We start from the raw sequence: 57,671 nt of genomic DNA on the forward strand, positions 1-57,671 counted from the left end.
GGAGATAGAGGTCAGTTTGTGAGAGAGGTACAACAAGATCTTATTCAAGCTGGATTCCCTTTACCAAGATTCGGTGCAGATGGGGCATTTGGAAATGAAACAGAAGTAGCTGTTATGCGCTTCCAACGGAAGTACGGGCTAAGAGTCGATGGACTAGTTGGTACGAATACACTAAATAAATTAAACCAAGTTCTTAGCGAGCCACGTCCAGCTACAGAATTCCCACTTCCAACAAGGGTCTTGCGCAACGGTGACCGTGGTGAAGAAGTAAAACAGGTTCAACGTGCATTAAAACAAATTAATTTTGATCCTGGAGCAATTGACGGAATCTATGGCTCTAATACAGAAAATGCTGTCCGTCGCTTTCAATCCATGTATGCAGCATTAGCAGACGACGGGGTATATGGTCCTAATACGAGAAGATATATACAGCTAGAACTCGAAGAACAGGATTAACCATAAAAGTGGAAGGTTCTTTTATCCTTCCACTTTTATGGGTTGTTATAGTTTTATAGATTCTTTTACTTTAGCTTCTGGATGTACCTCTAGCGTATCCGTGTATTCCACTCTTTCAATTTCGCATTTATTTCCGATTATAATATTCTTCCCTCTTACTAACTTCGCCTTTGTTACTTCTAATTGAATATCATCACCTTCAATGACTTCTGCCTCAAGGAACTCACTATTACTTTTAAAGAAGTTGATAATCTGTCTTAAAAATTTATTCGCGGTATGCTGTTTTACAACGATTTTCTCTCCGCCTATTTCCTTCGCTGAACTGCGATAGCCTACATTTAATTCGATTGAATCTGCACTTAACAGTTCCTTTACTTGAATGGAGCCATGTGAACAAACCTTTTCTACTTCACAACTTTCTTGTACTTTTAACATTCCATTTACTTCAACAGTTCCTCCCGTAATCCTACCGCCAACCTTGCTAGAACCGTTTACTTCAAATTCTTTTATTTGAAGGTCCTTCTTGAAACTACTAGATCCATTCACCTCGAGTGCTCCGATAGTAGCCTTTCCTTCAATTGTACACGTACCGTTAATCTCCATCTTTTCTGCCTTACTAATTTGCTGAATCGTGCACGTTCCATTAATTTCAACCTCTTCTGTTGTCAAAGATCCTTCAACTCGAGCTGAACCATCAATTCTAAATTCTTTGCACTCAATATCTCCAGTTATCTTTCCGCTACCGCTGATTCTCACCTCATCATACTTACCACCACTAGCAGTTCCCGAACCACTTATTTTGATATTTTGCTTTACCGTTGTATCTATACTCATAATGATTTCCCCCTATTCTTTTGCTTCAGATAGTTTGATTTTCACTTCATTCATCTTTTCTACTAAATTCACTTTTACTAGGACTGATGCATTATCTTCTACTAACACAAAATCTTTGGAAGATACTACAAGCCATATCGTTTCACTATTCTTCCGAATAGCGACTAGTTCTAAATCTTCAGCTTTATGATCAGCTTTTTTAATGAATGTTAATTGCTGAAGAAGTGTTTCAAGGGAAAACGTATATTCCTTTGCTAACCAATCACACATATATAGATAAAAAACATCCATAAATACAAGCTCTTTACCTAATGACTGCTTACTTGCATTTAACACCTTTTCACTAATAATGTGATATGACGATAAATCATCAATCATAACTTCCACATCAGTAGCATTCGGAGAAAAGAACTTTGCCAACTCCTCAAGCGAATAATCATCTTTCAACTCTACAATCTTATTAATTCGTTCTAGAACTTTATCCCTTGGAAAATACGTTTCTTGCCCCGTAAAGCTAGACTTCTTAATAAACCAGTTTTCAGGAATAATATTCATCCTTTTCCATCGATATAACTGACCATAAGAAATTCCCGTTCGTTCAAGTAGTTCCTTTTTTGAAATGAATGTTTCTTCCATGTTGCACCTCTCCCATAAAACAAAACATTGTTACGCTTGTTGTTATCAATATAACAAAACATTGTTTTATTGTCTACTGTGTTTGGGGATAATGAAAAAAAAGTAGTGCTGAATAGTTTCAGCACTACTTTAAAATTATTTTTTCTTACCTTTACTTGTTTTTGTAACTACTTCATATGTGAAGTCTACCGGATTTAAATCATCCTCTGGCGCCGCATAAGAAGTAATCATATAGTTCTTCCCATCCTTGAATAACTGTCGAAGTTGCAGAGCATTTTCTTCTGACACATTGAATGGATCAACTGTTACAACTTTGTATTTTGTATTCTTTCCATCTTTACCTACTTGTTTCTCATTGATGAAAGTAACTGTGTAATTTACATATTCACCTTTTAATTCATTTAATGATTGGAATGCATCTGTTGAGCTGCCATCATTTGAATATCCAATTTCAGGGATCTCAATGTTATCAATGAACCAACCACTGTCATTATAGCCCCAGTCCGTTAAATAACGGAATGAAATAAGAACATTTTGTCCAGCGTATTCAGTTAAGTCGAATGATTCGTTTGTCCACTCATCAGAATGTCCAGTGAACCCTGGTACATTTTCTTTAATTTTCGGATAACCTTCATCTACTACATCAGAACGAGTATTCTCGTTAGCTAGACTCTTCCAAGTTTCTCCACCATCTGTAGAGACTTGAACTACACCAAAATCCCATTGTTCTTCAATATCAATAAAGTTATCAAATTTAAGAGTTGCATCTTCTACACCTGTTAAGTCTGCTCCAAAGATTAACGCATTGTCTGCTTCATCACCAGTATTCCCCCATAATACTTGATTATCGGAACCCATTGGGTCTACTACTGATTGCCAAGGACTTGCCAGGAAATCTACACCATCAAATTTGATACGGTCAATCTTGTCTGTGAAGTCTAACTGTTTGAAGTCGCCTCCCCATGCAGGCACTCCTTCTTTTTCGAATGTCAATGCACCTTCAAAATCTACAGTCTTACCACGCTTTGTTCCATTAGTATCAACAACTAAATCACGAAGATCAATACTATCAAAATTGTAAACCCCGTTACCATTATCAAGAGTTAGTGCTGTAATAAAGTTTTGATATAGCTCTGTGAAATCCATGTCATATCCATGAGCTTTTAATGTTTCATTAATACTAGAAATTGAGTTAGTTTCATTTAATGCAAGATCGCGAATAAATTCACGTCCAAACTTATCATTCATATAAAGAGTGAATAAATATACTTGTCCATAATCTGCAATTGTTTCTGGTCCAGTAGTGGCTGTTCTGTGCTCATCCCAGTTTACTAGTGAGTTTTCTGGGTGATCTAAGTAGAAGTTAATTGAACGGTCGTCATGACCATATCCACCAAGATATTCAGAGAATGTAGACATCCCCTCATTTAAGAAAGTAGATTCATCTCCATCATTATCTGCATGAATTAAATGTTGTAGTTCATGGATTGTTGTTCCAAAGAACGTAGACTCTAAGCGAGTTTCCCAACTATTTGTATCAATTGTAATGATATTACGATCCATATAGTTTTCTAGTGTTTGCCAGAAGAAACCTGCTACAAAGAAAGGGTATGTTGGGTCATTGTAGTTATCATCTTGGATATTATCAACTAGCATAATTACCTTATCGCTACCTTCATAATAACCTTCAGGTAATCCAACCATTCCCGGTAAAGGTGAATGAGATCCATCATGTACATCCGGAGTTCCAAAGAACTCAGTAGCTTTTGGATAAATATTAGCATCAAATTCATTTTTAAGCTTGTCTACTTGTTCTTGAGTAACCACGTGTGCTGGCCTTGGATCGCCTTCTTTAAAACCTAGATCATTTGCTACCCAAATTTCTACATTTTCACCTACACTGCGAAGAGTAAAGTCTTTAAACTTAAGACCACGATTTAAAAACTTCTTGGTTCCTCCATTGTATGTAAAAGTACTTGTAGCAGAATCCTCATCTCCGCTTGAAGCTTCATTAAAATTAATATTCTTAGCTTGTTCTGATATAGACGCTTCTGCCTGCTTTAAGAAATCTTCATTTTGTGAAAGATTATTGAGATACCCATCAATATCCACACGATCTCCATATCGTTCAATATCCCAGTTTGCAGTTGTTGTTGCAGCTTCTACTTTACTACTTGGAGCAACTGTAGGAGCTAAAAGTGATAGTGCCAAAGCACTTGATGATAAAACTGCTAAAACCTTTTTGTTAATCATAGCTTGTCCCCTTCCATTTTTCAGACTATTTAAAATTTACCATAATATACAGAATATTATAAATAGGGAGAAAGCAACAGAATTACGTCTTTATTCCTTCATTTCCAACAATAAACGACATGAAGAGGTGGGTATTTATTCCTAATAACTAGATAATCTATTGATTGGATAAAAATAAAAAACTGCCGATTAGACTTCGGCAGTTTAGATATTTTTACTCAATTCTATTAATATACTGTTTTTCAAATAGATTAGCCGGTATAGGCTTACTAAAATAAAACCCTTGCATGTTCTCACAGTTGTGATCTAGCAAATATTGCTTTTGGTGTTCTTTTTCGACTCCTTCTGCAATGACCTCTAGTTGCAAGCTCTTAACTAAATTAATAATAGCGGAAGCAATCTCACTGTTTTGGTATTCTTCCGTAATATCCTGGATAAAAGACTGGTCAATTTTCAATGTGTTAATTGGTAGTGATGTTAAATAGCTCATAGAGGAATATCCAGTTCCGAAGTCATCAATGGCTATCTTCATACCGGCAGACTGTAATGAAATAAGTGCCTGTATTGTTTCGTTCGTGTTGTACATTAACACACTTTCCGTGATTTCAATTTCAAACAACTTAGGTGATAATCCACAATTATGCAGTATACTGGTTACCTTTTCAACAATATTAGGCGTGTCTTGGAATTGTCTTGCAGAGAAGTTAACAGATAATGCTAACTTCGCTTCTCTGTTCTTATTCCAAGTTGCTACTTGTTTACAGGATTTCTCCATGATTTGTTCCCATAAAGGTTGAATGAGCCCTGTATCTTCTGCAATCGGAATAAATAAAGCTGGCGATACAAACCCAAGCTCTGCATCCTTCCATCTAACTAATGCTTCAACACCTTTTAACTCATTCGTTTTCGCATTTATTTTTGGTTGATAATATACTTCTAACATATTATCTTCAATCGCTTTACGAAGTTTACTTTCGATTTGAGCACGTTCTTTATTTTGGTCATTCATTTTTTCATTGTAACGAACTGCTTTGTTTCCACCTAGATTCTTCGCTTCATACATAGCCATATCAGCGTACATAATTAATGTTTCCACGTCTTGAGAGTGCTCAGGATACATACTGATTCCACAGCTAGCACTTACATATAATTCGTGATCACCCATCTTGTATGGTTGCTTAACAGTTTCCACAATCGCCTCAGCAATCTTCATCGTGTCGCGTTCGTTGTGGTTTTCTAGAAGGATAATGAACTCATCTCCTCCTTGTCTTGCAACAATACTCTTTTCAGTTTGTACACAGGCAAGAACCCGCTTAGAGATTTCAACGATTAATTCGTCTCCAATATTATGTCCTAGTGTGTCATTGACATGTTTAAAGCGATCTACATCTAGGAAAATAATTGAAATTGGTTGATTTAACTCCTTAGCTGTTTGCTCGAGAACCATCACTTTTTCTTTTATAAATCTTCTATTCGGTAAAGATGTTAATGGATCATGGTAAGCTTGAAATTCTATGATTTTCTTGCTTTTTACTAAATCATCTGTATATATTTTCAAGCTTTCAGATAAAGCATTTACATTCTCTGCAAGTACACCAAATTCATCAGTACGTTGCATTTTTAATCTCTTTCCAAAATTCCCCTTTGCAATTTCATTTACTTGTGCCACAACATAGGAGATTGGCTTTGTAATTGTACGTGAGTATATTGAACTTGCTATAAAGACAATGACCATGGATAACAATAATAACCCTATATGGTCCATTAAATCATGTGTAAGTTGTTGTTGAACTAATCCATAATCATACGCAATTCCTATTACGTAGGATTGCTCATTATCTTTAACAGGTATGAATGTTTTTTGAACATCCTTACCTTGAAGAGGTTCAGTGTATTGTTCAGATTTACCTGTTTTAAGCGTTTTCTGAATATAGTCTCGATCCGTTGCAGTGTTTTCGTATTCATAAGACCCATACCATATTGGTTCATCAGAAATTTTAATAAACTTATTACCGTTTATCGTAACGGTTGCGTCAGCTTTACCAAACGTTTCAGGATTAAAAACGGTAATTTCTAATATACCATCTAATTTAGATGTAAATCGGTTCATCACCTTCACAGGTCCAAACTTCTCCTCATATTCGAGTACTTCTTTATCACGCATATAAGGGTTAATGATATAGTTTGTTGTTCCATCATAGTAGTAACCCCATTTATCCGTATGATCCGGATTACTCGATGCTATTTCAATCGGGCCCGACCAGTAATTTGGTAATGTTAAGCCTTCCTCAACCGTAACAGGCTCTAATGCAAATAATTGTTCAAAGGCTGTATACCAATATCCCCATTCTTTCGTTCCAATTCCTATTTCATGTGAATCTGTAGATTTTACTCCAACAATATCATCTTCTGCTTTGGCAAACAGTGTAATATGAGATACATTTAGTTCCTTTGCTATTTGTACGAGCTGCTCGTTCGTTATATCCTCATGTCTAGGTGGTAATGAATTTAATGCTGCTATTGAAGCAGTACGTAGTTCTCTCCCAATCATGTTCTCTACATATAAGGCACCTTTTTGAGCGTTCTCAATTTGAAAGGTCACTTCTTCGGTAACGAGATTTATTTCTCTCTCAATAGAATCTAACAGTTGATCCTTCGAATGCATATATTGTAGATAGTTATTTAGGATTAAAATAACCATAACTAATAAAGTAAAGGTTAAGGAGATTTTCTTTTTAATTGACATATAGGGTAGCCTCCTGTTATCACATAAAAAACGCACCACACTTCAAAGTATGATGCGTCAAATTTCGTCAAATTTATTATAGCACGATAACAGATGTATAGTTAGAGGCAATTAATGTTAGTTTTTATTAGACTCTTGCCATGAATAGGTCTTTTAAATTAATTAATAATGGTGAGATAAAGCGCTCGTAAACCTTCATTCAACAAGTTCAAAGAGCAGTCTTTAAAGTTGAGTTCGAATACTCCATAGCTCCGGGAAAAATCTATGGTCTAAAACTCGTTTTAAATATTCAACACCAGAAGAACCACCCGTTCCCCTTTTATTCCCGATAATGCGCTCAACCGTTAGCATGTGATTGTAACGCCACTTTTGATGTCTCGTCTCGATATCTACCAGCTTTTCAGCTAACTCGTATAAATCCCAATGTTTTTTTACGTCTGTATACACAGCTAACCAGGCTTTTTCAACACTTTCATTATATTGATATTCTTTTGACCAATCTCTTTGTAGACATTCAGCATCAATAGAAAACCCTCGCATTGATAATGCTTTAATCGCAGTATCGTAAATACTTGGGCTTGTTAAGTAGTTTGTTAATAGCTCGTATTTTTCCTTTTCATGTTTATAAACGGATAATACTTCTTCTCGCTTTGAACCTAATAGAAACTCGATCATTCTATTTTGATGTGATTGGAAACCTGAAGACTTCCCTAGTTGATCTCTAAACTCCATATATTCAGAAGGAGTTAATGTTGATAATACATCCCACGATTGAATAAGCTGTTCTTGAATTCTTGAAACTCTAGCTAGCATTTTGAATGCAGGCTCCAAATCATTCTTTTCAATGCACTTCTTTGCTTCAACCATTTCATGAAGAATCAGCTTCATCCATAGCTCACTCGTTTGATGAATGACAATAAACATCATTTCATCATGATGATTAGATAATCTTTCCTGGCTATCAAGAATCGAATCTAATTTTAAATAATCCCCATAACTCATATCTTTTGAAAAATTCGTATGTAATCCTTCATCCCTTTTTTGGCTCATTATCAATTTTCCCCCTTTGACCATTATTCCGAACATACACCTTCTCCATTATAATGTATAGAAAGAGGGAGTAGAATCTAAATTTTCGAACAATTTACATAGTAAAAAGGAGATGCACAATCTGCATCTCCCTCATTTTTTATAGCGGCAGTAACGTTACTCGCTCTTTTTGTTTCAAATGGTTAATCATATCTAACCACTCTTGTGGCTTATTCGATAAAACCGTATAATACGTTGTTAAAAAGTCAACAATTAAAGATGCATCAACAGTCTGTTGCTCTCCGTTTAAAGGCATGTATCCCAAATCTAAGCCGGAAACCGCTTCTCCATTGTTTTCCCAAGAAGGGTGAACATACGCAAATTCAAGACGCTTATAACCTAAGTGTGATAACACCTCTCTGCGAACGAAAGGATTCATTAAATCGTTTCCTTCAAATTTTGAGCCATCTACTTTATAAGGATCATAAATTTCGGCGAACATACCTGCAAGCTCTTTTCCATTTTCATTTGCAAGCTTTTTTAAATCATCCATACGGTTAGAGGCGAGGAAGTGACCAATACCAAGTCCCGGCTTACCAATAATCGTAAAATCCGTCATCGCAATATTCCAGTCAGAATAATATCGATACTCAGTAGCACCGACTACTTCTCCCTCATGAACTGCAACAAATACCCGGATACCTGGATCTTCTAATGGTTCTTTCCAAAGCGAATATTCCAGTACCTCTTCTTGCGGAAAAATAGTAGACATTAAATCATGCAGCTTTTTAAATAAAGGATCATCTATATTTGTAATACGAATATATTCCATATGGTATCCTCCCATTTATCCTTTAACTTTTACGTCATTCCAGTCAGTATAAAGGTCTGTTCGGCGGTCTCTCCATGTTGTGACAGAACCCTTTTCTCTTACATCATATAATAGGTTTAAATCTAGGTCAGCTGTTACGATCATATCGTTGTTTAGTTCACCTTCTGCAAGTAAACCTTTCGGCGGGAAAGGAATATCATTCGGTGTAATAATCGCCGCTTGCCCAAAGTTTGCACGCATAAAATCAACTGTTGGAAGTGAACCTACCGTTCCTGTTAACACAACATACACTTGATTTTCTATCGCACGCGCATGGCTTGTATAGCGAACACGGTGGAAACCGTGTCGGTCATCTGTACATGAAGGACAGAAAATGACATCAGCACCTTTTGCCTTAGCAATTCGAACAATCTCTGGAAATTCAATATCATAACAAGTAAGAATCGCAATTCTCCCTTTTTCTGTATCAAACAGTTGAAATGCATCACCTGCTGCCATATTCCATCCGGTTACTTCTGTTGGTGTAATATGAAGTTTTGCTTGTTCACCAATTTCCCCATTTGGATAGAAAAGATGTGCAACATTATATAATTTATCACCTTTCGATAATACATGAGTGCCACCAATAATATGCATCTTATATTCAACGGCTAATCTTGAAAACAACGTACGATATTGCTCAGTAAAACCAGGCAATTCGTTAATTGTCAGCGTTGTCCCTTGATTACTACCAATGGATAATAACTGGGTGGTAAAGAACTCTGGGAATAGAACGAACTCTGATTCATATTCAGAAGCCGTCCTTACATAATGCTCACATTGGTGTGCAAACTCTTCAAAGGATTGGATTGTGTGTAAATGATATTGAACTGCAGATACTCGAATTTTCATTTCTACTCCCTCTCTATATAGCTACTCAAAGGCAGCCTTTATATTTGTAAATCATAAAGAGATTATTATACAGATTTCATAAAACTACAAGTAAAAAACATCACTGTCCTAGAATTCCCAAATTTACTATCTTATTGCTCCATGTGGCAGCAGAGCATGAACACCTTTTACCTGGTTGACCACTTGTGTTATTCGCAAGTCGACGACAACACTTGCAAGAGCCGTTGCTTCTGTTTTTGACACTTTATATTGCTCTTGTATAAGTTCAATCATTCCTTGAAGTGCAAGCGCTGTTGCTTCATTTAAATCTTCATGAAAACCAAAGGTTAACCAACCAGAGGGAGTATTGGCTCTTGGACTTTTAATTAGAACGTCTTCTCTGACCTTTAAAGTAAAGGTGACCGCATTCATTGGACATTCAATTGCCTGTCCCGATACTTCTCCATCACCTTGTATGGCGTGTCCATCACCAATGGAGAAAAGAGCCCCATCAACCTCAATTGGTAGATACAACGTACTACCGCTTACTAACTCTTTACAATCGATATTTCCACCAACACGTCTTGGAGGTATTGTCGAATGAATACCCGGCTCACTTGGAGCCACTCCTAACAAACCCATAAATGGCTTTAATACGACTGAAATTGGCTGTTCACCAACATTAGTTGTACCGATCATTCTTTCAGCATCCAAATGCCAATCAAGTCTCACTTCATCCATCTTCGAAATGCCTAGCACTTCATTCTGCCAGTTCGTCTTTCCACCTGCACAATTCCAGCCATACCAACCAGTTTCAATATCATGTAATGTAATTTCTAATGTCATTCCTTGCCTTGCTTCTTCAACTTTAATAGGTCCAATCATTGGATGTCCCCATGCTGTTTCTTTCTCTCTAGAATGAAACTGTACTCTTTCCATTCCTTTTTCTTCCGCAAAACCAAATGCAATGTCTGGTGTTGTTACGACGATTGTGTCTCCTGATTGTACTGTCAAAATCGGATCATAACTACTACTGAAAGAAGCATGTAAATTTTGATTTTCTAACTTTAATGTATGTAGGTGACTCAAAAAAGGCACATCCTTTTATGGCGTATTTGTTTGTTTTACTGCTCGCTTTCGTGACAACTGATTAATGACTTCTGAAAAGACTATTCCAATTGCAATGGCTCCTGAAATCATGAAGGCTTTTGCAGCAAGTTGCATTGCTAGTTCGTAATCATTCACGACGAAATTTCTCATGGCGTCATAAGCTAAGCCACCTGGAACGAGTGGAATTATACCCGCGACACTGAAAATAATAATCGGTGTTCGATAGCGTTTCGCAAAAAATTGACTGATAAGGGCAATGAATAACGAAGATACAAACGTTGCCATCACGACATCAACCTTTAACAATGTTAATAATGTGTAAGTAAACCACCCTACCATCCCTACAAATCCACATTTGATAAGGGAGTTTTTCGGCGCATTAAATAAGATGGCAAAGGCGGCGGATGCAATAAAACTAGTAATGACTTGTACGATCACTCAAATTCCTCCTTAAAATAAGGATAATACCGTTGCGATACCAGACCCAATAGCAAAGGCTGTCAGAAATGCTTCTGCCCCTTTAGAAATTCCAGAAACGAGATGACCCGCCATTAAATCCCTAATTGCATTCGTAATTAACAAGCCCGGTACTAACGGCATAACTGAACCGATAATAATTTTATCTAACTCTTTTCCAACATCTAATGTGACAAATAATAATGAAACTAGCCCAATAACAAGAGAGGCAGAAAACTCTGCGAAAAACTTAACTTTCAGTAGATGATTAAAATATAATAAACAAGTAAAACCAGCTCCTCCTGCAATACAAGCAGGAACAAAATCTGTCCAATCTCCTTTGAACATTAGCATAAAGCAACCACTTGAGATTGCTGCTGCAATAATTTGGATCCAGACTGGATACGCATGAGGCTCTCGTTCAACTTCTTTTAACTTTTGAATCGCTTCGTTTGGTGATAAAACCCCGCTACTTATCGTTCGTGATATTCCGTTCACCTGCGTAACCTTTTGTAAATCAGTAGAGCGTTCCAAAATTCGAACGAGCTTTGTTGGCTCGACACCATCTATTGAAAATAATATACCTGTAGGTGTTACATAACTATGTGCCTGATTAATGCCATAGGAAGCAGCTATACGTATCATGGTATCTTCCACTCTGTATGTTTCAGCCCCACTTTGTAACATGATCTTTCCAGCTAATAAACAAGTCTCTATAACCTCATATGGCTCGTATACTTTTTCTCTCATTCGCCTCTCCTTTCCTTGCTTCATTCTAATTAAAGAAGCGTTGTATTTGTACCTTTAACTGTTCCTTCTCATTTTCGAATTGCTTATGCCGATGTCCGTTCGCGCCTGAAGGATGTGGAAAACCTACTAAGCATTGTTCTTCGGATAGTATTCCGTCCTTTATATATACATTTAACACTGTCTCTACCGCTTTTCCTAATGGAATAATAAGTGGATTGGATAACGATAAAATATCTGTCTGAATTGTTTTATCTATTTCTTCCATAAAATGAAGAATGGGTGGTTGATGCCCTGTATAGTTGCGTCCATTATGGAATATTGGATATTTCAAAAGTGAAACTGTATGTAAAGCTTCATCCGTAAGTTGAAATAGATTTTCAGCGTGCTCTATATTCAAATATTGATGTAATCCTAACTCCTCCAGCATTTGAATGAGGTTCCTCCTCATTGCTCCAGCAAATCTACACTCTCTTTTTACCAACCTTAAAATTTCATATGTTGGCATATCGTTTTCTAAATACATCCTGCACAGTCTAATTGCTTTTTCCATTTGAAACCAACCTGGTGTAATTCCTATTATGACAACCTTAGCATGCACATTTATATATTCATTGTGAGGAGAAAAGTACATTTTTAAGTCGTTTTCTTCTTTTATTAAAAAGTTAGAAGTTATCAAATTCTGCTTTTCATATTTTGGTTTGAGTGGAAGTAGTCTAATTGCAGGCTCAAATTTAGTAAACATTTTTGTCATGATTATCTCTAAATTCCTTTTTTCACTTAGATTACATATATTATGTAGATATTATCCTATCATTTTCAACACCTTTTTAGAACAAGGCTGATTTCGCATTGATTATTATTTTTTGAAGGCTCTTTTCTTAAAGATTGTTGCTATTTGGATAGCTCTGTTAAAACATTGAGTTGATTGGAGCGGAAGTCTCTCGACTCCTGCGGGAGATAGAGGGAATCGTGAGACCCCGCAGGCGAGCCGAGGAGGCTCACGTCCCTCCCCGCGGAAAGCGTGTGCCTGAAGTGGAAATCAACGGACCTAAAATAAATTCTTTTTTTGTAAAAATAGCAACAAAGTATGCGAAAACAGCCTTTTTGAAAGAGTCATGAGTCACGTCTTTGGTTAGGCATCTTTTCGTCAAAGCAATAAATATAACAAATAATTGAAGATATAAATGTAGTTAGATTAGGTAAATAGCAAAAATGCCTACGTATAGAGTCTGGAACAAACAAAGCCATAACCTTTATTGTAGGTTATGGCTCTTTCATTCTATTGATATTGAACACGATGAAGGTTTGCAAAAACTCCACCTAACTCAATTAGTTCTTCATGCTTTCCTTCTTCGGCAATACCTTCTTCCGTCACAACGACAATTTTATCTGCATTACGAATGGTTGCTAGACGGTGTGCAATGATTAACGTTGTACGGTCCTTTGCCAGCTCTGTTAAAGCCTTTTGAATAATCAACTCAGTTTCTGTATCTAATGCGGACGTTGCTTCGTCTAAAATTAAAATTGGCGGGTTCTTTAGAAACATTCTAGCAATCGCTATTCTCTGTTTTTGACCGCCTGAAAGCTTGAGACCTCTTTCACCAATTTGTGTCTCATAACCGAATGGTAAGGAAGCAATGAAATCCTCTAAATGGGCTCTTCTTGCCGCTTCAGCAATCTCTTCATCTGTTGCATGTAACATGCCATATGCAATGTTTTCTTTTAGGGTACCTGTAAACAGAAATACATCCTGTTGTACAATTCCAATCTGAGACCGCAACGACCGTTTGGTCATATCCCGAATATCAATTCCGTCAATTGAAATCGAACCTTCGTTTACATCATAAAAACGTGGAATTAAACTACAAATCGTTGTCTTACCGGCACCAGATGGGCCAACAAACGCAACGGTCTCTCCGGCTGATATAGATAAATCAATATTGTCTAACACTATTTTATGTTCATCATAACGAAAGCTTACATTTTCAAATGTTATATTCCCGCGTAATGAAACAATATCGACAGCATCTTTTTTATCTTGCACATCAGGCTCAGTATCCATTAACTCTGTAAACCTCTTAAATCCTGCCATTCCCTTCGGATAAAGTTCCATAATGGCACTAATTTTATCTATTGGCTTTAGCAGAACATTTACATATAAAATAAAACCAACTAAGGCTCCATGTGATAATTCACCTGAAAAACTTAACCATGCTCCATATACCAATACAGACAATATAATCATTCTCGTCATCATATAAATACCAGATGAACTGAAAGACATAATCTTATACGCATTTAGCTTTGCCCGGCGGAATCTTTGGTTGTTTTTAGAAAATCTAGCTATCTCATATTTTTCATTTGTAAAAGATTGAACAACACGGACACCAGATACACTATCCTCTACTCGTGAGTTTACATCGGCAATATCGCTATACATTCTCTTCCATGCTTTATTCATTTTTATATTTGAGTAGATGATTAGTAAAATTAAAAACGGAACAACAATAATCGCAACAAATGCCAGCTTTACATTAATCGTTAACATAATCCAAAATGCACCGATGAACGTCATTACTGCAATAAACAAATCCTCTGGTCCATGATGAGCAAGCTCACCTAAATCAAACAAGTCATTCGTAATTCGGCTCATAATATGGCCTGTTTTTGTATTATCAAAGAAACTGAACGATTGCTTCTGAACGTGTTGAAACAATTCCTGCCTCATATCTGTTTCGATATTAATACCCAGTTTATGCCCCCAGTAATTCACAACAAATTGCAAAAATGTACTCACTAAATATAGGGCTAACAAACCAACACTCACCCATACAATGGCAGGCCAATCTTGAGATGGCAGTAAATGATCAATAAACCACGAAACAGCAAGCGGAAAAGCTAACTCTAACAATGCAACAAATACAGCACTGCTGAAATCTAACATAAATAGTTTTTTGTGCGGAATATAGTATGTAAAAAATCTTCGTATCATCTTTTTTCTGCTCACACCTTTACTTGCAATAATAGGAAAATTATAGTGGTTTATACCTTATTAATCAATCATTATGTAGAAAACCTCCTCATAAATTGAGAAGGCTCTCATCTCCTAGACCAATGCGAATCGTTTACACTTGTTTCAGCAAATTCCAGACTTGTGCGGTAAGGTTTAAAGTTAACGTGTTTATTCACTGCATATAAATTGCGAGGACTACATAGAAAAAGTCCCAACGCTTCTTTGTAAACATAGCGATCAATGTCTTTCGAAGCCTCTACTTGTTTTTCGTAATCAATCGTATTGGTCATCTTATTAAACAGTGTCTCAAATTCATCATTCACCGGACTCATTCTATACATCCCACTTCTTCCGAAAAACTCACGATGAAAGAATGCTGGTGTCACTTCTAGGAACAAAGCAGAAGCATCTGTTAAAAGAATGTCCCATGCAGGCACTAATTTCTTTTCAGCAATCACACGTTTCCACTTCAACTCATCATTTGGTAGAATAACGGTTATATGTACATTGATTCCAAGTGTGACACGTAGGTTATCTGATATTATATTTGCTACATTTTCATATTTTTTCGTTGTAGCAACTGTTAATGTTCTACCTTTTGGATAGTTTGCAGATAGTAATAATTGCCTCGCTCTTTCCGGTTCATACTGTCTAGGCGTTAATTCTCTTGGAAAGTCAAAAGCCCAAGGTGGAGTTAGGGCAGGTACTTCATCTGCATAACCGCCAAATCCATTTTGAATAATCGATGCACGATCCACCGCAAAATTAATCGCCTCTCGTATACGTCTATCATAAAAATGAATGTCTTGTTTAAAATAATTAAATACTCCTATTAGCATCTTATTCCCCTGGACGGTTACTAGTTTTGCATAAGGTGATTTCTGTACGCTGCTAGCCTCGACAGGAGTTAACTCCGTAACAATATCAACCTCTCCTTCTGTTGTCATACATTTCTCTAATGCCTCTTGCTTTGATAAATCATTTCTGAAAACTAACCTATCCAACCGTGGTCCTCGCTGCTTATCCCAATAATGTTGATTTGCTTCTAAAACTACTTGTTTTGTTCTTAATTCTCTAGTTGTGATCCATGTAGATGAAAATGGAGTTTCTTCTATGATAGCTTGAACGTTTTCAATACTTGATTAGCCCTTTGATAATACAAATGGTCCAGTGCCCCACTGGCCCGGTGCATCAAGTACTCACCAGTGTCCCTCAGCTGTTCCAAACTTCTCATAACCAAACCCTAGCTTTTGCCAAAATAGGTGGTTGGCAAAATGATAGGATCTTAACTTTCCTAATGCAAGCCCATCAATAGACGGGAAATGAATATGAACCTTATACAAATCTACGAATTCAACTTTTCGTCCTTTTACTAGATTGAGCCACGTCCCAGGGGGATGAGGAGCAATCCACGGTTCCTCTTGATTAAAATTCTGTTTGACATGATTAGCCGTAAATTCTTCACCATTTTGAAACGTTACCCCGTCCCTAAGCTGCAATTCGAGTGTCTTTTCATTTATCCATTTTAAGCGGCTTGCTAAAGAGGGAATAATTTTTCCTGTACGACTAGCTCTAACTGCTTCTTCCATCGTATTAAAAAGTACATAAAGCCAATTTAGTGGAGATGGATCCACCACGTAAATCATACCCTTACCACGCCTTGTTGTAGAAGTCATGTAAACACCTCTTTTTTTGCGAGTTTTTAATATATACTCCTACCTTTGTAGTGTTATCCCTCTTTGAATTTGTACTTTTTCATGGACTTCCTACTATATCCTATTCAATTTACTTTTTTTGTAATAAGATAAAGTTAATAGATTAATAAATGGGGGATTTTAGATGATAAAAGGTATTGGTCAGATTGCAGTTCCGATTAACGATTTAGAGATTTCGATTCATTTTTACAAGGACAAGCTTGGATTACCTCTTTTATTCAATACAAATAACATGGCATTCTTTGATGCACACGGTGTACGCTTGCTATTAAGTCTCCCAGAGAACGAACAAAACCAGCATTCAAGCTCAGTTGTTTATTTTAATGTAGAAGACATCGAGAAATCCTATAGAGAATTCAAGGAAAAGGGAATCGAGTTTATTGATCAGCCTCATCTAGTTGCAAAGATGGGGAACAGAGAAACGTGGATGACATTTTTTAAAGATCCATTTGATAACTTACATGGGTTAATGAGTGAATTTGAAACGGAAGAATAATAGGAAGACCAAATCTCATTTGTTCTATTCTCTGTCCTTCAAAAATACTTTGACAAAGATAGTACACTACCACACAGATAATTATTATAAAGAAAAATGCAAAGAATTAACGTTCCTTTTAGAATAGAGGTTTAAAAATGACGATTATATTACGTGAGATTAAGTTAGAAGGAAGCTTTAACTTTCGAGATTTAGGGGGGTACATAACAGAAAATGGTTCCCGTTTGAAACGAGGTATGCTCTATCGTTCAGGTAACTTAAGTAGATTGACAGAAAGTGATCTTCATATTGTGAGTCAACTTGGTATTAATAGAATTTGTGATTTACGCGGATTAGATGAAATAGAAAAATTTCCAGACCCGGTGCTTGATGGAGTAACTTGGCATCACACGCCCATTCTATCGGATGAACAGATGCTAGGACAGGTAGGAGAACACAGAGAATTTGCTGATTTACTTAGAAATACTAAACCAGGAGAACTGTTGATTAATTTGAATCAACATATGGTTGGGTTTAAGCAAGCCTTCCAAAAAGTTTTTGAAGTGTTATTGGCAGAACCAAAAAAGCCATTGCTTTTTCATTGTATGGCAGGAAAGGATCGAACAGGAGCTGTTGCTGCTCTTATTCTTTCTATACTCGGAGTTCCACGGGAAACCATATTGGAAGACTACTTATATACCAATGAAACACTAGAACAACTATCAGCCAACTTTCAGGAAATTGGTTATAATAACCTTCCGAATATCGAACAGGATGTACTAGATGCTTTGTTCGAGGCAAGGGCAGAGTATATTCACACCTTTTTAGATGAACTACTAGCAAAATATGAATCTATAGAACGATATGCAAAGGAATTCCTCGGTCTTTCTGATGAGGATATTAGAGTGTTGAAAGATAGTTTGTTAGAGTAATACCCTTTCTAAAAGGTACATTGTTATTAAGGCGAGAAGATATGCGAATTCCTCAGAATCATCCTAAAACAACAAATTTAAGAAGATTTATGATGAAGAATCGCCGGATATCGCGGAGACTTTCTATTAATCTCCCCTTCTATAAATAATGATCAGTTTCGGAGTTTGTACATATTAACTCAAAGGACATTGCCTACAGACTTCTTTCATCCATGAACCTTTCACACAATGGCAAACAAAAGGAAGGGTTTATTTTAACCCTTCCAATTAATGAACTATTTATTTTGGAATTTTCACAGTAGCCTTAAATAAATCCCCGTCTACCTCTATCTCTAAGGTTCCATCATGAATATCAATAATCGACTTGGCAATTGCCAGCCCTAATCCTGATCCATCTGTATTACGTGATGTATCTCCTCGTTTGAAACGTTCGAATAGCTCATCTACATTCTCACTCAGTTCGTACTTTGTCACGTTTTTAAAGACAATTTCAATATGCTGATCCAATGCTTTAATTGAAATGTATACCCTCGTTCCTTCTAACGAATATTTGAGGATATTTCCTAACAAGTTATCAAATACTCGCCATATTTTCTGACCATCGACGGTAGCTATTACTGGATGTTCAGGTTTTTGCACTCTGAAGTCTAGCCCCGATGACTTTATCGTATCATCTCGTTCTGCCAATGATTGCTGTAAGAGTTGCACAACGTCTACTTCTTTTTTCTCCAGTTCAATGTTTCCGCTAGCCATTTTGGAAACATCAAATAGATCATCTATTAATACCTTTAACCTGCCTGCTTTTCGATCAATAATGTCAATATAAGCTCGGCGGTCCTCTTCGACCAACTCGGGATTTTTCAATAAATCTGTATAGGAAATAATTGATGTTAAAGGTGTTCGTAAATCATGACTAATATTCGTTACTAGCTCTGTCTTCAACCTGTCGCTTTTTACTTGTTCTTGCCTAGAAGTTTTAACTCCCTGTTTTAACTGATTAATATGAGATGCATGTTTTGCTAATATTGATTTTCCTTTTACAGGAAGTTCTGAGACAAGATTCCCATTCGCGATCTCGGATGTCGCAATGATGATTTTGTTAAAAAGACTTAACTGCTTAATCATGATAAAAATAAATGGTGCAGCCACCATAACAAATGGGACAAGTAATACAATAAACTGAGGAGCAACTAAACAAGCTGCGGTGATACCCCCCATCCCAAATACAAAAATGAATAAAATTAAAAACTGAGTACCTATTTTCCTTATTAAAAAAGCATCCTTAAATATACCAAAACCACGATATATATAGCTTTTTTTCCAGTCGACCTCAAAATTTGAAACGTCTTTATAATGCGATAATAAGTATTCTCCTTGGATGAAAGATGCTGCAAGGAATAAAGTGATGATAACTGTAGTTAAAAATATACTAAAGACCGTATCAATATGACTAATTCCAATATAGGATATGGCACTTCCTATAAACGAAAGACTTATAAATACACCAATTGAAGTAACAAAAAACATGATTATCCGTACATCAACTGGAAGTCTATTATACAGTTCTCTCCATTTATCTGATAATAGACGATTAAATACCCTATGTTTCTTAAACAAATACAAACTAACTCCAAGTGACGCTATACCTAAACCAACATAAATAAAGAAAAATAGTTGCTGCTTGTGATAGTTTTCATACTGAGCTAAGACGATTGAATTTGATCCTTTAATGACACCAATGGCTCCTTCAAATAAACCTGAATCTTTTACTTTTATATAGGATGGAGAATATCCATAATCAATCACTTTTCCATTCGTTGATAAATTACCGGTTTTATTGTTAAAACTCCTTGAATATAGCAGGTCTTGCTCTGTAAATTCAGCTTCACTTTTTATGTTCATGTTCGTGAAGATCTCGCCTGTTTTGATATTTTTGAGAAAATAACTATAAGATTTTTTATAATGTTCGAATTCTCCCTTGTTATTCTCTTGCTCGGCATAATAGTTTTCAATTGCCTCTTGCTTTTCCTTTTTAATTTTTGAACTTACATAATCTTCACTGTTAAAGTTTTTCGTAATATCCTCAATTTTTTTATCTCTCTCTGAAATATAAAGATCAGCTATATCCTGATTTCCCGCGTCTTTTGCCTCTTGTATGATAATTTCATATTGATCTTTTATACTTGTAATTTGCTCATTTAAATCTCCAAATCGATAGCGATGCTCTTCCACCTCTTCCTTAGTTACTATTATGGAATTCACTATTTCTTCCTTAACTATAGAATTTAACTCATATTCTTCTAAAAGATACAGAAAGTGTGAGAACTCATCTTCGAATTGTTCAGAATTAAAATAACTAGTCTCGAAATAACGGTCCCCTTCAAAAAGCCCAACTAACAAACTACTTACCCCAAAGGTAAATAAAAATAACAGCCCAAATAAGAGCCCTCTACTTTTCCATTTTGTATCCAATTCCCCATACCACCTTTAAATATCTAGGATTTTTCGGATCAATTTCTATCTTTTCACGGATTTTCCGAATATGTACAGCAACGGTGTTTTCGGCATTATAGCTTTGTTCCTTCCACACTCTTTCATATATATCATTGATCGAGAATACTCTCCCCGCATGAAGCATAAGTAATTCTACGATTTTGTACTCAATTGGAGTCAGCTTTACAATCTCACCGTTAACCTTTACTTCTTTTGCAGCCTGGTCTAGTGTCAGCCCATTTAAATCGATTACCTTCTCTTTTCCTCCATATGTACCGAGTGTGACATACCGCCTTAGCTGCGATTTTACTCGTGCTAGTAACTCCATTGGGTTGAAAGGCTTTGTGATGTAATCATCTGCTCCCACCTGAAGTCCAAGTATTTTGTCTGTATTCTCACTTTTGGCACTCAGTATAATAATAGGGATGTTTTTAGTTTCACGGATACGAAACGTTGTCGCAATTCCATCTAACCGTGGCATCATCACATCTAATAATATAAGGTGGATTTCATGTTCATGTAATAGCTCAATCGCTTCTATACCATCTTTTGCTTTAATCACTTTAATTCCTTCATTTTTTAAATAGATTTCAATCGCATCTCTTATTTCTTTATCATCATCCACTACTAAAACGGAATAATTTACATTCATCTTCGCTCACTCTCCTTTCTAGATTTTATCATGTTTATATTTGGAAGTATTTTTATTATAAAAAGTAAATCTTAATAGTTATTGAGGATAAATCTTAAGATTTTCTTAATTTTTTCAAGCAGAAAAAACACCTGAACAGAATTCAGGTGTTAAAAGTTATTTTAAGTCTATTTTAATTGGCTCTAGCTCGATAGGTAGATTTGTAGAGAGCGCTCCTAAACTTACTCGAACTACATAATCATTTTTATTAAAGTCATTTATATCCTTGAGATTAAAGGTACTTCTAAAACGAAGTGACTTTTTATCAAGTACACTTATTGTATGTTCAATTGGTTCCTCATATATTTCTTTTCTTGTTTCCTTAACTAACGTAACATCACTACGAGCAAATCCATCGAACAAGCTAAATTCTCTACCTTTACGATCACCATTGTTTACTTGAAAATCAATGGTAAATTGCTCCCCGTCTACTTTCATATTTTCTATTTGTACAGATAGGTCTTGTCTATTTGATATAATTTTAACCGGTGTTAATTGATTTAACGTAATAAACTGATCTACCTCATGAAGAGTAAATTGAGGTACTACTTCTAGATACTCTCCACTAACATCCTGCAATATTGTTAATCTCCCTTTATTCAAACCAGATTGGCGATTATAGATTTGATTCGATGTTCTGTCTTGATCTGAAACCTCAAATCTTATATCATCAAATTTTTCAGGTAGATATACAGAATAATCAATGGCCGCAGATGAGTTTCCCTTAATGAGAGTATGCAGTTTCAATTTCAAATCTAGGTCCGGAATCTCCCGTTCTACATCTAAAGCCACCTCTTCATATGGCAGTTGCTTAATCGGAACATCAAACCTCCACGTACCTTCTTTCTCACCAAAGCTCATAAAGGTAAGGGGCAGCGTTGTATTGGCTGGTAGATCTGAATATGGGTAGCTAATTTGGATTTGCCCACTCCATCCATCCTTACTTTCTTTTAAGTACACTAATTCTCTCGTTTCGGATATTCTACTATCTCCATTAAAAATCTCATAAAATCCAATCACGTTTCCATCTCTGTCTTTCTTTACCTTTCCTTCTACTTCAAACGTCACACCAACTACAGCCCCATCAAAGTATGAGCTTGTAATCGATACATCAATTCCTCTGCTCGTTGCCTTTTCGTCAAGCTGGGTGATTAATTGTTGAGATTCTAGACTTCTACCCACTACATCATTAAACTTTTCATACATTCCCCCTACAATGGGTGCTTCGGCTAAAACGTGAGATATAGAAGGAACTAATAAGCTCGACACAATCATAACAGTTGCTGCCGCCGAAATAATAAAAGGGACTCTCCTAGAAGAAGGTTTGCTTTTAGCCTTTTCTCCTTTCTCAATCCCTAAGTTAATCGCTGCTAATACTTCATCCTTTGGAACATTTAGTTTCTTTGCTTCTTCATGAAACAATTTCTCCTTCATAATAGCTACTACCTCCTAACTTTTGTTTTAGTTGTTTTTTCCCTCTTTGTAGATAGGTTTTTACTGTATTTTCAGGAACTTCAAGAATCCTGGAGATTTCTACTATTGGTAAGTCACGATAATAAAATAAAATGAGAGTCGACCGATACTCTTCTTTCAGTTCACTTAGTCCCCGAACCAAGTCAATATGCTCTTCTGTTTTTGGCTTTTTATCAATTGATATCTCCTTCATATTTTCAGTAAGTACTTCTTTCCTTTTCCTATGTAACACGTCATAAGAACAATGGATTAAAATTTTCGTTAACCATGTTAAGAAATAGTCTTCATTTCTTAGGCTGTTGATTGCCATGTATGCCTTATACGAGGTCTCTTGCACGACATCTAATGCATCTTCTCGATTTCCAACATATAAATAAGCCGTTCGATATAATTGATCACTATGTAAAACTAATAACTGTTGAAAAGCTTCTTTATTCCCTTTAATAGCTTTTCGTACTAACCTCGATTCATCCATAACCTAACCTCCCATCAACCTATTAGAGAAGAATGTATGATAAAAAGTTTCATCTATTTTTCACTTGTCCAAAAAGTTTTTACTATATAATAGCACTCTCTCTGTTGTAGAATAAATACAAATAATACAATCAAAAGGAGTTGCGGGATAATGAGAGAAGAATTAATACAGCGTTTGACCTCATACGTGAAGATTGATACACAGTCTGATGAAAAGAGTACAACTTGTCCTTCAACACCAGGGCAACTTGTATTAGCACGTCAGCTAGTTCAAGAATTAATTGAAATAGGATTAGAAGAAGTAACTCTTGATGAAAATGGTTATGTAATGGGTACCCTTCCTTCTAACACAGAAAAGGATGTCCCTACTATCGGTTTCCTTGCTCATCTTGATACAGCAACAGACTTTACAGGGAAAGATGTAAAACCACAAATTATAGAAAGCTATGATGGTGGAAATTTAGTTCTTAATGAAAAACTAGATTTGATTTTATCACCGGCAAATTTTCCTGATTTACTAAATTACAGAGGACATACATTAATCACAACAGACGGAACAACGTTGTTAGGCGCTGACAACAAAGCAGGCATTACAGAAATTGTAACGGCTATGAACTACTTCATTCAAAATCCTGAAGTAAAGCATGGTAAAATACGTGTAGCTTTCACACCTGATGAGGAAATTGGTAGAGGACCACATAAGTTTGATGTTGATGCATTTGGAGCAACCTATGCATACACAATGGACGGAGGACCATTAGGTGAACTTCAGTACGAGAACTTCAATGCTGCTGGAGTAAAGGTTATAGTTAAAGGTAGTAATGTTCATCCTGGAACCGCTAAAGGAAAAATGGTAAACTCAGCAAAAATTGCAATGGAGTTTCATCACTTGCTGCCTGAGGGAGAAGTGCCTGAATTAACTGAGGGATATGAGGGGTTCTATCACTTAAGCTCATTTCATGGAGATGTAGAAGAAACAAAACTATCATATATTATACGAGACTTCGATCAGGAACAATTCACTTTGAGAAAAGCTCACATAGAAAATATAGCTAATCAGTTAAGAGCGAAATATGGTTCGAATAGTATCTCTATTGAAATAAAAGATCAGTATTATAATATGAAAAACAAAATAGAGCCTGTTAAAGAAGTAGTAGACATCGCCTTCCAAGCTATGAAAAACTTAAGCATAGAACCAATTATTAAACCAATTCGTGGTGGTACGGACGGTGCCCAATTATCTTATATGGGACTACCTACACCAAACATCTTTACTGGTGGAGAAAACTATCACGGAAGGTACGAATACATCTCTGTTGATAATATGATAAAGGCAACGAAGGTTATGATTGAGATTGCTAAGCTTTATGAAAAGAATAGTTAGTAAATAGAGGATTCCCTTGAGGGAATTCTTTTATTTTCTAGGTATACTACATAAGAAACTAACAACGCAACGCAACCTAACAAGGGTTACCTCTCAACTTAAAACTTGAATAAAAATCTATCTATTATCTATAAATATTTCATGGGAAATAATTTCCTGCGTAAATACACAATGTTTTATTTAAAAATTCTAATTTCTTAAAATTATTTTAAATATATAATTTCATACTTCTTGGTTTTAGGATATTATTATAGTAAAGAGAGACAAAGGGGTGGGAATCATGATATGGGCCAGAATTTTTAATATTGCTTTATTTATCGTTTCTGTCATTGTTGTCCTCGCTGGTTCTGACCATATTCTAATAGATAATCGTACCTATCTAATTTCTCTATTAATTTACTTAGCCTTTTCGACTCTTTATTTCCAATTACGTGTCATCGGCAAGAGCGGAAATATTACATATGATTATGCAATTAGCTACAGTTTATCCATTGTCTTATTTGCCGGTCCGATTGGGTTATTACTATTTGAGACATTATATCGTTTTATTATTTATTTCCAACGAAAAATAACAAAGACCGCAGACGAAGAAGAATTTTATGATACATTCTATAACATTGGGGCATTTGTCCTTAGTAACTCAATTGGATTCTATCTATTCCAGTTCCTAATGCCTTATGTAGAAGACGTACCTTTTGGCTTTTGGCTATTACTGTTCGTGTTAGTTCGGGTAATCACTCTAATTTCTGATACATGTTTAGTAATTGTTTTGAAAATATACGGGGAAATAAAAACAAGAGCAGATGCAGCTAACTTCTACAAAAACCGAAGCATACTGGATATGGGTAAAACTGCATTGACAAATGGTTTGCTACTAATTATTCTTCTGGATGGAAACTGGGAAACAGTTATTAGCTTATTTATATTAAATTACATTGTGAGTCGTTCGTTTGTTTTCAAATCTCAAAGTATACAAGATAAGTTAGAGAGAGATAAATTTGAACAGATGGCCTATACAGACTTTTTGACAGGTGTCTCAAATCGTGCGCTCATGGATAAAAAAATCGAAGAACTAAATGTTACAGAAGAATGTATTGGAATCATTGTTGCTGATATTGATAAATTTAAATCAATTAACGACACATATAATCATGCCATTGGGGATCAGGTTATTCAGCACTTCGCGAATACGTTAAAGCATTGTATCCAAGAAGAAGATTATTTATTTAGAAGTGGTGGAGAAGAATTTACTGTTTTTCTTAGAAATCGAAACTTTGAACAATGTGAGGCTGTTGTCGAAGGGATGATTGGTAGACTCTCATCTAGCTATGTAAATGCTGAATATAAAGGTGAAAATGTTGAAATCCAATATACTTCTTCTTTTGGTCTTTATTTCTTCAAGGTAAATGAAGCTGTCACATTAGAAAAAGGATATATATACGCAGACCAGTTGCTTTTGCAATCTAAAGAACTCGGGCGTAATAGGCTATCTGCTGAAAATGGAATATTTGCAATAACAGTATAAGGAAAGACTCCTTGGCGACATGATATGCTCCCCTAAGGTAGACAGATTAAAAAAGAAAAATCTGTTTTACTGAAGGGAGTATATCAAACTGCCTGGAGCCTTTTCTACGTTATTTTGAGTAATTCACTTCATCTAGTATCGAAATGAATTGATCGACAACCTTCTCATCAAACTGTGTTCCCTTTCCTATAATCAGCTGCTCTTTTGCTAATTCTATTGTTAATGGTTTTTTACGATATGGTCTAGCAGATGTCATCGAATGATAGGCATCAACCACTGCTATAATTCTAGCACCGAGTGGAATATCGTGACCTTCTAATCCATGCGGATATCCTTTGCCATCCGGTCGTTCATGATGGTGCAACACATATGGAAGCGTGTCTTTCAGTTCGTCGACTGAAGCGAGGATATTATACCCTAAAACAGGGTGCGCCTTCATCATTTCATACTCCTCATCTGTAAGATGCCCTTCTTTATTTAAAATATCATCTGGTATGCCAATCTTGCCCACATCATGTAATAATCCCGCAATTGAAATTCGGTGCACCGTTTCATCAGATAAGCCCATACTACTTGCAACACTCCCGGCGTATTTAGACACCATTTCTGAGTGACTATGCGTATAAGAATCCTTCAACTCTACCGCCTTTGTTAAGGAGATAATCGTATCCAATATCCATTTTTGTTCATTCACATTTCTAGCATAGTCTCTTTTTTTAGTTGATTGGAGATTGCTGGCCAAAAACACTTGATTCTTCCCTAAGCTCTTTGCCATATACATTGCTTGGTCAGCAACATGTGTTAAATTTTCTTCATCGGTATCAACAGGGAAAATGGCAACTCCAATACTCACCGTGATGGGTGTTAACATGTTCTCATTACCATGTATGGCAACAACTTGCCTTAATTTCTCTGCAACTTTCAATGCAGTTTCACGATTTGCTCCAGGCATAATCACAACGAATTCTTCCCCACCATAACGGCAGACGATATCTTCTTGACGTACGTGTTCCTTAACAATTTGTGCGATTTTATTTAGCACCTTGTCACCATAAATGTGACCTTCAAAATCATTTAACTTCTTAAAATTATCAACGTCACAAAACAATAAAGCCATCGATGAATTTGCCTCTCGTGTTTGCTTCATTTCATCAGTTAGCTTTTGTCTAAAGTAAGCACTGTTAAACGTGCCCGTGAGAGGATCCGTTATACTTTTTAGATAGCGGTCTTCTAGATTAAAAACCAGTTCATTTAATGCAATGGCTACCTCATTGATCTCTTGGCTAGCATTTACCTCTACTGCCTTATACGCTCCGCCACTTTGTATGGATACGGCAGCTTCTCTGATCTTCATTAATGGGACAACTAATAAACGACGAATAATGATTCCTAATACGATAAGTAATAATAGGGCAATTCCTATTCCGAAAATCGCAACAGATTTTGTTCGTTGTTGAATGATTGCCGCTTCCTTTGATGTATCAAGCAAAAGCTCAATTGCTCCGATACTTTTTCCATCTTCTATTAAAGGAGCAATCATTCGTACTCTTTGCTCTTTATTCTCACCTAAGTGTGATATCATCGTTTTGCCAGATATAACAGCAGGGATTAATATTTCCGGGGTTTGACTATCAATTAATGTTCGATCTGTTGAAGCCTTTATTAACTCTTCTCCGCCTTCATCAACATGTAAGTTTAGTTGTAACACATTATGTTCACGGTGCTTTATATAATCAAATATTTGTTGGACATTATCTATTGAACGGGATTCCTCATATCCTCCATTGATGGTCGTCGTAATTCCTTTTAATTGGCTGACATAAGTTTGTCGCAATGCTTCACTGAATGTGTACGTATTAAATACAATGGCTATAGACATCGTAATCAAAATAACGACGGAAAAAAGAAGAATGATTTTTGTTTGTAATCTAATTTTATTTACCACTCTTATACTCCCTATTCTTATTTTAATTCAAACTTAATTTCCTCAGATACTCCATAAGGTGTGTGATCGTTATTATGCAATGAGATACTAATAATGTTCTCTCCCTTTTCTACACCTTCAAGTTCATAAGGGAAACCCGAAACGCCTTGTTTTTCACCGTTATTTACATAAACATGTACGTGGCCTTCTCCTTCTTTTCTTGCTTTCCCGTAGTTATCTTTAGAAATTTTCATATCTGTTTCTACATACAAAATTGCTTTTCCATTTTTTATCTCAACATTCGCCTTTAATGTTGGTTTCTGCCCTTGTTCATTTGAAGTCGCTTCTTCTACTGTTTTAAAATGCTCATGATTCTCATTTCCACATGCTGAGATGATCATTATTATGGCAATCATAAATACAAAAACTAATTTTTTCATGTTTCCACCTCTAGTTAGCTCTTTTTATAATTTCGCTTATTTTCTTCCATCATTGAAACAAAAAAAGGCCCCTCTATTTCAAGGTAGCCACATGTGAATTTCTCACTAGGTAACCCAGCCGTCATAGTAAATTCCGTATTCCTGTAGCTTAGCTTCTCTACCTTTCAGTAGGTTTTCCTTTTATTTTCCATAACGTTAATACTTTCGCCCTATCCACACTCTATTATAAGCATATTTTGAATATGTTTCTAGTAAAATAGTTCCGCATTAACTACATACTATACAAGTCTACCTACTTGTATTTGCTTATAGGTTTCTTCAGCGATTTCTTTCACTGTTTCAGGATGCATTAACTTATACATGCTCATTTTTAAATATTCTTCTTCATTTATTCTTCCTTCTTCTAAGATGCGATCTAATGAAGGTAATCGGAAATCGGAAATTGGTAAATACGCAAGTACTTCTGTATTTTCTTCCCCTTCAACTAATACTTTGATCCCCCTAATTTTCGGAAAGAAATAGGAGTTATATTCCAATTCAACTACAATGTCTTCCTTTTTTGCATGTTTTATATGCGGCAAATTACTTGGTAATGAGATAAAGTACACCATTTGCCCGAATGAAAAGTCTAGATTAATGATATCTACTTGTAAATTTTTCATTACTTTCTTAGAAAATGCACGTAATTCCATCATATAAAAATAACGGCTACTTGAAAGGATGACTGAAAAAAACACAACTATGATAAGCATACTGTAAAAGCCAATCATTTTAACCATCCTTTCTATGAAACAACTCTATTTTTCCCTGTATCTTTTGCTTCGTAAAGGGCTTTATCTGCTAAATCAAACAAATCATACGACGTAGAACCTACTATTCCTTCAGATGAAGCGACACCTAAACTCACTGTTAAACATCCACCCGGTTGATGTTCTTCTGAAGGGAATTTTGCCTTTTCTACATTTCTCCGTAGACTCTCCGCAATCTCTACTGCTTCTACTTTTGTCGTATTTGGAAGCAACACAACAAACTCTTCTCCACCAAATCTAAATGCCACATCATTATTCCTAATTGATTGTGTAATCACTCTAGCAAGCTCAACTAACACCTCATTGCCTAACAAATGACCATTTGTGTCATTAAAGTGCTTGAAAAAATCAATATCTAATATGATTAATGACAAATCCTGCTCCTTATCTTTAGGAAACAATTGATCTAAGAAGGACTGAAATGCACGTTGATTATATAAACCTGTTAAGCCATCCTTCAGTGCCATATCTTCAATTTTTGTGTATAAACGTGAATGTTGGATCGCAATAGCTGCTTGGTTCGCAATTGGGACAACACTTTCAATATCTGTTGCCGTTATTGGTTTTTTATTTACAGGATTATCTATAATCAGCAATCCTACTTTTTCCATCTGGCTAATAAGTGGAAAAACAGCCATCTCTTCCATGTTAAAGAGATGCCTAAACAATTGCAGCATGTCGTCGTTTACATCCTTTTTAGAGATATGTAGTGGATTTCCACTTTCAAGAGTTCTTGTCAAAAAGCTCGGTTCATCTAGCTTAATTTCTAGTTTCTTAACAATCTGGTTTAACTCCATATCAGCTGTTTTTTCTATTTCTTTTCGCTCAATTAAATCACTTAATTTATAACGATTCTTTGTAATATCCTCCCATATTGCATAGCCCTCTTCCGCACTCATCGGACCAGTTCCCATGATTCCTCTTAGCTTTCTTCCGTCTTCATCCTTCAGTAAAATCAACGCACGATTAAAACCTAATCCATGACCTGCTGTAACTGAAGTCAAAATGGTTTGTAGAAGCTTTTCAAACTGAAAGGATTGTTGCATTGAAAAACTAACTTCCTTAAAAACATTTAGTTGTTTCGAGTTTGTTAGTGCTTTTGATAACCATAGTTCGTTTTGCGCTTTCTCATTAGCAATATAAGCTTTAATAAAAAATATTATAGCTCCAAATAAGAGGTATCCAAATAATACATACATATTGTCTCCATCAACCAGCCACCATGCTAAAAATGAAATAGGAAGGATGATATAAAGGCTGAAGGAAATGGAAGCGATTCCAATCAAAACTAACAGTAACCACTCGGAATGTAAAAACTGAAATAAAATCCCATCTATAATCACTAGTAGAAGACTCGAGATTGTAAGTATTAATTTATGTGTAATAAGTTTGACTTTAAAACGAAAATAATTAGTCAATAATCCAAGAATAATAATCGCAATAAAAAGTTGTATATATGAGCTATTCATTTCTACATTACTCCTAAAAGATAAGACTTTACTTCTCTATTTCTAGGATGATTTTCCTGTTTTTATCTATTATAACTTAATCGTTGTTGATAGAAAATGTAGAGTGGGGGAAAACCTATTAACTTTTCTTTATCACATAATTTATGATAATGTACTGTATGAGATTAAAACATGTTTTTGATATAATTCATATTATTTCCTATTAACTTATAACTAAACTGGAGTGAACATTAATTGAAATCAAATAAGGCACTACCACTTCTTTTTACCGTTATGTTTCTGGTCATGGTTGGATTTGGAATTATTATTCCGGTCATGCCATTTTACGCAGAAACAATGGGGGCATCTCCTACACAATTAGGCTTACTAATGGCTGTCTATTCACTCATGCAATTTCTTTTTGCTCCGATGTGGGGGAAGATCTCCGATCGAATCGGTCGTAAGCCTGTTATTATGATAGGAATTTTTGGCCTCTCTCTTTCCTTTTTCTTAATGGCTCTCTCTACTGAACTTTGGATGCTGTTTGTGGCACGTATCATTGGTGGATTTTTATCCTCTGCCAATATGCCGACTGTCATGGCCTATGTTGCGGATGTGACAAGCGAAGAGGATCGCGGTAAAGGGATGGGGATTATCGGGGCATCTGTTGGTCTAGGATTTATTTTTGGACCCGCAATCGGTGGGATTTTCTCAAACCAAAGTTTAAATCTACCTTTTTATTTAGCTGGAGCATCGTCATTACTAACATTTCTACTCGTTACTCTACTGTTAAAAGAATCTTTGACACCAGAGGAGAGAGGTACTCAAGCTAGAGAAAGATTGTCACTCTTAAAAGCTTTAAAAGAACCTGTTTCGATATTATTTATCTTACAATTATTCGTTTCTTTTTCATTATCTGGATTAGAAGCTACATTTGCATATTATGCGTATGAGAAAGCACAGTTAGGGTCGAGAGAACTTGGATATATATTTATGATTATGGGATTTGCAGGTGCACTTGTACAAGGTGGTCTTGTCGGTAGATTAACTAAGCGATTCAGAGAAGGTATCGTTATACAAATTGGTACACTCATCTCTATGGTTGGCTTTGCATTGATATTATTTATAGATAGCTTTGTTACAGCAGCCATATTTTTAACCATATTTGGTGTTGGGAATGGATTTATCAGACCAAGTGTTTCTTCTTTGTTAACGAAAACATCGCAGGCAGGGCACGGAAGTACAACTGGAGTCCTTTCTTCATTTGATTCTTTAGGTAGAATCCTAGGTCCGCCAGTCGGAGGATTGTTATTCTCACTTTCTATTGGCTTACCGTATATATCCGGCATTATTTTTTCAATTATTGCTTTCTTATTATACCGTGTTTACTCTACAAAAAGAATGAAGACAGTACAGCCTTAGCTTAAACAAAAGGAGAGTTAGTTCATAACCACTCTCCTTTTGTTTATCCTCATTTCCAAACAGTTGGTTACATTTTCATTTATATATATGATAAATATAAGTTTCATGGAGTTAGATTATTTACCTACTTAGTTTTTTGCACCATAGCCAGTACACTTTTCGAGATGATTACAGCGTCTTCTTATCTTCACTTCTTTAAGTATCATAATTGGAAGCCGATTTATTCATTACCAGTGTATCTGATTGTTCAACCATTCACTATTTTATTTTTCATTTAATTCAACATTTGCATAAGGCAAAAATAAAAAAATTCCCCGATTAAAGAGAATTTTATTTTAAATTTACAACTTTTAAATTTTGTTCTTTAAAATACTCTAGTATTGTTGGTAGGGCATCTACTACATCCTGAGATTCATGTAACAAAATGATGGAACCCGACGGATTGGTGTTTTTTATATAATTTATAATTGAATCTGGATTTCGATTTTTCCAATCCTCTGTATCTTTGTTCCATAACACCACTTTATGCTGTAATTTGTTTAAAATTTCCTCAGTAATACCATTTTTTGAGCCGTAAGGTGGTCGAAACAGTACAACCTCTTCTTCCGTTAAGGATTGGATAAGCTCAATAGAAGTAACAATTTCATTCTCTTGTTCAGAGTATGATAGATGCCTTAAATTGGCATGATGCATGGAGTGACTACCAATTGAAAAGCCATCTTGATGAATAGACTTAACATAGCTTGGGTACTTTTGGGCACTCGTCCCAATAAAGAAAAATGTACCACCAGCATTATGTTCTTTCAGTATTCTAGCAATCTCTAATGAATACTTTGATGGTCCATCATCAAATGTTAACGCCACATGGCCGTTTGCCAACTGGTAATTCAACTCTTTTTCAAGCGTGTAATCTAATGGATTCATTTTTATCTCTTGCTCTGTAACAGTTGTCGTGCTTAATACTTCGGTTGTGTTTTCTACCTTTTGAATCTGTTCCTTTTCTGCCTTTACGTATTGTTCCTTCGGCAAATTCGTTTCATTCATAATAGAATGACTAGAGTAGCCTAAAAGTACAGTTAAGACCGCACTAAGTAATGCTAGCGAGAACCACGGTGCCTTTCTCGTATTTTGAGGAACTATCGTTGGTGTATTTACAACTTTAAAGGTTTCTTCCTCTTCAAATGATAGGAAGGGCAGCTGAAGAAACTCATCAGGTGTTCTTAGTTCCTTTAGAGTCATGAGTTCATTAGCGTAATTCTCCGAACAAGTAAACTGAATATGTTCACTTTGATCACGATATGTTTTGGTTATTGTACTCAAACAATTATATTTACAAGTTAGCGACAATCTATATTTACTACTTGTATCCCTCTCTACAATGCTCAGCATATGTTCAGCTGTCAAACTATCAATCTTCCAATTGATAAGTCTATCAACGTCATACCAAGATGCTCTTATGATTAGATGGGGCACTTCTTCTATTTTCTCTATAGATACTAACTCTAATACTTTCCCCTGATAGATAGACAATTCAATACACTCTCATCTCTATTGTTGTATGATTTTTGCTTTATTTAGTAGGAGGAGAGAAAGATATGCGTTGTGTAAACTCGTTGATCGTTTGCAACAATTGTTCCTTTTCTGCATGCACTTTTTCATATCTTTCTTGATTGTTTTGATTTTCAACTTCTAATTCACGAATACGTTCTTCTAGCTCTGTATTTTTAAGCATCGCTTGGTATTGAGCCTGAGTTGCTTCTTCTGTAAGCTTGTTATACTTTCTAACTTCTTTCTCTAGTTCGGTTCTTATGTTATCTGATTCACTGTTTGAAGTGTTTTGGTATTCTTTATAATCTTCTAGAAGTTGGTCATAACTCATCTGTTTATCTGTTAATTTACTTTCTAGTAGACTAATTTCACTAATTTTTTCTTGCAATTGTTGCTCTTTCTTCATAAGTTCTTGCTTTAAACGTGTGACAGATTCTTTTGTAGAATATAATGAATCTTCTAATCCTGTGTTTTTATACAGAATTAGTTGTCGATCCTTGAGCATATTTTCTAATGCTACAATTAAGTCCAAGGACACTTTATCTTGATTTTCTTTTGTGAAAACAGACTTAGTACTTACTGTATCCACTTCAATTTCCTCAGTGCTTTCTTCCTCAATTATGGTCTCTTCTATTACTTCAATCGCTTCTTCTTCCGTTACAGGACTTGAGAGTATCCCTTTAAACCAGCCCTTTGGTTTATTCGTTGATTCTTTTGTCACGATCTTTTCCCCCAGATTTTCTATATAAATATAATAAGGATAATAGTAATAGGATATAAGCTACGAATCTCATAAAATGACAAAGTTCATCAAAATCCCTAAAATATTCCTACCTTTATTTTAGTTCTATGTAGAAATAAGTCAACTTATGTCCTATGAAATAGTTCATTAGTAGTGTGAAATTGTTAGTTTAATATATATGGCCAAGGCAAACAAATTCTACTATATTGATTCAGTAATGTAACAAAGCCCAAGAACAAAAGGTGCAGGCGCCCGTTTAGTCTCGGGAACCTTTGACCTCAGGTGGGCTGGGTTTTGGAGCTGGATGATGAATATGCCACCCTATAAGATACAATTTAGAATTTTATACTTATTGAATTTAAAAAAACACCCACAAATGTGTGGGTGCAAAGTTTATTGTTTAATTGTTCGTTTTAGAAACTCTCTTGTTCGTTCTGCAGTTGGATGATTAAAGATTCGCTCTGGGCTTCCTTCTTCGGCAATTACACCTTTATCCATAAACACGACGCGGTCTGAAACTTCCTTAGCAAATTCCATCTCATGTGTCACGATAAGCATCGTTAAACCAGTATGAGCAAGCTCCTTCATAACCTTTAACACTTCACCGACCATTTCAGGGTCTAATGCAGAGGTTGGCTCATCAAATAGCAATACATCTGGTTCCATCGAAAGTGCTCTTGCAATCGCTACACGTTGCTTTTGTCCGCCAGATAATTGTCTAGGCTTCGCATGAATGTATTGGTCCATCCCAACAACCTTTAAATACTTCAATGCAACTCTTTCTGCCTCTTCTTTTGAACGCTTCAATACTTTCACTTGTCCAACAATACAATTTCCTAATACATCGTGGTTATTAAACAAATTAAAGGATTGAAAAACCATTCCCAGCTTCTGCCGATACATGTTAATATCATGCTTTCCATCTAATATATTCTCACCTTTGTAGATGATTTGGCCACCACTTGGCTTTTCAAGTAAATTAATGCAACGCAGAAGAGTCGATTTTCCTGAACCAGAAGAACCTATGATACATACCACTTCTCCTTTTTTAACAGAGAAATCTATATCTTTAAGCACCTCATGCGATCCAAAAGATTTACTTAAGTGTCTAATTTCAATGATGCTTTCCATATCGCCCACCTCCTTTACTTTTCGAGTGTCTTTCCTTGTACTTGGGCTGTATTTAACATGTAATTATCAGGTCCGTCTAATCTTTTTTCAATATAGGCCAAGATTCTTGTTACAGTAATTGTCATTACTAAGTAGATAAAGCACGCAATGAAGAATGATTCAAAATATCTATAGTTATTCCCTGCAATCGATTTTGTTTGGAAAAATAATTCTGTAACCGAGATTACACTTAGTACAGATGTATCCTTAATATTGATAACAAATTGGTTACCAGTAGCTGGTAAGATATTTCGAATCACTTGTGGTAGTACCACATTTGTCATCGTTTGAAAATGATTCATACCTAGAGCACGCGCCGCCTCAAACTGCCCTTTTTCAATGGAAACAATGCCTCCACGCACAATTTCAGCCATATATGCACCTGTATTGATTGAAACAATAAATACAGCAGCTAATATACGGTCCATATCAATTCCAAATGCTAAGGCTGAGCCATAAAAGATAACCATGGCTTGAACAATCATTGGGGTTCCACGGAAAAATTCAATATATATAGAATGAATAGCATTTACAACTTTAAGAATCGTTCTTTTCAAACCTTTCTCAGGCATTGGAATAGTACGTATAATACCAATAAATAGACCGATGGTTGCACCTATTATTGTACCAATTAGAGAAATCAAGAGAGTCATTCCCGCTCCACGAAGGAACATTGGCCAGTTCTCTGAAAATATTGTAATAATCCACTCAACACTCATTTCTTATCCCTCCTTCTTAGTAAATACTTGGCTAGGCCCAAGTCTTCAGACGCAGGCATTTGCCTCAGTTTTACTTATGCGTTAAGCAAGTTGTATACTTTCTTATTAGTAAAATATAAAACCGGCCCAAAAACTACAGCCGGTTTTATTTCTTTGATCTTATTTTGCTGCAGGTTGATTTTTAATCGCTGCATCCATAATTGACTTTTGATCTTCTTTTGAAATACCTGCTAAAATTTCATTGATCTTTTCTGTTAACTCACTATCTTTTTCAAGGCCAACAGCAATAGCTGTATCCTCTGGAGATGTTTCAAATCCTTCTGTAAATTCTACCATTGCAAAGTTCTCGTTAGCGGCAGCAGCACTTACACCTTCTGGACGTTCAGATACATATCCATCAATTACACCAGATTCTAACGCAACTCTCATAGCTGGGAAGTTATCCATTGCAGTTTGCTTACTCACACCTGTAATTTGATCAATAACTGTATAGTGGAACGTATTTAATTGGGCAGATACTTTTGCACCTTTAAAATCTTGAATCGATGTTGCATTTTCATACTTGCTTCCTTTTTTCACTACCATTACTAGATCTGATTCATAGTAATTAATAGAGAAATCAATTGTCTTACTACGTTCAGCTGTTGGAGACATCCCTGCAATAATCGCATCGATTTTCCCTGAAGTTAAAGCTGGAATTAAACCATCCCATTCAGTTTTAACAATCACTAACTCTTTACCTAAACCTTCTGCAATTTTCTTCGCGACCTCAACATCATAACCACCTGCATATTCTGCACTACCATCAATCTTTACTCCACCGTTTGAATCATCGTTTTGCGTCCAGTTAAACGGTGCATATCCTGCCTCAAGTCCAACCTTAAATGTGTTATCATCTCCGTTTGAACCACATCCTGCTAATAACACAATTCCAAAGATTGATAGTACGAATAACATCATTAATTTTTTCATTTCTTTTCCCCCTATTTTTTATATATTTTATGTGTGCTAACAATAGGTTAGTAGGTAATTTTTACAAATAAAAAACGACCTGAGATAAACTCAGGTCGCAATATGTATAATTGCCCTAAAGTCCTCTTCTTTTCCCAAATGAGATAGCACAACTTAAGTAAACCGGGTTGTTTACTTAAGACAGTCCTGCAGCTATTAACTACAGACCCAGCAAGTAATAGTGAGGCTAAATACTTGCTTCGGCAATATTCCCTTCTCATTAGAATCCTAGCTCCTCTGGCTCTTCTAAAGACTGTTGAACATCGCACCTCTACCTCACTGTCAAAAGTGAGGTCTTATTCAATTAATTTACACTACTAAGCCTACAATACGATGCTTTTTCTGTCAATCTAGCATTTTGTAATAACTTAAAACGTATTAGATATTTAAAATATGAATATACGGTGAGACCTATTGTAGTAGACAATCAAGTATAATAAAAGCGGCAATAATTACCACTATTGTTTCAGGGAATTTTGTTTCTCATGATTAATTAGCCACTCTTTTCTCCAAAGCCCCCCTGCATATCCTGTAAGTGTTCCGTTTGAACCAATGATTCTGTGGCAAGGCACTGCAATGCTAATTTTATTTCTACCATTTGCACTTCCTACAGCACGGATAGCCTTTTCATTTCCTACTTTCACTGCAATTTCTTTATAAGAGCCTGTTTCTGCGTAGGGAATGGTAGTAAGAGCTTTCCATACTCCTTTTTGAAAATCAGTACCATTAAGAACATATGGGAAGGTAAAGTCTTGCCTTTCACCTTTAAAGTATTCATCTAACTGCTCATAACACTCTTGTAAAACCTTAGGTGTATTCTTCGTTAAATGATTCACGACCGAATCGCCTTCAACGAATAAAATGGACTGAATTTCAGCTTCAGTTCCTATAATTTCAATTACTCCAATAGGTGAAGCATAATCTAGTTTATGATGTTCCATATAATGACCTCCAAAGATAAAAGACGGCATAAGCTTTATACCCTTTCCAATTTACAGCAATCTCCTCAATTTCTTGAATCGTTGGCTTTCGGTTCAGTTCCAACTGTTGCTTTAAAGCTTGATGCAATCCAACATCTGAGATTGGAAAGGCATCAGGCTGATGAAAGCATTTCATTAGCACATAATCGGCTGTCCAAGCCCCTATACCTCTTAATCTAATTAATGTTTCTTTCATTTGAGTGTAATCATTCATTTCTAACAGTTTTATTTTGGAAAGTTCCTCAGTCGCCATGATGTTTGCAATTCCAATTACATATTCTGCCTTTCTCTTTGAAAATTGTAACTCGGTTAAATCTTCTAATTCAATAGCAGCAATTTTCTCATAGGTTGGAAAACACCAAAAGGTTTCCCCGTTGTACATAAGACTTTCTCCAAACACTTCTACAAACCTCTTTTTTAATGTATAAGCAAAGGTTAAATTAATTTGTTGTCCAATAATTGCCCATGTTAATGCCTCAAACAAATCAGGAATACAAATGATTCGGAGCCCATCATACTGAGAGGAAATAGGACCCAAAATGTCGTCACCGCTCGCGGATTTTTTAAACTGGGACAACTCAAAGTCAAAGTCAAACCATTCCCAAATATAATTCACTACCTGAATACGGAAGTCCTTATCGGGAGTCTCTAATGGAAAATCAACATAAAGGACATTATTTTGAAACTTTATTCTAAATAGAACTAACGTTTGATCCACCTTTAACAATTTATATATCATTTGTTCCCGAATTTGATAGAGCACTTCTTTATTTGACCTGCCTAGGAACACTAAACATTCATCATAATTAAACTCTTGGGGAGGAAAAATTTCTATATATGTTTCACCGTCATGCCAATTCATCTTGTTTACTCCTTAAATGATCTCGGAATTCACCTGGTGTACAATTATGAATTCTTTTAAATACCCGATAAAAGTTAGACGTACTTTGGAATCCTACTTCATAACATATCTCAAGATTTGTTTGGTCTGTATATTTGAGTAGATGAACAGCTTTATCCACTCTAATTTTCTCCAAATAAGATCTCGGAGTTTCCCTCGTCTCCTGCTTAAATAAACGTTCAAGATAATAACAACTAACACCTACATGGTCTGCAATATCTTGTAAAACTAACATTTGCCTATGATTCTTCACTAGAAAGGCAATTACATTTCGGACAATCGCTATATGCGGTGAATATTCAACCTCAGGTTGACACCTTTTACAGGCACGAAAACCCGCTTCTTCTACTTCTTTCATGTCAAAGAAAAATTCCACATTAACCTTTTTCGGCTTCCTAGAACGGCAAGATGGCCGACAATAAATCTTTGTTGTCTTCACAGCTGTATAAAATAAACCATCATACGTGTTGTCACAATTTATAATTTTTTCCCACATCTCATCAAATGAAAGCTGCATGGGATTAACCACTCGTTTCACATCCAATCATGTTCACCTCTATTTCATCATTATACTTATATTAGCAATTCGTAAACATTTTTTTCGTCCTCATTCTTGCTGTTATGGTCTTAATAAATCAAATCGCCCTTGGCTCACCTTGGCTAATAGCAAATGTTATGAGAGAAACAGATTTTTTCATATTCTATTTCTATATTTTTGTAGTAGTGTTCATAAAATTAGTTCATCATTTCAGGATAGAGAGTTTGAAATTGACATACAAGTTATGTAGGTTATTATCATTTATATAGAGGATATTTCGAGGTGGTATACCATGAAAGAAGAATTAATAGAAATTATTGAACTCGAGTTGGCTTTTCTTGGTCGACATATCATTTCTGTTGCCTCAAATGGGACGTTAGATCGAGCAGCCTATTTATTATTACATCAATTACAAGCACAAGGTGCTATCGGTGTAAAAGCACTCGCATCATCCTTACGGCTAGATGTTTCTACCGTGAGTAGACAAGCTTCCTCCCTTGATCAAAAGGGATATGTAATAAAGGTGTCAGATAACTTTGATAGAAGGGCTTATTCCTATCAAATTACTGATTTAGGAAAACAAGAACTAAACAAATATAAAGACAAACGTATAGAAAAAATTAAAGAATTGCTAGCTGATTGGGAAGAAAACGAACAACAATCATTCGGCAGTTTACTCATGAAATTTAATAAATCATTGAAAAAAGAATAATAATAACAACTTAAAGTGTAGACTAAGTGATGAACTTGGACTACACTTTTTAAATTGGCTATTAAAAATTATGAACCGGACGAAATTTTACTTCCCAGTTTCAACTTCATCTTCCCATGCTAGCATTCCACCAGTCATATTCGTTACATCAAAGCCATTTTCCGTTAAAATTTCACACGCCATACTACTTCTCCCACCCGAACGGCATGCAATATAGTAATGTTCATTTTTATCAAGTTCATTTAAGCTAGTCTCAATATCTCCTAATCGAATATGACGCGCTCCCCGAATCTTGCCAGCAGCTACTTCATCATCTTCACGAACATCAATAATATTAACCTTTTCACCTTGTTTTATTTTTTCAGCAAGTTCTGTTGTTGAAATTTGGTTCATTTGAAATTCCTCCTAAAAATAATATGTATCTTTTATTATTCCAAAAGAGATTGATTTTATATAGTCTCAGTAGCATACAAAAAAAGCGTAGAACAATTAGTTTACACTTAAAATCTAGTTATTGATTAAGAACAATTTCTACCTCTTGTTTTTAATTATGTCCAAACAAAAGGTATCGAGTTTATCAACCATGATGTCTATGGAGTCCCTGATCGTTTCCATTAACATCTAATAGTAAACTTACTGTAATGTCCCTTCATGCTTTCACACCTCACGTCTTTTATACTACTACCTATGTTAGCTTAGGTGATTTTTAAATTTATGATAGATAAGGAATAGTAAAAAGGTCTAAATTTGTTAAAAATACATAATAGATTTACGAGATAAAGGAAGTGTCTAAAAATGGATTTTCTTCAAAGTCAGGAATCACTTACTGCCATAGAATGGATTCTTCGTGCTGTTATCGCATTTTTTGTTTTATTACTTGTTGCAAAAGTTCTAGGACAACGGGCAATTGCTCAATTAAGGCCACTTGATTTTGCTATAGCCATTGTTGTTGGAAACATTCTTGCACACCCACTATCAGATGAACGTCTTGGATTAAAGGGGTCTGTAATCACAACCATGGTTTTAGTAATTTTATATCTTATTGGAATATGGATGATTCTAAAATTCCCCTTGTTTAGAAGGCTCCTTAACCCTCCACCCATTACCCTTGTAAAGAATGGAGAAATCTTAAATAAAGGTCTAAAAAAGGCACGCATTTCTATTGATGTGTTATTGGAAGAATTACGGGAAAGTAAAGTTGAGGATATAAAGAAAGTAGCACTAGCCATGTGGGAAGCAAATGGAAATTTATCAGTCTTTTTAGATCCAAAGTATGAGCCACTTACTCCATCTGATTATCAAATGCAGAAACCCCCTTTTGAGTTACCAATTACAATTATCAAGGAAGGTAAGATTAATCTGAAGGATATAAAACAACTACAAAAGGATGAAGAGTGGGTGGTCTCCAGATTAGATCTGTTATATCAGACTAAAGTAGAAAATGTTCTATTAGGTACCTTGGACACAAAAGATAACTTGATGGTTTTTTTATATAAGTAACAAAACGAGGCTTACCCCCCTTTCTATATAGGGAGATATAAGCCTCGGCTATTTGATATCTATTGATGATTTTGTTTTATTTTAATTAAAGTATACAACCCTATTATATTGATTGAGTTAACATATATATCGGTAATCCATACAGAAGTTATATTCCTCTGATACCTCTATCCACCCAATATTTAAAGAGAGAAGAGTTCGAACAGAGACAATCACTATGGAGTTAATAAACCATAAAATTAAATAATCTATCAACGTAAGTTGTTAGTTTGTACCCAAAATATAGACGTAATGATCCATGCAATCACAATAAAAGTAGTTAATATCATTGATTTTATCCTTTTTTCAAATTACTAATATTATGGGTCATGTAGGAAGATAGATACATTATGAATAATATTAACTCTTTTCTACTAAAAAACTAAGTCTACAAAATGGAATCTTCCTTCATCTATATATTCTCCTAAATTGAAAGTGATCTTATTAGTAAATATCGGCCCATCAAATGCAAAAGTATGAAACTCTCCATTCTCACCACAAGGATCTGCTTCAGTTGGTAACTCATGTATGAAATTCAAATCTATAATTCTTCCAAGAAAATTAGTTGAAAGTATCTCCGTATCTATGCATGTTGTAATTGTTTTAAATCCAATTGCCCAAAATTCAGATACCAATTTTTCAGTATTAAATCCCCAAAGAGGAAATACAGCTTTCATACCTTGTGCGGAAACTAATTGCTCCCGATATTTCCTAACATCCTTTAAAAATATATCACCAAACATAACCGTATGAATTTCCTCTTTTTTTAGTTCCCTTAATTGTTCAACTAGTCTTTCGTTATAAATTTCATTTGAGCACTCCTTAGGAATGTACATTTTCCTTAAGGGAAACCCAAGGCTTTCTGCTTGCTTCTCTAGTAAACTTTCTCGCACACCATGAATACTAATACGATTAACATCTTCTGTAATTGTAGTAAATAAGGAGTCAACCATGTATTGATCACTTTGTAACAGTATGTAAAGTGCAAAGGTACTATCCTTTCCACCACTCCAAGAAACAGCAATCTTTTCTTTCATTTTCCTCCACCTCCTATATCCTTACTTTATTCTAGTTGAAAGATAATGAAAAATGGAAAGATTTCTAAAATCTCTCCCTTAACTAACATGTTTAAGCGGTAGGTTTGTTATGCGGCAAGGTCTGTCGATGCTTTTCGATTAATAAATAAGGTTAATAGCTTTTTACCCTGAACTTCCCATTATAATCCTGATATTTGAAAACATGGTATTAAATGGGGATAGCCAATTGCATACTAAAAAAGGAACCTTTAATCTAAATAAGATTAAGGTTCCTAGTTTTGTAGTTAGAGGTTGCCGTTATTCGTTTTTTCATCCAATGTATGAACTAACACTGGTTCCTCTTCAATTAACTCAAGTGATTTCGCAGTTGATGTGTGCAGTTCTTTGAATAACTCTGGATTTTTCACAAGTGAAACGCCATAGGACGGGATCATTTCTTTAATTTTCGGTTCCCATCCTTTCATCTGCCCAGGGAAACACTTTTCTAATACTTCAAGCATAACGTGAACAGCCGTTGATGCACCAGGAGAAGCACCAAGTAGTGCAGCTACTGATCCGTCAGTACTACTTACCACTTCCGTACCAAACTGAAGGGTCCCTCTTCCTGCTTCCGTATCTTTTATAACTTGCACACGCTGACCCGCTACTACCATTTCCCAATCTTCCGTCTTCGCATTGGGAATAAAGTCACGTAATTCTTCCATGCGCTTTTCATTAGATAATAATACTTGCTGAATCAAATATTTAGTTAGTGACAATTCTTTCACGCCAGCAGCTAACATTGTTAGGATATTATTCGGTTTAACTGAGCTGATTAAATCAAAATTAGAGCCTGTTTTTAAGAACTTTGGAGTAAACCCAGCAAATGGTCCAAATAATAGCGCTTTCTTATTATCTATAAATCTTGTATCAAGGTGTGGAACTGACATAGGTGGAGCACCAACCTTTGCTTTTCCATATACCTTTGCATGGTGCTGCGCGACTACTTCTGGATTTTTACATACCATAAATAACCCGCTAACTGGGAATCCTCCTATATGCTTGGACTCTGGAATACCAGTCTTTTGTAGTAACGGTAAACTACCGCCACCACCACCGATAAAAACAAACTTTGCCGTATGATATTCTGTCTTTCCGCTATCAAGATTTTGTATCTTCAGTTCCCATAAGCCATCTCTATTACGTTTAATATCCTTTACGATGTGCTTGTAATTGACTTCCACATTTTTACTCTTTAGGTGATCAAATAGTAAACGTGTTAATGCACCAAAATTGACGTCTGTTCCTGAGTCAATCTTTGTTGCTGCGATTGGTTCATTTGATGTACGCCCTTCCATAATTAACGGAACCCATTCCTTAAGCTTTTCTGGATTTTCTGTATACTCCATCCCTTGAAATAGTGGATTGTTAGATAGCGCCTCAAATCGTTTCTTCAGGAATTCGACATTTCTCTCACCTTGAACTAAGCTCATATGAGGAATAGGCATAATAAAATCTTTTGGATTACGAATCATCTTCTTATTTACAAGAAAGGACCAAAATTGTCTTGATAATTGAAACTGTTCATTAACCTTTACCGCTTTATCTATATCGATAGACCCATCTGCTTTTTCATTTGTATAATTTAGCTCACATAGTGCCGCATGTCCTGTACCTGCATTATTCCATTCGTTCGAGCTTTCTTCTCCCGGACTGCCTAGCTTCTCAAATACTTTGATATCCCACTCCGGTACTAATTCTTTTAGCAGAGAACCCAAAGTTGCACTCATGACTCCAGCACCAATTAAGATGACATCTGTTTTTTTCTGTAAGTTACTCATGATAACCTTCCTTATCCCCTATATTTGCATAAAAAGAGTAGCCGCTCCTGCTAAAAACCGTAACAAGCATCGCGCCACCTGTAATTTTTTAAACCGTTTCCATATAACCATATCATAAATCTATTATAAATATTTATAGATTGAAATATCTACTATTATCTGATAATTATAAACTACTTTGAGCCGATATTAAAGTGAGAAGTACTTCCACAAGTATACCGAAATATTGAGTATTCAGTTAGGTATTTGTAACATAAATTTATTAATTCACTCCTTAGATTGCTTACTATATATTATTATCTATTTTCATTACAGGTGCTTGGTTCCGCGCATTTACAGGTAAACTGCAAGTTGTTTTGTACTATTTTCACCGCTCACATAGGGATAAAAGTACCGTATCATTAGTTAGATATATCAGATTACAAATAAAATATGTAAAAATTTAGTATTTTTACAGGAATCGACAAGTTCTGCAATATACTATGTAGTAAATTGGTAATAAAGGTATATTTTTTAGGGTATTATGGAGGGTTTAATATGGAAATCACTTTAAAACATGAAAGTAGTACTATTAACCAATCCAGAAAGAGACCAAGTAAATGGTATAAAAGTTGGAAGTTTGTGACGGGTAGTTTGTTTATTCTATTGGCACTTATATTTGGGCTAGTTAGCATTTACCAAGCTACTCACTTTAATACCAATATAACAATTAATCATATAGAAGTTGGCGGACAAACTAAAGATGAGGCATTGGTAAGATTGCAATCATCGCTCTTAACAAATGATATTTATATTGGAAACGAGAAGATTCTTGATGGGAAGGAAACAAAGATGCAGTTCACAGACAGTGATTTGGCTAACCTCAAAGATTTATTAAAAAGTCAGAAGACTGTATTTCCATCCTTTAAGAAAAAGAATTATACATTGTATCCAGGGAAAGAGGACCCTTATCGCACGGTTACCATGAAAGCAGAGTTAAAGCAAAAATTAATCACCATGAATTACAGTCTATCACCTCCCAAAGATGCACAAGCAATACTGAATCAAGGAAAAATAACAATCGTCAAAAGTACGAATGGAACGCAATATGATGTTCCTGCTCTATTGAAGGAATATGACAAACAAGAATACACTAGTGAAATTCATATGAAGTCCATGTACATACAACCAATCAGGGAAGATAGCCTGGTAATTAAAAATGAAGAAAAGAAATTACAAGAGTTTCTGAATCATACTGTCGATTATAAAGTTCAGGATCAGGTTTATACATTAAAAGCTAACGAACTTATTCAAAATGCTATCGTGACCAAAGATATGCAAGTATCCATAAATCCGGACACTTTGCAAAATAAAATCACGGAGATTAATCACTCTAGGTCTACATTAGGGAAGGATTTCACCTTCAAAACCCACTCAGGTCCTTTGGTTTCTGTTAAAGGACAAGGTTATGGTTGGGCACTTGATATTGAAAGTGAAACTTCACTTGTTCAAGAGGCCTTTGAAAAAGGAGAAAAATCTATTACAGCAGCAAACGTACATGGAAATGGATGGAATAAAGAAGGATATGGATATGAGGCAATTACCAATAACGGCATTGGGGATACATATGCTGAAGTCTCAATCAAAGAACAACGTATCTGGCTTTATAAAGAGGGCAAACTAGTGCTAACCTCCAACGTCGTAACAGGTAAACAAAGTACAAACCAAGATACACTAAAAGGTGTCTGGTATATTCTTTACAAAAGAACGCCATACACACTTACTGGAAGTACTGCAGGAAATCCTAATTATGAAATTGATGTAGACTATTGGGCACCCTTTACGAACAGTGGGCAAGGCTTTCACGATGCTAGCTGGAGAAGTAATTGGAGAAGTAATGCCTATCTAACAGCTGGGTCAGGTGGTTGCGTTAACGTACCGCCTAACGTTATGAGGGCTGTTTATAATAATCTTAGTGTTTATGAACCGGTAGTGATTTATTAAGGCTGTTTTGGTTTAGACTGTTGTTTTTCTAACAAGTTTTGAAACAGGAAGTTAGTAAGGTTTTGAGGCATCTTTTCGTCAAAGCTATGAATGTTTCACCGATATTGATTATTAAAGATGCTTAAAATTAATTAATGGTAACATGGTATGAAATTTAGATAGACACCCTGGAGATCAAAGTGATTCCCAGGGTTCTGCTATAGTTGAAATCTATTAACCCTTTCCTTATGATAGAGTTCTACCTGCCAAAATGAAAATGAGTTTTATTTGAGAACTTGTCCGTTATGAGACTTCTCATGATAAAGCAACCATTCCCTCTTCCCTAACCTCCAATATAACCATTTTTCTCATTAGTACTCCCTAATTCTCTGATCGCCATTTCATTTCCAATATACTCCCTTATTCCTTGTACCCTGTTGGTTCAGTGGAAATAAGAAAACCATATGTTAATAATAACTATCGTTTTGGAAAACCTAACTTAAAATAGAGAAGAATGGGGGCAAAAAAATGGTAGAAAGTCCAAATACAAACAATAAGACTTTTTGCATGAGTGAATATGATGTATTAAAACGAGTCATCCTTTGTCAGCCTCAATATATGACGATTCGCGAAGTGATCAATGAAACACAGGAGCATTTTAAAAATGAAGGTATACATATTGAACGGGCTCTTAAACAGCACGATGAATTTGTCAAAACACTAAAGGATCATGGTATCGAGGTTATTTTATTACCGTATCATAAAAAATATCCTGAACAGGTCTTCACACGAGATGTTGGTTTCACACTTGGCCAGACCATCTTCGTTGCTAAGATGGCAACAGAAGTTCGAGCAGGAGAGGAAAATGTTCTAAAGCAATGGCTAGAGGATGAAGAAATCTCTTATTATAATTTAGCTGAAGAACTCATTGAAGGCGGAGATGTAGTGATCGATCGTGAGACCATTTACGTGGGGCTGAGCAACCGAACCGATCAAAAAGCAGCAGACCAATTACAACGTCTATTGAATCAATTCAATGTTATTCCCATCCCATTTAAAGAAAAATATCTGCATTTAGATTGTGTATTTAATGTTGTTTCATCTGAAGTGGCCATTATATACCCTGATGCCTTAACGCAAAAAGACATTGATTTTTTTGCTTCCCGCTACGATTTAATTGAAGTCTCAGAAGAAGAACAATTTCAATTAGGTACAAATGTTTTAAGTATCGGAAACAAACGCGTATTAAGTTTGCCAGTCAATGAGAATGTAAACAAACAACTTCGAGCCCGAGGCTTTCAAGTGATTGAAGTTGATATTACCGAAATCATTAAATCTGGTGGATCGTTTCGTTGTTGCACTCTTCCTATATTAAGAGAAAACTATTAATTGAACATATAACAACCCTGACTTTATAGGATCAGGGTTGTTATATGTTTTTTTAGATGTAGAATATATCTACATATATAGCAAAAAATCTTTTATTTATGATACGTTTCTCGGTTAGTACAGCTTTTCTTGCCTTAGCTATCTCTTGATCATAATCAAACAAATTGATTTAGTGTTTTAGAAAGGAAGATTTAGATTATAAATTTTATCTAATCTATTAATCCCATTCGAAACGCCCTAGAAATAATTTGTGTTCGATTTTTGGCCTTGAGTTTAATCATTAGTTTTTGAATATAATCACGAATCGTAAATTCACTTAAAAACATCAGCTCAGCCATTTCTTTGTTACTATATCCCTCTGATAAAAGATGAAGAATACCTAATTCTTTCTCTGTGAGATCTAAAGGATATTTCACACCTACCCCCATTTGCTTACGAGCTAAATACATGCCAATACGGATACCAACTTGTTCTAGTACATCTAGTTGTAATTTTGAACAGTCAAAAGTGTCTCCCTGTTGGTCTAACGTCAGCCAACCATATAATTGTCGCTCGAAAGTGATAGGAATGAAAATGATTGAAGATAGGTTAAATAACTCTATTGCTGCTTGTTGGACATAAGGATCAGGCTTTTTTAAAAATAAAGGCTTCTTTAAAGAGAATACCGGTTCCGATTCAATTTTCCCTCGCATTAATTGTACCTTTGATAATTCTTCACCAATGGCTCCTGAAAACTCCTTTAACCAAGGATTATAACTTAAAAAGATACATCTTTTAAAACTAAATATTTCTTCAGTTCGTGTTAAGAGATATGGCAGATCTTCCGTACCGTTACATTGAATAAGAATTTCACTAAATGCATCTAATTTTTTCATATAATCTTGTTTTATATCAATGGAATTAGGAGGATCCTCGATCCACGCTAGATACAATGACGTTACCTTACTAAGCAATTCATTATGAAATAATAGCAACTCTTCTTCATAAGGATGATGGAGTTGAGATAAGACACTCTTGAATGAATCAAATACAATCACTTGGAACGTATTTGATTTAGTAATGGGCATGTCATTACTGTGCATTTGTACCCAATAATGCAGGGCATCTTCTTCAATTTTTGTATTTTTCATTTGAATCATTAAAAATGCAATAAACGCCGAAATGAACTGACGAAGCTTCTCCTTCTGTTCTTTATCGATTTCAGGATTATTTTCCAATCGCACCATTGAGTTCTTCAATATTTCAGATCGGTGTATCTTATAAAATAGTAAATATTGAAAATCAATTTTCTTCATTTTATACCTACATTCATATATTTGTTTTTATTAAAATTACCTACAATTTTAGGTTTATTATGCCACAATTGTTTACTAGAATAAACAGTGGAGATAATAATTGAAGTATTCAATAATTAAAGGAGAATAGACTATGAACTTTAAAAATATTTTGGTTGCTGGTAGTGGTGTTTTAGGAAGTCAAATTGCATTCCAATCTGCATTTTTTGGTTACAATGTAACGGTTTATGATATTAATGAAGACGCAATTAACCTTGGAAAAGATCGTATATCAAAATTAAAACCTGTTTATGCTAACTATTTTAATGACGAGGGGAAAGCAAACGCTGCGCTTGAAGTGATCTCATACAGTTCTGATTTAGCCGAAGCAATGGCAAATGTTGATTTAGTCATTGAAGCAGTGCCTGAACGTATCGATATTAAACAAGACTTCTATCAAAAGCTAGCAGCTGTTTCACCTGAAAAGACTGTTTTTGTATCAAACTCCTCTACGATGCTTCCTAGTCAATTCGCAAGTTTTTAGCACTACACTTTGCAAATTCAATCTGGCAAAATAACACTGCCGAAATTATGGGGCACCCTGGAACAGATAGTCAATATGTAGAAATAGTAACAGACTTTGCACGTTCAATTGGAATGGTTCCATTTGTTCTAAAAAAAGAACAACCAGGTTATATCTTAAACACATTATTGGTACCATTCTTAAACGCAGGATTAACTTTATGGGCAAAGGATATTGCAGACCCACACACTATTGATAAAAACTGGATGATTTCAACTGGTTCTCCAAGAGGTCCATTCGGTACTCTAGATATCATTGGCATGGAAACACCTTATAATTTGAATAGAGCACGTGCCGAATTAGATCCATCTTATGGAGTAATTGCAGATAAATTAAAGGCTAAAATGATTGATAAAGGAAAAATGGGAATTGCTACCGGAGAAGGCTTCTACAAATACCCAAATCCTGAATACAAAGATCCTAATTTTTTAAAGCAGAATTAGTATTAATAATGAACCCCCTTTTTTAGAATAAAAGGGGGTTTTGTGTACAGAGGAAACCATATTTCATTTTACTTGTGATACGGTTCTCTTTGATGGAAATGATATTTTTGATGTATGTAATATAAGTTTCCTCACCAATACCCGTAATATTTTTTAATGAATTCCTATTACTTCTTTGGAACTGCCTTTATCCCTACCACTGTAAATACATCATTCAGACTGATTACTTTTGAAAACTTTAAGTTACTTTTTGGAAAAAAGCCTTCCTCGTTATAATACCTTTTCAGTAAATATATCGTTACGTTCTAGGGTGTTTCTTTTCCAAAATGTTAGAAAGCCAAATGTTTGCAGCAAATACAACCAAATAAACCATAAAGGATAAAGACAATTTCCACCCAGTATAGGTAAAAACATGAAATTTCACCGAAATCCATTCTAGAGCAATCGCAACCCCTGCCCAAAAAACAATATAAAAAAGAAGCTTTAAACTCTTTGGTTTGTATTGTTGATAGAAGTTTACTACAAAATAAGGAAGTGTAGGGTACGTGACAAAGTGCAATATTACATCAAATAATTCATGTTTTTTATGATCAATCGTAAAGTAAAAGTCATTTGGTTTTACACTAATGGTAATATCAGCTAACAAAGCAAGGAAAACATTAAACGTCCAAATAACATTTATGGTAATAACCGACAAACGTCTAGGTAATAGAAACAAAAGGACCAAAGTAAGCACTGTGGAAATGATTATAAATACTTCATTTGCATCAAATCTCTCAGGAAGGGGTAGAATCATGCGTTTCACCCTTTTCGTCTCTATAAATACGTTTTTCTAAATAAAAGGAGTAGATAGCCAATAATAAGATAATTAGAAAGTATCTTATATATCCATAAAAAATATTCCAATGTACCCATTCCAAATAGTTAATTTGAACAAAGTAGATTTCAATGGAAACAAGTGCTGTTAGGAAGATGAAGAGATAAATAAGTTTACTAAAAATAGTTCTCTTAGAGAACAAAATATAAATGAACCATAAAAGTAATGCTGGCTTGAGTGACAGCTCAGGAATTTTTTGTGTCCAAAAAATTAATTGACTTGAGGGATCTTGCTTTGTTAATTCTAAATTCAAATTAATGATGACACCTGTATTTGTAATAAGTATATTGGATAAAAAATAACAACCCAAGACGTAAGCTACATTCCTTTTCTTCATCAAAATGTACAAAGAAGTAAAGGATAAAATTGCTAAAAATAGAAAAAGCCACACCGTTTTCATAGTAGTCACCATCTTAATTTCATATGCAGTTATTTTGCACTTAAAGTGTGGAAAATACACGGTGTATAAAGAATATTAACATGCTAAACTAACCGAAATGATGGCATGTAATTATTAATTTTTATTCTCAAAATTTAAAAACCTCTTTTACTTATGGTACGGTTCCCCCCGATTAATCCGAAACGCTCTATAAATCTGCTCAACTAAAATCAACCTCATTAACTGATGCGGAAAAGTCATCTTTGAGAATGATAGCCCCTCATCTGCTCTCTTCATTACTTCGTCACTAAGTCCAAGTGATCCACCAATGACAAAAGCCACTTTACTCTTACCATATGTTGCTAGTTTATCTAAGTCTTCAGCTAATTGTTCGGAGGATTTCATCTTTCCCTGTATCACCAAGGCAATGACATGTGCGTCTGGGGATATCTTTTGGAGAATTCGTTCACCCTCTTTTTGTTTGATTTGAACCATTTCTGCTTCGCTTAGATTTTCTGGTGCTTTTTCATCTGGCAGTTCAATGATTTCGACCTTTGCATAGCTTGCCAGTCGCTTTATGTATTCTTCAATTCCTTGTTTTAAATACTTTTCTTTTAATTTTCCTATTGTGATAATTGAGATATTCACAAGAACCTCCATGTTACAAACAGTTTACAAACAACTTATCCACAAAAGTTATCCACATATTCACAATTTCTATCCACATATTGTGTCAGAATAGGTGTTCGCTACAACATATATCGCGTTATTTTTACAATATTCACAGGTTGTTGATAACTTTTCTTCCTCTGATAATGTATTAATTTCAGGTGCTATTTCGTGCTCATCTACCATTATATCAATGGCTAAATCGATATGTTCCTTGCAAACCTTTATCACTTTCATTCCTCCAAATTTGTCGTTTTTTCTTATTATACCTTATCCACACCATTATATTTTTGTGAATATAAAGAACAGGCATTTTTTTGCCTGTTCTAATAAGAATCTTCGACTAATTTCATCGTTACTTTTTCTTTATTTCCTTGACGGTAAAACGTGACTTCCATCGTATCGCCAATTCTCTTTTGATTATAGAGATGTTTTCTTAAGTCTAATGCGTCTTTAATTTCAACTCCATCTAGTGCAACAATTACATCATATTGGTTTAATCCTGCCACTGCTGCTGGGGATAGTGGTGAGACTTCATCAATATATACCCCCGCTTTAACATCCTTCGGCAACTTTAACGTTTGATACCAATGATAACTGGATATATCAGCTAGGTTTTTTAGTCCGATCCCCATATAAGGACGCTTCACTTCGCCGTATCGCTCTAGATCTTCAATAATTGGAAGGGCAATTGACGTCGGGATCGATAATCCGATACCCTCAACTGCTTCTTGAGCAATCTTCATCGAATTGATACCAATTACTTGTCCTTGTATATTAACGAGCGCTCCGCCACTGTTTCCTGGATTTATCGCCGCATCTGTTTGTAACACTTCAGATTGCCAATCCACATACCCATCCCCATCAAAGTCTTGAGGAATGGTGCGTTCTGTCCCCGAAATAATCCCTTGTGTGACAGAACCTGAAAATTGTAATCCTAATGGGTTTCCAATAGCTATTACAGGCTCTCCTGCTCTTACATTTTCAGAGTTACCAAACTCTGCAACAACGTTTATCTCTTTAGCATCAACTGCTAGGACACCAAGGTCTGTAAAAACATCGCTACCTAAAATTTCTGCAGGAATACGTGTACCATCCTTTAAGCTAATCTCAACAGAGGTTGCACCTTCTATAACATGATGATTTGTAACAATAAATGCTTTACCGCCCTCTTTTTTATATATAACTCCTGAACCTGTACCCGCTTCCTGTCCTTCTTCCTCTAACTCATCCCAAAATCCTGAGGTTTGAATATTAATTACACCCACTACTGCTTCTGATACAATATCTACTGCTTTTGTAACTTGTGATGTTACATCTACATTTACCGTTTGACCAGGAATGGCATCACTTGTATCATTCGTAGGACCGCTTATTTCAGGGGCAGCATATTGAGGCACATTCGCACGATCAAATGCCGGTACTGCAAAAATAATCAATAATGCACCTAACACGGCTCCTACTAATCCTGCTATAAAGAAACCGTTACGATTTCCTTTTTGTTTTCTTCGAATATGGTCATAATCTTGATCATAATATCCCACTTACTATTCACCCATCCTCTCATATGTAAAATTAGCTTGTCAGGACGAATACATATACCTACCTATATTTTGTTTATCTTTGCAGAATATACTCCTTACCCAATAAAAAAGGCTAGCAACTTTTAGTTGCTAACCTTACTTCACTATATTTAAACGGCCGTAATTGCTGTAGCATTTTTAGGATCTGTATCAAAAAGCTTAAAGCGATTTCCTACTTCAATATCTTTTGATTCTAAAGTTTGCTGGACAGACATTTTCGCTAAATCTTTCATGTTATTGTCTTGACTTAGATGGGCAAGGTATACACTTTTTGTTCTATCTCCTATTACATCTGCTAATGCTAATGCTGCATCTTCATTCGAAACGTGGCCTACATCACTTAATATACGTCTCTTGATATTCCACGGATATCGCCCCATGCGGAGCATTTCTACATCGTGATTACTTTCGAATACATACACATCCGCATTACGGATAATTCCCTTCATTCGATCACTTACATACCCTGTATCGGTGATTGTAACAAGCTTCTTTCCTTCGTGGTGGAATACATAAAACATCGGTTCTGCCGCATCATGCGAAACCCCAAATGATTCAACCTCAATATCCATAAATGAGAGAACTTGTCCTATTTCAAATGTAAACCGTTGGTCTGAAGGAATTTCCCCGATGAGATGTTCCATTGCTTTCCACGTTTTACTGTTGGCGTATATAGGAATATTATATTTACGTGAAAGAATTCCGACTCCCTTAATATGGTCACTATGTTCATGAGTTACTAATATTCCAGAAAGCTCTTTCGGATTTACCTTCACTTGATTGAAAAGTTGTTCCATTTGCTTCCCGCTATGACCAGCATCTACAAGAAGCTTCATCTTATCGGTTCCAACATATATTGCATTTCCTGTACTGCCGCTAGACAGCACGCTAAAATGAAAACTCATGACTCATCTCTCCATTGTGCTGCATCTCGTATAATGTGTCCTTCTAGTGCATTTACGAAATAGCTCTCTTTGTTGTCAATTATAAAATGCCAAGTAGGTACAAACACTTGTGAATCTTTAACTAGGGTGTAATAACCCAAATCTACATCGGTTACAACACTACCAGGCTTTAACTCGTTTCGTTCATACATATTTTCAATGGCTTTTAACGCTGTAAAGCTTTCCGTTTTATCACCATCAACGTTCATTTCTTCTATTTCCTCTAAATACGTTTGATAGTATTCAACCATTTCATCTTTGTCGTTTAGTTGAATGTGAAGGACTGCATTTTCATTATAAAAGATGGTTTTTCCATTAAATACTTGGAAAAATAACAATTCGTGTTTTTCCTCTTCTAATCCCCAAAAGACATATGAACTACCTTCTATCACATTTTGCTTTACAAAATCCTCAAGCCATTTCCTTGAATCTTCCTTAATAGGAATTGGTGTCGTAAATTTAGAATAAATTTGTGACTTATTTAAAATTTGCGCTTGCTGACCTTTTAAAGGTAGCAAATCCTCTGCGTCGAATTGTCGACTCGTTCCACTGATATATGTTTCATTCATTGGACCTTTTGGAAGACTAATTTCAATTGAAATATCATTATCTTCTAGTTGTTCTTCCAATGTCTTTTCTGCTAGTAATCCTAATTGATTACTGTTTCTTTTCTCTACAAATTGAAATAATAAGAACACATCTAAAATAAGAAAGACTATAATAAAGATTGTTTTAGTTTTTCTCCAATCCAATAATGGTCCCTCCTATTCCTTTTGTATCCGTATCATCAAACACAACCTTTTTCCAGTCGCCATTTTCAAAAATACACCAAATAGGCTCTACCGTCACTTTTGTATCATCTTTTGTCATCTGATACGCAACTGTAATGTTCTTTACCTTTTGGATATTTACATAAGGTGATGATTTAATTATATCAATAACACGTTGTCCTGGTGGCAGGGTAATCTTGGTTGTTTCACTATCAATTGGTAAATGGAGTTTAAAGAGCGGTCTTTGATAGATATCAAACAAACCTGTACCGTCCCATTCTAAATAAACGCTTGTAAGCTTTGAATGATGAAACACTGGTACTCCGTTTATATGGAGGCGGAACAAGGTGGATCGTTTATTTGGGTCCCAGTTTGTAAATTGGTACTTATCTGTCCAACCACTATGATCATTAACAAAATCTATACTTTTTTGTATATAATCACCAGACGACTTTATACCTTCGTCTGATTCAGAAGTAGGATTGATATAACGCAAAAGGCCATCTTTAATGAGCAGGGCACGTGATCCATCTGAATATGTCTCTTCATTTACTGTCTCGATATCCCTTTTTACATTACTTGGATTTGTAAACAAAGCATCTTTAAAATCCTCTGTAGAAAGTGACTTTGAATAATATGTTAATTGATTTACCTGTACACTGTTTTCTTGTATAAATAAGGTGTTAAATGGGTCGATTTTAAAAGAAATATACTTTGGATAACTGATGGCTCGGTTATAAATTTCTGTTTTAAAGCCTGTTTGTGAGAAATTATTTAAAGAAGCTTGGTAAATATATTGATCTTCATATGATACAAAATAAGCAATTGGTAGTTCATCTTTACCTTCATTTAATGGAATAATAATTCTATCAAATGATATATTACGAATCTCTTTATCTTCAATTTTTATAATTTCCCTAAAAGTCTCAATGGGTATTTCAGTCGGAAAAATAACCTCAATTCCTTCCTGACCATGGACAAAGTCAAGGTATTGGTCTCTCTCTCTGGCTGAGATATCGACAAATTCATCGAAGCTCCACTGTCTAAGCTTACTTTGAATTCGGCGTATTTCACTTCCCTCCATTGTTCCATACGTATGATGATCCTTATGAAATAAAATTTGTTGTGGAAGGATTAAACTTATTGGCTCTTTCTCAAATCCAATATTTACATCTCGAATATAATCTGGACGTTTTATTTCAGCTAACTGAGGTTGATAAGTCCATAAGCTCCATGTTAATACTAAACTAAGGATTACTAACAGCGTTAGAAGAATTGACTTTATATTTTCAAAGTTCATTCCCAATCATCCTCTAATTCTTTTTCTAGTGGAAGAGTAAAGTAGATTGTCGTACCGATTCCATCTTCACTCTTAGCCCAAATATCTCCACCATGAGCAACTACCATTTCTTTTGCAATCGCTAAGCCTAAGCCTGTCCCGCCGAGTTTCCTTGTTCTTGCCTTATCTACACGGTAAAAACGATCAAATATGTTAGTAAGGTTTTCCTTTGGAATCCCTACTCCTTGGTCTGATACAGAAATCTCGAGCTTTCCTTCTTTATCTGCTAACCTGAATTGGATTTTACCACCTTCAGGAGAATATTTCAGAGCATTTGAAATAATATTATCGAGTACTTGTGTAATTTTGTCCTCATCTATTTCAACAAAAAGTTTTTTTTCTGGTAAGTGACGTTCAAATATAATCGTTTCGTGCTTTGTTAACTCAAAACGATCAATGATTCGGTTAAAATAATGAGGGAAATTTACATATTCTTTAAAAAATTTGTAATCTGTACTATCTAGCTTAGAAAGTTGTAGTAAATCGTTTACTAGACGGATCATTCGTTCAGTTTCAGTTTGAGTAACATCTAAGAACTTTGGCGCAAGCTCT

52 protein-coding genes, 1 pseudogene and 2 riboswitches (1 of these 55 running past the window's edge) are annotated in these 57,671 nt (G+C 35.3%); of the genes and pseudogenes, 11 read left to right on the forward strand and 42 right to left on the reverse strand.

Annotated elements, in window-relative coordinates:
• The first annotated feature begins 18 nt into the window (after window positions 1-18).
• On the forward strand, window positions 19-456 hold the full coding sequence (locus tag JR050_RS20670) for a peptidoglycan-binding domain-containing protein (RefSeq protein WP_346726709.1): 438 nt from the start codon (window positions 19-21) through the stop codon (window positions 454-456).
• A 45-nt stretch (window positions 457-501) separates the two neighbouring features.
• Here JR050_RS20670 and JR050_RS04070 read toward each other — a convergent pair whose 3' ends face one another.
• The 14 genes from JR050_RS04070 to JR050_RS04135 form a co-directional block, all read right to left on the reverse strand.
• Window positions 502-1,290 carry a polymer-forming cytoskeletal protein gene (locus JR050_RS04070; RefSeq protein WP_204202231.1) on the reverse strand — a complete coding sequence of 263 codons (789 nt, stop codon included), beginning with the start codon at window positions 1,288-1,290 and terminating at the stop codon, window positions 502-504.
• Window positions 1,291-1,302: 12 nt separating this feature from the next.
• Window positions 1,303-1,926, reverse strand: coding sequence for a DUF4004 family protein (locus JR050_RS04075; RefSeq protein ID WP_204202232.1), 624 nt, complete (start codon window positions 1,924-1,926; stop codon window positions 1,303-1,305).
• Window positions 1,927-2,061: 135 nt separating this feature from the next.
• Window positions 2,062-4,179: a M6 family metallopeptidase gene (locus JR050_RS04080; RefSeq protein WP_204202233.1), complete on the reverse strand. Its 2,118-nt coding sequence runs from the start codon at window positions 4,177-4,179 to the stop codon at window positions 2,062-2,064.
• 214 nt (window positions 4,180-4,393) lie between these two features.
• Window positions 4,394-6,925 (reverse strand): bifunctional diguanylate cyclase/phosphodiesterase, encoded by a 2,532-nt coding sequence (locus JR050_RS04085; RefSeq protein ID WP_204202234.1) that lies wholly within the window; start codon window positions 6,923-6,925, stop codon window positions 4,394-4,396.
• A 222-nt stretch (window positions 6,926-7,147) separates the two neighbouring features.
• Window positions 7,148-7,975 carry a tryptophan 2,3-dioxygenase gene (gene kynA / locus JR050_RS04090; protein WP_204202235.1) on the reverse strand — a complete coding sequence of 276 codons (828 nt, stop codon included), beginning with the start codon at window positions 7,973-7,975 and terminating at the stop codon, window positions 7,148-7,150.
• Window positions 7,976-8,114: 139 nt separating this feature from the next.
• Complete coding sequence (locus tag JR050_RS04095) at window positions 8,115-8,786, reverse strand: GNAT family N-acetyltransferase (RefSeq protein WP_204202236.1); 672 nt, start codon at window positions 8,784-8,786, stop codon at window positions 8,115-8,117.
• Window positions 8,787-8,801: 15 nt separating this feature from the next.
• Entirely contained in the window at window positions 8,802-9,677 is an 876-nt protein-coding gene (locus tag JR050_RS04100; protein WP_204202237.1) for a carbon-nitrogen hydrolase family protein, read from the reverse strand.
• A 126-nt stretch (window positions 9,678-9,803) separates the two neighbouring features.
• Window positions 9,804-10,754 carry an acetamidase/formamidase family protein gene (locus JR050_RS04105; RefSeq protein ID WP_346726707.1) on the reverse strand — a complete coding sequence of 317 codons (951 nt, stop codon included), beginning with the start codon at window positions 10,752-10,754 and terminating at the stop codon, window positions 9,804-9,806.
• A 6-nt stretch (window positions 10,755-10,760) separates the two neighbouring features.
• Window positions 10,761-11,204, reverse strand: a complete 444-nt coding sequence (locus JR050_RS04110) for a threonine/serine exporter family protein (RefSeq protein ID WP_204202239.1) — start codon at window positions 11,202-11,204, stop codon at window positions 10,761-10,763.
• Window positions 11,205-11,216: 12 nt separating this feature from the next.
• Entirely contained in the window at window positions 11,217-11,972 is a 756-nt protein-coding gene (locus tag JR050_RS04115; protein WP_204202240.1) for a threonine/serine exporter family protein, read from the reverse strand.
• A 25-nt stretch (window positions 11,973-11,997) separates the two neighbouring features.
• Window positions 11,998-12,723: a hypothetical protein gene (locus JR050_RS04120; RefSeq protein WP_204202241.1), complete on the reverse strand. Its 726-nt coding sequence runs from the start codon at window positions 12,721-12,723 to the stop codon at window positions 11,998-12,000.
• A gap of 528 nt (window positions 12,724-13,251) precedes the next feature.
• On the reverse strand, window positions 13,252-14,964 hold the full coding sequence (locus JR050_RS04125; protein ID WP_204202242.1) for an ABC transporter ATP-binding protein: 1,713 nt from the start codon (window positions 14,962-14,964) through the stop codon (window positions 13,252-13,254).
• 107 nt (window positions 14,965-15,071) lie between these two features.
• Window positions 15,072-16,121, reverse strand: coding sequence for an ABC transporter substrate-binding protein (locus tag JR050_RS04130; protein WP_204202329.1), 1,050 nt, complete (start codon window positions 16,119-16,121; stop codon window positions 15,072-15,074).
• A gap of 63 nt (window positions 16,122-16,184) precedes the next feature.
• A complete protein-coding gene (locus JR050_RS04135; protein WP_204202243.1) occupies window positions 16,185-16,661 on the reverse strand; it encodes an ABC transporter substrate-binding protein in 477 nt (158 codons plus the stop codon).
• Window positions 16,662-16,824: 163 nt separating this feature from the next.
• Here JR050_RS04135 and JR050_RS04140 point away from each other — a divergent pair, with 163 nt between their 5' ends.
• Window positions 16,825-17,196, forward strand: coding sequence for a VOC family protein (locus tag JR050_RS04140; protein WP_204202244.1), 372 nt, complete (start codon window positions 16,825-16,827; stop codon window positions 17,194-17,196).
• A gap of 137 nt (window positions 17,197-17,333) precedes the next feature.
• Window positions 17,334-18,107 carry a tyrosine-protein phosphatase gene (locus JR050_RS04145; RefSeq protein WP_204202245.1) on the forward strand — a complete coding sequence of 258 codons (774 nt, stop codon included), beginning with the start codon at window positions 17,334-17,336 and terminating at the stop codon, window positions 18,105-18,107.
• 279 nt (window positions 18,108-18,386) lie between these two features.
• On the opposite strand, the gene JR050_RS04150 is transcribed toward JR050_RS04145, so the two are convergent.
• From JR050_RS04150 to JR050_RS04165, 4 genes are all read right to left on the reverse strand, one after another.
• Window positions 18,387-20,579 (reverse strand): HAMP domain-containing sensor histidine kinase, encoded by a 2,193-nt coding sequence (locus JR050_RS04150; protein ID WP_204202246.1) that lies wholly within the window; start codon window positions 20,577-20,579, stop codon window positions 18,387-18,389.
• A complete protein-coding gene (locus JR050_RS04155) occupies window positions 20,557-21,252 on the reverse strand; it encodes a response regulator transcription factor (protein WP_204202247.1) in 696 nt (231 codons plus the stop codon). Before JR050_RS04155 ends, JR050_RS04150 begins: the two co-directional genes overlap by 23 nt.
• Window positions 21,253-21,408: 156 nt before the next feature.
• Window positions 21,409-22,725, reverse strand: coding sequence for a DUF4179 domain-containing protein (locus JR050_RS04160; RefSeq protein ID WP_204202248.1), 1,317 nt, complete (start codon window positions 22,723-22,725; stop codon window positions 21,409-21,411).
• On the reverse strand, window positions 22,703-23,239 hold the full coding sequence (locus JR050_RS04165) for a sigma-70 family RNA polymerase sigma factor (RefSeq protein ID WP_204202249.1): 537 nt from the start codon (window positions 23,237-23,239) through the stop codon (window positions 22,703-22,705). Before JR050_RS04165 ends, JR050_RS04160 begins: the two co-directional genes overlap by 23 nt.
• A 150-nt stretch (window positions 23,240-23,389) precedes the next feature.
• Between JR050_RS04165 and pepT the strand changes: the two genes are divergently transcribed.
• Together pepT and JR050_RS04175 are read left to right on the forward strand one after the other, a co-directional pair.
• The gene (gene pepT / locus JR050_RS04170; RefSeq protein WP_204202250.1) at window positions 23,390-24,622 is read left to right on the forward strand and encodes a peptidase T; all 1,233 of its coding nucleotides are present in this window, start codon (window positions 23,390-23,392) and stop codon (window positions 24,620-24,622) included.
• A gap of 280 nt (window positions 24,623-24,902) precedes the next feature.
• The gene (locus JR050_RS04175; RefSeq protein WP_204202251.1) at window positions 24,903-26,147 is read left to right on the forward strand and encodes a GGDEF domain-containing protein; all 1,245 of its coding nucleotides are present in this window, start codon (window positions 24,903-24,905) and stop codon (window positions 26,145-26,147) included.
• Between the two features lie 109 nt (window positions 26,148-26,256).
• Here the strand turns inward: JR050_RS04175 and JR050_RS04180 are convergent, their stop codons facing one another.
• The 4 genes from JR050_RS04180 to JR050_RS04195 all read right to left on the reverse strand — a co-directional run bounded on the left by JR050_RS04180 (window position 26,257) and on the right by JR050_RS04195 (window position 30,789).
• Window positions 26,257-28,092, reverse strand: coding sequence for a diguanylate cyclase (locus JR050_RS04180; protein WP_204202252.1), 1,836 nt, complete (start codon window positions 28,090-28,092; stop codon window positions 26,257-26,259).
• 17 nt (window positions 28,093-28,109) lie between these two features.
• Window positions 28,110-28,511 (reverse strand): hypothetical protein, encoded by a 402-nt coding sequence (locus JR050_RS04185; RefSeq protein ID WP_204202253.1) that lies wholly within the window; start codon window positions 28,509-28,511, stop codon window positions 28,110-28,112.
• Window positions 28,512-28,616: 105 nt separating this feature from the next.
• Window positions 28,617-28,699, reverse strand: a riboswitch (cyclic di-GMP riboswitch).
• Between the two features lie 90 nt (window positions 28,700-28,789).
• Complete coding sequence (locus JR050_RS04190; protein WP_204202254.1) at window positions 28,790-29,281, reverse strand: hypothetical protein; 492 nt, start codon at window positions 29,279-29,281, stop codon at window positions 28,790-28,792.
• A gap of 14 nt (window positions 29,282-29,295) precedes the next feature.
• The gene (locus JR050_RS04195) at window positions 29,296-30,789 is read right to left on the reverse strand and encodes a sensor domain-containing diguanylate cyclase (RefSeq protein ID WP_204202255.1); all 1,494 of its coding nucleotides are present in this window, start codon (window positions 30,787-30,789) and stop codon (window positions 29,296-29,298) included.
• A 234-nt stretch (window positions 30,790-31,023) separates the two neighbouring features.
• On the opposite strand from JR050_RS04195, the gene JR050_RS04200 reads away from it, so the two are divergent.
• Window positions 31,024-32,190 carry an MFS transporter gene (locus JR050_RS04200; protein WP_204202256.1) on the forward strand — a complete coding sequence of 389 codons (1,167 nt, stop codon included), beginning with the start codon at window positions 31,024-31,026 and terminating at the stop codon, window positions 32,188-32,190.
• Window positions 32,191-32,520: 330 nt separating this feature from the next.
• On the opposite strand, the gene JR050_RS04205 is transcribed toward JR050_RS04200, so the two are convergent.
• From JR050_RS04205 to JR050_RS04240, 8 genes are all read right to left on the reverse strand, one after another.
• Window positions 32,521-33,720, reverse strand: a complete 1,200-nt coding sequence (locus tag JR050_RS04205; RefSeq protein ID WP_204202257.1) for a polysaccharide deacetylase family protein — start codon at window positions 33,718-33,720, stop codon at window positions 32,521-32,523.
• A gap of 40 nt (window positions 33,721-33,760) precedes the next feature.
• Window positions 33,761-34,459: a hypothetical protein gene (locus tag JR050_RS04210; protein WP_204202258.1), complete on the reverse strand. Its 699-nt coding sequence runs from the start codon at window positions 34,457-34,459 to the stop codon at window positions 33,761-33,763.
• Window positions 34,460-34,873: 414 nt separating this feature from the next.
• Window positions 34,874-35,611: an amino acid ABC transporter ATP-binding protein gene (locus JR050_RS04215; protein ID WP_239454089.1), complete on the reverse strand. Its 738-nt coding sequence runs from the start codon at window positions 35,609-35,611 to the stop codon at window positions 34,874-34,876.
• A 14-nt stretch (window positions 35,612-35,625) separates the two neighbouring features.
• Window positions 35,626-36,369 carry an amino acid ABC transporter permease gene (locus JR050_RS04220; protein WP_204202259.1) on the reverse strand — a complete coding sequence of 248 codons (744 nt, stop codon included), beginning with the start codon at window positions 36,367-36,369 and terminating at the stop codon, window positions 35,626-35,628.
• A gap of 159 nt (window positions 36,370-36,528) precedes the next feature.
• A complete protein-coding gene (locus JR050_RS04225; protein ID WP_204202260.1) occupies window positions 36,529-37,341 on the reverse strand; it encodes a transporter substrate-binding domain-containing protein in 813 nt (270 codons plus the stop codon).
• Between the two features lie 136 nt (window positions 37,342-37,477).
• Window positions 37,478-37,662, reverse strand: a riboswitch (Lysine riboswitch).
• Window positions 37,663-37,838: 176 nt separating this feature from the next.
• Window positions 37,839-38,321: a methylated-DNA--[protein]-cysteine S-methyltransferase gene (locus tag JR050_RS04230; protein WP_204202261.1), complete on the reverse strand. Its 483-nt coding sequence runs from the start codon at window positions 38,319-38,321 to the stop codon at window positions 37,839-37,841.
• Window positions 38,308-39,222 (reverse strand): DNA-3-methyladenine glycosylase family protein, encoded by a 915-nt coding sequence (locus JR050_RS04235; protein WP_204202262.1) that lies wholly within the window; start codon window positions 39,220-39,222, stop codon window positions 38,308-38,310. Before JR050_RS04235 ends, JR050_RS04230 begins: the two co-directional genes overlap by 14 nt.
• On the reverse strand, window positions 39,209-39,790 hold the full coding sequence (locus tag JR050_RS04240) for a bifunctional transcriptional activator/DNA repair enzyme AdaA (RefSeq protein WP_430392852.1): 582 nt from the start codon (window positions 39,788-39,790) through the stop codon (window positions 39,209-39,211). Before JR050_RS04240 ends, JR050_RS04235 begins: the two co-directional genes overlap by 14 nt.
• Window positions 39,791-40,091: 301 nt before the next feature.
• On the opposite strand from JR050_RS04240, the gene JR050_RS04245 reads away from it, so the two are divergent.
• The gene (locus tag JR050_RS04245) at window positions 40,092-40,511 is read left to right on the forward strand and encodes a MarR family winged helix-turn-helix transcriptional regulator (RefSeq protein WP_204202263.1); all 420 of its coding nucleotides are present in this window, start codon (window positions 40,092-40,094) and stop codon (window positions 40,509-40,511) included.
• 87 nt (window positions 40,512-40,598) lie between these two features.
• On the opposite strand, the gene JR050_RS04250 is transcribed toward JR050_RS04245, so the two are convergent.
• Complete coding sequence (locus JR050_RS04250; RefSeq protein WP_204202264.1) at window positions 40,599-40,904, reverse strand: rhodanese-like domain-containing protein; 306 nt, start codon at window positions 40,902-40,904, stop codon at window positions 40,599-40,601.
• A gap of 402 nt (window positions 40,905-41,306) precedes the next feature.
• Between JR050_RS04250 and JR050_RS04255 the strand changes: the two genes are divergently transcribed.
• Window positions 41,307-42,011 (forward strand): DUF421 domain-containing protein, encoded by a 705-nt coding sequence (locus JR050_RS04255; RefSeq protein ID WP_204202265.1) that lies wholly within the window; start codon window positions 41,307-41,309, stop codon window positions 42,009-42,011.
• Between the two features lie 413 nt (window positions 42,012-42,424).
• On the opposite strand, the gene JR050_RS04260 is transcribed toward JR050_RS04255, so the two are convergent.
• Complete coding sequence (locus JR050_RS04260) at window positions 42,425-43,087, reverse strand: Dph6-related ATP pyrophosphatase (protein WP_204202266.1); 663 nt, start codon at window positions 43,085-43,087, stop codon at window positions 42,425-42,427.
• Between the two features lie 284 nt (window positions 43,088-43,371).
• Complete coding sequence (locus tag JR050_RS04265; protein WP_204202267.1) at window positions 43,372-44,907, reverse strand: malate:quinone oxidoreductase; 1,536 nt, start codon at window positions 44,905-44,907, stop codon at window positions 43,372-43,374.
• 537 nt (window positions 44,908-45,444) lie between these two features.
• Between JR050_RS04265 and JR050_RS04270 the strand changes: the two genes are divergently transcribed.
• Both JR050_RS04270 and JR050_RS04275 read left to right on the forward strand, forming a co-directional pair.
• The gene (locus JR050_RS04270) at window positions 45,445-46,890 is read left to right on the forward strand and encodes a L,D-transpeptidase family protein (protein ID WP_204202268.1); all 1,446 of its coding nucleotides are present in this window, start codon (window positions 45,445-45,447) and stop codon (window positions 46,888-46,890) included.
• A 507-nt stretch (window positions 46,891-47,397) separates the two neighbouring features.
• Window positions 47,398-48,258: a dimethylarginine dimethylaminohydrolase family protein gene (locus JR050_RS04275; RefSeq protein ID WP_204202269.1), complete on the forward strand. Its 861-nt coding sequence runs from the start codon at window positions 47,398-47,400 to the stop codon at window positions 48,256-48,258.
• A 209-nt stretch (window positions 48,259-48,467) separates the two neighbouring features.
• Here the strand turns inward: JR050_RS04275 and JR050_RS04280 are convergent, their stop codons facing one another.
• Window positions 48,468-49,553 (reverse strand): LuxR C-terminal-related transcriptional regulator, encoded by a 1,086-nt coding sequence (locus tag JR050_RS04280; protein WP_204202270.1) that lies wholly within the window; start codon window positions 49,551-49,553, stop codon window positions 48,468-48,470.
• 133 nt (window positions 49,554-49,686) lie between these two features.
• Here JR050_RS04280 and JR050_RS04285 point away from each other — a divergent pair.
• Window positions 49,687-50,558 (forward strand): annotated as a pseudogene (locus JR050_RS04285) (3-hydroxyacyl-CoA dehydrogenase).
• Between the two features lie 298 nt (window positions 50,559-50,856).
• Here JR050_RS04285 and JR050_RS04290 read toward each other — a convergent pair.
• The 8 genes from JR050_RS04290 to walK form a co-directional block, all read right to left on the reverse strand.
• Window positions 50,857-51,354 (reverse strand): hypothetical protein, encoded by a 498-nt coding sequence (locus tag JR050_RS04290; RefSeq protein WP_204202332.1) that lies wholly within the window; start codon window positions 51,352-51,354, stop codon window positions 50,857-50,859.
• 628 nt (window positions 51,355-51,982) lie between these two features.
• Complete coding sequence (gene rlmH / locus JR050_RS04295) at window positions 51,983-52,462, reverse strand: 23S rRNA (pseudouridine(1915)-N(3))-methyltransferase RlmH (protein ID WP_204202271.1); 480 nt, start codon at window positions 52,460-52,462, stop codon at window positions 51,983-51,985.
• A 69-nt stretch (window positions 52,463-52,531) separates the two neighbouring features.
• Entirely contained in the window at window positions 52,532-52,714 is a 183-nt protein-coding gene (locus JR050_RS04300) for a CxxH/CxxC protein (RefSeq protein WP_430392850.1), read from the reverse strand.
• A gap of 95 nt (window positions 52,715-52,809) precedes the next feature.
• Entirely contained in the window at window positions 52,810-54,027 is a 1,218-nt protein-coding gene (locus JR050_RS04305; RefSeq protein ID WP_204202273.1) for a trypsin-like peptidase domain-containing protein, read from the reverse strand.
• Window positions 54,028-54,176: 149 nt separating this feature from the next.
• Window positions 54,177-54,971 carry an MBL fold metallo-hydrolase gene (locus tag JR050_RS04310; protein WP_204202274.1) on the reverse strand — a complete coding sequence of 265 codons (795 nt, stop codon included), beginning with the start codon at window positions 54,969-54,971 and terminating at the stop codon, window positions 54,177-54,179.
• The gene (locus tag JR050_RS04315) at window positions 54,968-55,762 is read right to left on the reverse strand and encodes a two-component system regulatory protein YycI (protein WP_204202275.1); all 795 of its coding nucleotides are present in this window, start codon (window positions 55,760-55,762) and stop codon (window positions 54,968-54,970) included. Before JR050_RS04315 ends, JR050_RS04310 begins: the two co-directional genes overlap by 4 nt.
• Window positions 55,743-57,080, reverse strand: a complete 1,338-nt coding sequence (locus JR050_RS04320) for a YycH family regulatory protein (RefSeq protein ID WP_204202277.1) — start codon at window positions 57,078-57,080, stop codon at window positions 55,743-55,745. Before JR050_RS04320 ends, JR050_RS04315 begins: the two co-directional genes overlap by 20 nt.
• Window positions 57,077-57,671, reverse strand: partial view of a cell wall metabolism sensor histidine kinase WalK gene (gene walK / locus JR050_RS04325; protein WP_204202279.1) — the 3' end only. It continues 1,229 nt past the right edge of the window; 595 of the gene's 1,824 nt are visible here — the last part of the coding sequence; the start codon falls outside the window, past its right edge; the stop codon is at window positions 57,077-57,079. Before walK ends, JR050_RS04320 begins: the two co-directional genes overlap by 4 nt.

Source organism: Bacillus suaedaesalsae (assembly GCF_016890225.1).
GTDB classification, from domain to species: domain Bacteria; phylum Bacillota; class Bacilli; order Bacillales; family SA4; genus Bacillus_BS; species Bacillus_BS suaedaesalsae.

What these genes read in the sequence shown, in the direction of transcription:
- JR050_RS04070 (WP_204202231.1), bottom strand. Translation starts at nt 1,290, where the DNA reads ATGAGTATAGATACAACGGTAAAGCAAAATATCAAAATAAGTGGTTCG.
- JR050_RS04075 (WP_204202232.1), bottom strand. Translation starts at nt 1,926, where the DNA reads ATGGAAGAAACATTCATTTCAAAAAAGGAACTACTTGAACGAACGGGA.
- JR050_RS04080 (WP_204202233.1), bottom strand. Translation starts at nt 4,179, where the DNA reads ATGATTAACAAAAAGGTTTTAGCAGTTTTATCATCAAGTGCTTTGGCA.
- JR050_RS04085 (WP_204202234.1), bottom strand. Translation starts at nt 6,925, where the DNA reads ATGTCAATTAAAAAGAAAATCTCCTTAACCTTTACTTTATTAGTTATG.
- kynA (WP_204202235.1), bottom strand. Translation starts at nt 7,975, where the DNA reads ATGAGCCAAAAAAGGGATGAAGGATTACATACGAATTTTTCAAAAGAT.
- JR050_RS04095 (WP_204202236.1), bottom strand. Translation starts at nt 8,786, where the DNA reads ATGGAATATATTCGTATTACAAATATAGATGATCCTTTATTTAAAAAG.
- JR050_RS04100 (WP_204202237.1), bottom strand. Translation starts at nt 9,677, where the DNA reads ATGAAAATTCGAGTATCTGCAGTTCAATATCATTTACACACAATCCAA.
- JR050_RS04115 (WP_204202240.1), bottom strand. Translation starts at nt 11,972, where the DNA reads ATGAGAGAAAAAGTATACGAGCCATATGAGGTTATAGAGACTTGTTTA.
- JR050_RS04120 (WP_204202241.1), bottom strand. Translation starts at nt 12,723, where the DNA reads ATGACAAAAATGTTTACTAAATTTGAGCCTGCAATTAGACTACTTCCA.
- JR050_RS04125 (WP_204202242.1), bottom strand. Translation starts at nt 14,964, where the DNA reads ATGATACGAAGATTTTTTACATACTATATTCCGCACAAAAAACTATTT.
- JR050_RS04135 (WP_204202243.1), bottom strand. Translation starts at nt 16,661, where the DNA reads ATGACTTCTACAACAAGGCGTGGTAAGGGTATGATTTACGTGGTGGAT.
- JR050_RS04140 (WP_204202244.1), top strand. Translation starts at nt 16,825, where the DNA reads ATGATAAAAGGTATTGGTCAGATTGCAGTTCCGATTAACGATTTAGAG.
- JR050_RS04145 (WP_204202245.1), top strand. Translation starts at nt 17,334, where the DNA reads ATGACGATTATATTACGTGAGATTAAGTTAGAAGGAAGCTTTAACTTT.
- JR050_RS04155 (WP_204202247.1), bottom strand. Translation starts at nt 21,252, where the DNA reads ATGAATGTAAATTATTCCGTTTTAGTAGTGGATGATGATAAAGAAATA.
- JR050_RS04160 (WP_204202248.1), bottom strand. Translation starts at nt 22,725, where the DNA reads ATGAAGGAGAAATTGTTTCATGAAGAAGCAAAGAAACTAAATGTTCCA.
- JR050_RS04165 (WP_204202249.1), bottom strand. Translation starts at nt 23,239, where the DNA reads ATGGATGAATCGAGGTTAGTACGAAAAGCTATTAAAGGGAATAAAGAA.
- pepT (WP_204202250.1), top strand. Translation starts at nt 23,390, where the DNA reads ATGAGAGAAGAATTAATACAGCGTTTGACCTCATACGTGAAGATTGAT.
- JR050_RS04175 (WP_204202251.1), top strand. Translation starts at nt 24,903, where the DNA reads ATGATATGGGCCAGAATTTTTAATATTGCTTTATTTATCGTTTCTGTC.
- JR050_RS04185 (WP_204202253.1), bottom strand. Translation starts at nt 28,511, where the DNA reads ATGAAAAAATTAGTTTTTGTATTTATGATTGCCATAATAATGATCATC.
- JR050_RS04190 (WP_204202254.1), bottom strand. Translation starts at nt 29,281, where the DNA reads ATGATTGGCTTTTACAGTATGCTTATCATAGTTGTGTTTTTTTCAGTC.
- JR050_RS04195 (WP_204202255.1), bottom strand. Translation starts at nt 30,789, where the DNA reads ATGAATAGCTCATATATACAACTTTTTATTGCGATTATTATTCTTGGA.
- JR050_RS04215 (WP_239454089.1), bottom strand. Translation starts at nt 35,611, where the DNA reads ATGGAAAGCATCATTGAAATTAGACACTTAAGTAAATCTTTTGGATCG.
- JR050_RS04220 (WP_204202259.1), bottom strand. Translation starts at nt 36,369, where the DNA reads ATGAGTGTTGAGTGGATTATTACAATATTTTCAGAGAACTGGCCAATG.
- JR050_RS04225 (WP_204202260.1), bottom strand. Translation starts at nt 37,341, where the DNA reads ATGAAAAAATTAATGATGTTATTCGTACTATCAATCTTTGGAATTGTG.
- JR050_RS04230 (WP_204202261.1), bottom strand. Translation starts at nt 38,321, where the DNA reads ATGGAACATCATAAACTAGATTATGCTTCACCTATTGGAGTAATTGAA.
- JR050_RS04235 (WP_204202262.1), bottom strand. Translation starts at nt 39,222, where the DNA reads ATGAATTGGCATGACGGTGAAACATATATAGAAATTTTTCCTCCCCAA.
- JR050_RS04245 (WP_204202263.1), top strand. Translation starts at nt 40,092, where the DNA reads ATGAAAGAAGAATTAATAGAAATTATTGAACTCGAGTTGGCTTTTCTT.
- JR050_RS04250 (WP_204202264.1), bottom strand. Translation starts at nt 40,904, where the DNA reads ATGAACCAAATTTCAACAACAGAACTTGCTGAAAAAATAAAACAAGGT.
- JR050_RS04255 (WP_204202265.1), top strand. Translation starts at nt 41,307, where the DNA reads ATGGATTTTCTTCAAAGTCAGGAATCACTTACTGCCATAGAATGGATT.
- JR050_RS04260 (WP_204202266.1), bottom strand. Translation starts at nt 43,087, where the DNA reads ATGAAAGAAAAGATTGCTGTTTCTTGGAGTGGTGGAAAGGATAGTACC.
- JR050_RS04265 (WP_204202267.1), bottom strand. Translation starts at nt 44,907, where the DNA reads ATGAGTAACTTACAGAAAAAAACAGATGTCATCTTAATTGGTGCTGGA.
- JR050_RS04270 (WP_204202268.1), top strand. Translation starts at nt 45,445, where the DNA reads ATGGAAATCACTTTAAAACATGAAAGTAGTACTATTAACCAATCCAGA.
- JR050_RS04275 (WP_204202269.1), top strand. Translation starts at nt 47,398, where the DNA reads ATGGTAGAAAGTCCAAATACAAACAATAAGACTTTTTGCATGAGTGAA.
- JR050_RS04280 (WP_204202270.1), bottom strand. Translation starts at nt 49,553, where the DNA reads ATGAAGAAAATTGATTTTCAATATTTACTATTTTATAAGATACACCGA.
- JR050_RS04290 (WP_204202332.1), bottom strand. Translation starts at nt 51,354, where the DNA reads ATGATTCTACCCCTTCCTGAGAGATTTGATGCAAATGAAGTATTTATA.
- JR050_RS04310 (WP_204202274.1), bottom strand. Translation starts at nt 54,971, where the DNA reads ATGAGTTTTCATTTTAGCGTGCTGTCTAGCGGCAGTACAGGAAATGCA.
- JR050_RS04320 (WP_204202277.1), bottom strand. Translation starts at nt 57,080, where the DNA reads ATGAACTTTGAAAATATAAAGTCAATTCTTCTAACGCTGTTAGTAATC.